The organism is Ruegeria sp. AA6 (assembly GCF_056542865.1).
The window spans coordinates 284,750-341,330 of sequence record NZ_JBQGAN010000001.1; the positions used below are offsets into that span (position 1 = coordinate 284,750).

Annotated in this window: 55 protein-coding genes (2 of these 55 cut by a window edge); 30 read left to right on the forward strand and 25 right to left on the reverse strand. The window is 56.4% G+C overall.

Features of this window, described 5'->3' with window-relative positions:
- The 6 genes from ACR0LN_RS01290 to ACR0LN_RS01315 all read right to left on the reverse strand — a co-directional run.
- Window positions 1–1,201: the beginning of a RecQ family ATP-dependent DNA helicase gene (locus ACR0LN_RS01290; RefSeq protein WP_480427191.1), read on the reverse strand. The gene continues 3,944 nt to the left of window position 1, outside the view; only the first 1,201 of its 5,145 coding nucleotides appear in the window; it begins with the start codon at window positions 1,199–1,201; its stop codon lies off the left edge, out of view.
- A gap of 549 nt (window positions 1,202–1,750) precedes the next feature.
- Window positions 1,751–2,392, reverse strand: coding sequence for a hypothetical protein (locus ACR0LN_RS01295; protein ID WP_480427192.1), 642 nt, complete (start codon window positions 2,390–2,392; stop codon window positions 1,751–1,753).
- An 11-nt stretch (window positions 2,393–2,403) separates the two neighbouring features.
- Complete coding sequence (locus tag ACR0LN_RS01300) at window positions 2,404–3,582, reverse strand: tyrosine-type recombinase/integrase (RefSeq protein WP_480427194.1); 1,179 nt, start codon at window positions 3,580–3,582, stop codon at window positions 2,404–2,406.
- 519 nt (window positions 3,583–4,101) lie between these two features.
- The gene (locus ACR0LN_RS01305; RefSeq protein WP_480427680.1) at window positions 4,102–4,989 is read right to left on the reverse strand and encodes an AIPR family protein; all 888 of its coding nucleotides are present in this window, start codon (window positions 4,987–4,989) and stop codon (window positions 4,102–4,104) included.
- A gap of 9 nt (window positions 4,990–4,998) precedes the next feature.
- Entirely contained in the window at window positions 4,999–5,778 is a 780-nt protein-coding gene (locus tag ACR0LN_RS01310; RefSeq protein WP_480427196.1) for a hypothetical protein, read from the reverse strand.
- 182 nt (window positions 5,779–5,960) lie between these two features.
- Window positions 5,961–6,116 (reverse strand): hypothetical protein, encoded by a 156-nt coding sequence (locus ACR0LN_RS01315; protein ID WP_480427199.1) that lies wholly within the window; start codon window positions 6,114–6,116, stop codon window positions 5,961–5,963.
- Between the two features lie 49 nt (window positions 6,117–6,165).
- Here ACR0LN_RS01315 and ACR0LN_RS01320 point away from each other — a divergent pair, with 49 nt between their 5' ends.
- The 5 genes from ACR0LN_RS01320 (at window position 6,166) to ACR0LN_RS01340 (ending at window position 12,273) form a co-directional block, all read left to right on the forward strand.
- Window positions 6,166–7,149, forward strand: coding sequence for a glycosyltransferase family 2 protein (locus tag ACR0LN_RS01320; RefSeq protein WP_480427201.1), 984 nt, complete (start codon window positions 6,166–6,168; stop codon window positions 7,147–7,149).
- A gap of 5 nt (window positions 7,150–7,154) precedes the next feature.
- Window positions 7,155–8,096 (forward strand): hypothetical protein, encoded by a 942-nt coding sequence (locus ACR0LN_RS01325; RefSeq protein ID WP_480427203.1) that lies wholly within the window; start codon window positions 7,155–7,157, stop codon window positions 8,094–8,096.
- Window positions 8,093–10,090: a tetratricopeptide repeat protein gene (locus ACR0LN_RS01330; protein ID WP_480427205.1), complete on the forward strand. Its 1,998-nt coding sequence runs from the start codon at window positions 8,093–8,095 to the stop codon at window positions 10,088–10,090. Before ACR0LN_RS01325 ends, ACR0LN_RS01330 begins: the two co-directional genes overlap by 4 nt.
- Window positions 10,091–10,259: 169 nt before the next feature.
- Window positions 10,260–11,258 carry a glycosyltransferase family 2 protein gene (locus ACR0LN_RS01335; protein ID WP_480427206.1) on the forward strand — a complete coding sequence of 333 codons (999 nt, stop codon included), beginning with the start codon at window positions 10,260–10,262 and terminating at the stop codon, window positions 11,256–11,258.
- Window positions 11,259–11,289: 31 nt separating this feature from the next.
- Window positions 11,290–12,273 carry a hypothetical protein gene (locus ACR0LN_RS01340; RefSeq protein WP_480427208.1) on the forward strand — a complete coding sequence of 328 codons (984 nt, stop codon included), beginning with the start codon at window positions 11,290–11,292 and terminating at the stop codon, window positions 12,271–12,273.
- A 3-nt stretch (window positions 12,274–12,276) separates the two neighbouring features.
- Here ACR0LN_RS01340 and ACR0LN_RS01345 read toward each other — a convergent pair whose 3' ends face one another.
- Window positions 12,277–12,582 (reverse strand): DUF6476 family protein, encoded by a 306-nt coding sequence (locus ACR0LN_RS01345; RefSeq protein WP_480427209.1) that lies wholly within the window; start codon window positions 12,580–12,582, stop codon window positions 12,277–12,279.
- On the opposite strand from ACR0LN_RS01345, the gene ACR0LN_RS01350 reads away from it, so the two are divergent.
- Window positions 12,581–13,615, forward strand: coding sequence for an RluA family pseudouridine synthase (locus ACR0LN_RS01350; protein ID WP_480427210.1), 1,035 nt, complete (start codon window positions 12,581–12,583; stop codon window positions 13,613–13,615). The genes ACR0LN_RS01345 and ACR0LN_RS01350 overlap by 2 nt on opposite strands.
- A 145-nt stretch (window positions 13,616–13,760) precedes the next feature.
- Window positions 13,761–14,657 carry an RNA polymerase sigma factor RpoH gene (gene rpoH / locus ACR0LN_RS01355; protein WP_480427211.1) on the forward strand — a complete coding sequence of 299 codons (897 nt, stop codon included), beginning with the start codon at window positions 13,761–13,763 and terminating at the stop codon, window positions 14,655–14,657.
- Between the two features lie 56 nt (window positions 14,658–14,713).
- Here rpoH and ACR0LN_RS01360 read toward each other — a convergent pair whose 3' ends face one another.
- Window positions 14,714–15,781 (reverse strand): fasciclin domain-containing protein, encoded by a 1,068-nt coding sequence (locus ACR0LN_RS01360; protein WP_480427212.1) that lies wholly within the window; start codon window positions 15,779–15,781, stop codon window positions 14,714–14,716.
- Between the two features lie 201 nt (window positions 15,782–15,982).
- The gene (locus ACR0LN_RS01365; RefSeq protein ID WP_480427215.1) at window positions 15,983–17,161 is read right to left on the reverse strand and encodes a dipeptidase; all 1,179 of its coding nucleotides are present in this window, start codon (window positions 17,159–17,161) and stop codon (window positions 15,983–15,985) included.
- Window positions 17,162–17,305: 144 nt separating this feature from the next.
- On the opposite strand from ACR0LN_RS01365, the gene ACR0LN_RS01370 reads away from it, so the two are divergent.
- From ACR0LN_RS01370 to ACR0LN_RS01380, 3 genes are read left to right on the forward strand one after another with little or no spacing between them, the layout of a single operon-like run.
- Complete coding sequence (locus ACR0LN_RS01370; protein ID WP_480427216.1) at window positions 17,306–18,280, forward strand: Gfo/Idh/MocA family protein; 975 nt, start codon at window positions 17,306–17,308, stop codon at window positions 18,278–18,280.
- Between the two features lie 58 nt (window positions 18,281–18,338).
- A complete protein-coding gene (locus tag ACR0LN_RS01375; protein WP_480427218.1) occupies window positions 18,339–18,608 on the forward strand; it encodes a DksA/TraR family C4-type zinc finger protein in 270 nt (89 codons plus the stop codon).
- Between the two features lie 15 nt (window positions 18,609–18,623).
- Window positions 18,624–19,499, forward strand: coding sequence for a DMT family transporter (locus tag ACR0LN_RS01380; RefSeq protein ID WP_480427219.1), 876 nt, complete (start codon window positions 18,624–18,626; stop codon window positions 19,497–19,499).
- Here ACR0LN_RS01380 and ACR0LN_RS01385 read toward each other — a convergent pair whose 3' ends face one another.
- From ACR0LN_RS01385 to ACR0LN_RS01395, 3 genes are all read right to left on the reverse strand, one after another.
- The gene (locus ACR0LN_RS01385) at window positions 19,500–21,320 is read right to left on the reverse strand and encodes a M3 family oligoendopeptidase (protein WP_480427220.1); all 1,821 of its coding nucleotides are present in this window, start codon (window positions 21,318–21,320) and stop codon (window positions 19,500–19,502) included.
- 82 nt (window positions 21,321–21,402) lie between these two features.
- Window positions 21,403–22,380, reverse strand: a complete 978-nt coding sequence (locus ACR0LN_RS01390) for an alpha/beta fold hydrolase (RefSeq protein WP_480427222.1) — start codon at window positions 22,378–22,380, stop codon at window positions 21,403–21,405.
- The gene (locus tag ACR0LN_RS01395) at window positions 22,380–22,670 is read right to left on the reverse strand and encodes an SCP2 sterol-binding domain-containing protein (protein ID WP_480427225.1); all 291 of its coding nucleotides are present in this window, start codon (window positions 22,668–22,670) and stop codon (window positions 22,380–22,382) included. The genes ACR0LN_RS01390 and ACR0LN_RS01395 overlap by 1 nt, the downstream gene beginning before the upstream one ends.
- 31 nt (window positions 22,671–22,701) lie before the next feature.
- Here ACR0LN_RS01395 and ACR0LN_RS01400 point away from each other — a divergent pair, with 31 nt between their 5' ends.
- The 6 genes from ACR0LN_RS01400 to ACR0LN_RS01425 all read left to right on the forward strand — a co-directional run bounded on the left by ACR0LN_RS01400 (window position 22,702) and on the right by ACR0LN_RS01425 (window position 28,593).
- Window positions 22,702–23,310, forward strand: coding sequence for a tetratricopeptide repeat protein (locus tag ACR0LN_RS01400; RefSeq protein WP_480427227.1), 609 nt, complete (start codon window positions 22,702–22,704; stop codon window positions 23,308–23,310).
- 22 nt (window positions 23,311–23,332) lie between these two features.
- Entirely contained in the window at window positions 23,333–26,140 is a 2,808-nt protein-coding gene (locus ACR0LN_RS01405) for a helicase-related protein (RefSeq protein ID WP_480427228.1), read from the forward strand.
- Between the two features lie 6 nt (window positions 26,141–26,146).
- Window positions 26,147–26,512, forward strand: a complete 366-nt coding sequence (locus tag ACR0LN_RS01410; protein ID WP_480427231.1) for an RNA-binding S4 domain-containing protein — start codon at window positions 26,147–26,149, stop codon at window positions 26,510–26,512.
- 66 nt (window positions 26,513–26,578) lie between these two features.
- On the forward strand, window positions 26,579–26,917 hold the full coding sequence (gene fdxA / locus ACR0LN_RS01415) for a ferredoxin FdxA (RefSeq protein WP_480427233.1): 339 nt from the start codon (window positions 26,579–26,581) through the stop codon (window positions 26,915–26,917).
- A 283-nt stretch (window positions 26,918–27,200) separates the two neighbouring features.
- A complete protein-coding gene (locus tag ACR0LN_RS01420; RefSeq protein WP_170381457.1) occupies window positions 27,201–27,710 on the forward strand; it encodes a CarD family transcriptional regulator in 510 nt (169 codons plus the stop codon).
- 112 nt (window positions 27,711–27,822) lie between these two features.
- A complete protein-coding gene (locus ACR0LN_RS01425; RefSeq protein ID WP_480427236.1) occupies window positions 27,823–28,593 on the forward strand; it encodes an ion channel in 771 nt (256 codons plus the stop codon).
- Here ACR0LN_RS01425 and cobS read toward each other — a convergent pair.
- Window positions 28,590–29,354 (reverse strand): adenosylcobinamide-GDP ribazoletransferase, encoded by a 765-nt coding sequence (gene cobS / locus ACR0LN_RS01430; protein ID WP_480427237.1) that lies wholly within the window; start codon window positions 29,352–29,354, stop codon window positions 28,590–28,592. The genes ACR0LN_RS01425 and cobS overlap by 4 nt on opposite strands.
- Window positions 29,355–29,433: 79 nt before the next feature.
- Between cobS and cobT the strand changes: the two genes are divergently transcribed.
- Complete coding sequence (gene cobT, locus ACR0LN_RS01435) at window positions 29,434–30,447, forward strand: nicotinate-nucleotide--dimethylbenzimidazole phosphoribosyltransferase (protein WP_480427239.1); 1,014 nt, start codon at window positions 29,434–29,436, stop codon at window positions 30,445–30,447.
- A gap of 26 nt (window positions 30,448–30,473) precedes the next feature.
- On the opposite strand, the gene ACR0LN_RS01440 is transcribed toward cobT, so the two are convergent.
- Window positions 30,474–32,354 (reverse strand): monovalent cation:proton antiporter-2 (CPA2) family protein, encoded by a 1,881-nt coding sequence (locus ACR0LN_RS01440; RefSeq protein WP_480427241.1) that lies wholly within the window; start codon window positions 32,352–32,354, stop codon window positions 30,474–30,476.
- 19 nt (window positions 32,355–32,373) lie between these two features.
- Window positions 32,374–32,829 (reverse strand): Lrp/AsnC family transcriptional regulator, encoded by a 456-nt coding sequence (locus tag ACR0LN_RS01445; protein ID WP_480427242.1) that lies wholly within the window; start codon window positions 32,827–32,829, stop codon window positions 32,374–32,376.
- A 145-nt stretch (window positions 32,830–32,974) separates the two neighbouring features.
- Here ACR0LN_RS01445 and hppD point away from each other — a divergent pair, with 145 nt between their 5' ends.
- Window positions 32,975–34,072: a 4-hydroxyphenylpyruvate dioxygenase gene (hppD, locus tag ACR0LN_RS01450; RefSeq protein ID WP_480427244.1), complete on the forward strand. Its 1,098-nt coding sequence runs from the start codon at window positions 32,975–32,977 to the stop codon at window positions 34,070–34,072.
- A 45-nt stretch (window positions 34,073–34,117) separates the two neighbouring features.
- Here the strand turns inward: hppD and ACR0LN_RS01455 are convergent, their stop codons facing one another.
- Entirely contained in the window at window positions 34,118–36,016 is a 1,899-nt protein-coding gene (locus ACR0LN_RS01455) for a hypothetical protein (protein ID WP_480427245.1), read from the reverse strand.
- Window positions 36,017–36,180: 164 nt separating this feature from the next.
- On the opposite strand from ACR0LN_RS01455, the gene ACR0LN_RS01460 reads away from it, so the two are divergent.
- On the forward strand, window positions 36,181–36,876 hold the full coding sequence (locus ACR0LN_RS01460) for an SIMPL domain-containing protein (protein WP_480427247.1): 696 nt from the start codon (window positions 36,181–36,183) through the stop codon (window positions 36,874–36,876).
- Here the strand turns inward: ACR0LN_RS01460 and ACR0LN_RS01465 are convergent.
- The 3 genes from ACR0LN_RS01465 to ACR0LN_RS01475 form a co-directional block, all read right to left on the reverse strand.
- Entirely contained in the window at window positions 36,832–37,590 is a 759-nt protein-coding gene (locus ACR0LN_RS01465) for a GNAT family N-acetyltransferase (RefSeq protein WP_480427249.1), read from the reverse strand. The genes ACR0LN_RS01460 and ACR0LN_RS01465 overlap by 45 nt on opposite strands.
- Before the next feature lie 3 nt (window positions 37,591–37,593).
- Window positions 37,594–38,886, reverse strand: coding sequence for an O-acetylhomoserine aminocarboxypropyltransferase/cysteine synthase family protein (locus ACR0LN_RS01470; protein ID WP_480427250.1), 1,293 nt, complete (start codon window positions 38,884–38,886; stop codon window positions 37,594–37,596).
- A 72-nt stretch (window positions 38,887–38,958) separates the two neighbouring features.
- Entirely contained in the window at window positions 38,959–39,954 is a 996-nt protein-coding gene (locus ACR0LN_RS01475; RefSeq protein WP_480427252.1) for a hypothetical protein, read from the reverse strand.
- Between the two features lie 317 nt (window positions 39,955–40,271).
- Between ACR0LN_RS01475 and ACR0LN_RS01480 the strand changes: the two genes are divergently transcribed.
- The gene (locus ACR0LN_RS01480; protein ID WP_480427255.1) at window positions 40,272–41,606 is read left to right on the forward strand and encodes an NAD(P)-dependent oxidoreductase; all 1,335 of its coding nucleotides are present in this window, start codon (window positions 40,272–40,274) and stop codon (window positions 41,604–41,606) included.
- 69 nt (window positions 41,607–41,675) lie between these two features.
- Window positions 41,676–42,980: an NAD-dependent dihydropyrimidine dehydrogenase subunit PreA gene (gene preA, locus ACR0LN_RS01485; RefSeq protein ID WP_480427256.1), complete on the forward strand. Its 1,305-nt coding sequence runs from the start codon at window positions 41,676–41,678 to the stop codon at window positions 42,978–42,980.
- Between the two features lie 47 nt (window positions 42,981–43,027).
- Here preA and ACR0LN_RS01490 read toward each other — a convergent pair whose 3' ends face one another.
- A complete protein-coding gene (locus tag ACR0LN_RS01490; protein ID WP_480427258.1) occupies window positions 43,028–43,636 on the reverse strand; it encodes a TetR family transcriptional regulator C-terminal domain-containing protein in 609 nt (202 codons plus the stop codon).
- A gap of 171 nt (window positions 43,637–43,807) precedes the next feature.
- Between ACR0LN_RS01490 and ACR0LN_RS01495 the strand changes: the two genes are divergently transcribed.
- From ACR0LN_RS01495 to ACR0LN_RS01535, 9 genes are all read left to right on the forward strand, one after another.
- Window positions 43,808–45,058: a Zn-dependent hydrolase gene (locus ACR0LN_RS01495; protein WP_480427260.1), complete on the forward strand. Its 1,251-nt coding sequence runs from the start codon at window positions 43,808–43,810 to the stop codon at window positions 45,056–45,058.
- Window positions 45,059–45,150: 92 nt separating this feature from the next.
- Entirely contained in the window at window positions 45,151–46,605 is a 1,455-nt protein-coding gene (gene hydA, locus ACR0LN_RS01500) for a dihydropyrimidinase (RefSeq protein ID WP_480427262.1), read from the forward strand.
- A gap of 55 nt (window positions 46,606–46,660) precedes the next feature.
- Window positions 46,661–47,455, forward strand: coding sequence for an ABC transporter ATP-binding protein (locus ACR0LN_RS01505; protein ID WP_480427264.1), 795 nt, complete (start codon window positions 46,661–46,663; stop codon window positions 47,453–47,455).
- Complete coding sequence (locus ACR0LN_RS01510) at window positions 47,448–48,380, forward strand: ABC transporter permease (RefSeq protein WP_480427681.1); 933 nt, start codon at window positions 47,448–47,450, stop codon at window positions 48,378–48,380. Before ACR0LN_RS01505 ends, ACR0LN_RS01510 begins: the two co-directional genes overlap by 8 nt.
- A complete protein-coding gene (locus ACR0LN_RS01515) occupies window positions 48,377–49,222 on the forward strand; it encodes an ABC transporter permease (protein ID WP_480427265.1) in 846 nt (281 codons plus the stop codon). The genes ACR0LN_RS01510 and ACR0LN_RS01515 overlap by 4 nt, the downstream gene beginning before the upstream one ends.
- 57 nt (window positions 49,223–49,279) lie before the next feature.
- On the forward strand, window positions 49,280–50,269 hold the full coding sequence (locus ACR0LN_RS01520; RefSeq protein ID WP_480427268.1) for an ABC transporter substrate-binding protein: 990 nt from the start codon (window positions 49,280–49,282) through the stop codon (window positions 50,267–50,269).
- A gap of 153 nt (window positions 50,270–50,422) precedes the next feature.
- Window positions 50,423–51,136, forward strand: a complete 714-nt coding sequence (locus ACR0LN_RS01525) for an ABC transporter permease (protein WP_480427269.1) — start codon at window positions 50,423–50,425, stop codon at window positions 51,134–51,136.
- Window positions 51,129–51,863: an ATP-binding cassette domain-containing protein gene (locus ACR0LN_RS01530; RefSeq protein ID WP_480427271.1), complete on the forward strand. Its 735-nt coding sequence runs from the start codon at window positions 51,129–51,131 to the stop codon at window positions 51,861–51,863. Before ACR0LN_RS01525 ends, ACR0LN_RS01530 begins: the two co-directional genes overlap by 8 nt.
- Window positions 51,864–51,882: 19 nt before the next feature.
- Window positions 51,883–52,698, forward strand: coding sequence for an ABC transporter substrate-binding protein (locus ACR0LN_RS01535; RefSeq protein ID WP_480427274.1), 816 nt, complete (start codon window positions 51,883–51,885; stop codon window positions 52,696–52,698).
- Between the two features lie 53 nt (window positions 52,699–52,751).
- Here ACR0LN_RS01535 and ACR0LN_RS01540 read toward each other — a convergent pair whose 3' ends face one another.
- The 5 genes from ACR0LN_RS01540 to fdh3B form a co-directional block, all read right to left on the reverse strand.
- Window positions 52,752–53,624 (reverse strand): substrate-binding domain-containing protein, encoded by an 873-nt coding sequence (locus ACR0LN_RS01540; RefSeq protein ID WP_480427277.1) that lies wholly within the window; start codon window positions 53,622–53,624, stop codon window positions 52,752–52,754.
- On the reverse strand, window positions 53,625–53,750 hold the full coding sequence (locus ACR0LN_RS01545; RefSeq protein ID WP_480427279.1) for a hypothetical protein: 126 nt from the start codon (window positions 53,748–53,750) through the stop codon (window positions 53,625–53,627).
- On the reverse strand, window positions 53,747–55,024 hold the full coding sequence (locus ACR0LN_RS01550; RefSeq protein ID WP_480427281.1) for a c-type cytochrome: 1,278 nt from the start codon (window positions 55,022–55,024) through the stop codon (window positions 53,747–53,749). Before ACR0LN_RS01550 ends, ACR0LN_RS01545 begins: the two co-directional genes overlap by 4 nt.
- On the reverse strand, window positions 55,025–56,233 hold the full coding sequence (locus ACR0LN_RS01555) for a formate dehydrogenase subunit gamma (protein ID WP_480427282.1): 1,209 nt from the start codon (window positions 56,231–56,233) through the stop codon (window positions 55,025–55,027).
- Between the two features lie 70 nt (window positions 56,234–56,303).
- Window positions 56,304–56,581, reverse strand: partial view of a formate dehydrogenase FDH3 subunit beta gene (gene fdh3B / locus ACR0LN_RS01560; RefSeq protein WP_039530246.1) — the 3' portion only. The gene runs 319 nt beyond the window's last position; the window shows 278 of its 597 coding nt (coding positions 320–597); the start codon falls outside the window, past its right edge; it ends in the stop codon at window positions 56,304–56,306.

The following is a 56,581-nucleotide window of genomic DNA, read 5'->3' on the forward strand; positions in this document are numbered from 1 at the left end:
CGGGTGAAATCAAAAGGATCGCAGCATCCCCAAGCCGCACCTTGTCGAGCGCATCCTGACGCTCGGGCAAGGACAACAACCCGTTAATCGTAACCGCCGAAGAAATTCCGGCCCTCACCAAGCCCTGAACTTGGTCCGCCATCAGCGCCACAAGCGGCGAAATAACGACGGTCAGGGCCCCGGTCTTGTCGAACCGAGACAACGCGGGGATCTGATAGCAGATTGATTTACCCGTGCCCGTCGGCAGGATGCCCAATAGGTTGTCTCCTTCCATGGCCGTCGCGACGATCTTTTCTTGAAGCGGGCGACCGTCATTGTCGGCTGGTTCCGGGCGGAAACCTGGAAAGCCGAACCAGCGTTCGAGAGCACGGGTGGGATTATTGTGCTCTGCGCAATAGGTACAGTGCGGATCACGACAATTCGTATCTCTCAGGTCTTTGACGAGCCGTGCTGCGTCACGGAATTGCGCTCGTACCCAAGGCGGCATAACAGAATCCCCACCAGCGACCGAAATCCAGGCGAGGGCATATGCCATAGGCCAACCGAGCCCAGTGTCCGAGAGCCGCTCGAGCAGAGCGTCCACTTGCTTGCCGCAGGCCACGTCTTTTAGCAGCGCCTGAATGGCCTCGTGCGCCTCCTCTTCCGTCGGGATGGACGCCCCGCGCACGTCGCTGAACAACCGATCAAATCCGACGCTACTGGGACCTCGGCAGCACAGCCAGTGATAGGCGATCACCGTTTCTGGCGACAACGTGTTCAGCGTTACGAAGGCTTCGATCTGGTTGCGAAGAACCTCGAATACAAGACGCGCGTCGAGCTCGGGATCGTTGACGTGACCACTTTGAAGCCGCCCATCGCGGTAGTGTTTGACCAAATAATGATAGGGATTGCGCGGGAACGCCAAGGGGTTGAGCCACAGCGTATCAATCGGTCCGTCCGCGAGCTTTGCGAAGCGCGGTGAGACCGCCAAGAGATGCGGCAGGTCGTGGCGCAGAATATTGTGCCCAATGACATGTGCGAAACCGGCGCAAAACAAGTCGAGCTTTTCAAGCGCGGTCTTCGGGTCACCTTTCCGATGAATAATCCCCACTCCATCGCCTTCCGGCACGGCTGCAAAGGCAAATAACTTGGCTTCCTTGGGATCGATCTCCAGATCAATCGACAGACAGCGCGACAGGATTTCGGATTGTTCCCGCGGCATTTGAATACTCTTAATTCCCGGCCTAATAGCCTCAGGCTTTTCAAGTGGCTGTTGTTTGCCACGGCCAAGGGCCTTCGATATGCCGCGGGAAATTAAGTTTTTCATATTCGCAAGTTAATATTTATTCCAAAGGAGCGGAAGCTTCGGCGGCCATTTGACAAAAAATGTTGTCCCGTTGCCATGCCAGGTTTGCGGGGCGCAGCTAATGTCTTTTTCTTCGGGTTTCAAAATCTTCCTATCCGGAACCAACAGCCAGTCGACAACATAATCGGCACCTTATTGCGAGACCTGAGCTGGCAGGATCCAAACAGGCCTGTTGATCAAAGTCTGCTTGTTCCCCAGCTCGTCGTTCCTTTGCGAAAGCAACGAACTTCCGGTGCCCGCCCTGAGCGACCGCGGCGCTCGTCATCTCATTCGTCTTTTGGGCTCGAAGCCGCCGTTCGTTGCATAGTGTAATCAGGTCCGGTTATGGGAGATGAATAGAACTTGATCGACTATTGCTATCAGAACTGTGGAATGAATAGCCCAGAACTTCCGTTGTGATATACCTCATTTTTGCAGGTACTTCTGCTTCCAATACTTGTAGCGATTCCTATTGGCGTCTTTGTCTCTTTCGGGGTCGCCGGTGCAAGCGCCTAGCCCTTGGTCGAGCGCAAGCCGAGCCGCTTCCGAGGTATTGAACCCTTCCGCTTCAACTTTCTGATGCATAAAGTCGATTAGTGCGTCTGTGTCGCGCCTTTTACTATTTTCACCTCCTGTTTTTCGGGACTTTTGCTGCCCTTTTTCTCTCCTGATGTCCGTCAAGAAGCGATAGCGCAACTCCTTCTCCTTGTGCATCCGGCCAAGCCTGATGCACATGTTTGTCAATCGGACAAAACTCTCATCCTCGGTATCGAAGCCCATACTTTTGGCCGAGGCCATCACCTCGGAGGCTAGCGCCATGATCCCACTGTTGAACGCGCTTTGTGTAAGTGAAGGGTGTTCATCTACACTCACTTTTTCCTCAACTTCACCGACAGGTTTAGAAGCCTCTTGAATAATGGATTTGAGGCTGACGGCCTTAAATTGTCGCGACAACTCTGTTGGGTCTGGTGCTGATCCGAAAGGGGGTATGCTGACAATAACCCTTGAACTTTCGGACATTTCGTCCTGAGCGATAATGACCCGCTCAACCCGGCTTTTTTTGTTCATTGCATCTCTCTTCATCGGACGACCAGATTCACAATGTCCGTATTCTCACCGATCACGTGTTGCGCCCAGCGCTCCATGAGAACACGGCGCTGTTCAAGGAAGTCTGTTCTCCGATAGGTGCGTTCTACTTTGCTACCAGTCTCGTGGGCTAGGGCCATTTCTGCGACCTCGCGCGGCGTATCGGTTGCCTCCGCGCACCATGTCCGGAAGCTGGATCGGAACCCGTGGGGACGTGCTTCCAACCCTTGACGTTCCATCAGGCGGGACATCGTAGCATCAGAAATGACGCCTTGGCGGACATTGGGAAAAAGGTAGCCGTCTTTTTCGAAAGCCGAGGCTTGTTCAATGATGCGCTGGGCTTCACTGGAAAGGGGCACATGAAATTCTTTTCCGGTCTTCATCTTGTCTGCTGGTATAACCCATGTTTCGCCGTGCAGTTCGTCCAGATGAATGAACCGAAGCGGCTTGGAGCGCACAGCAGTTAGGATTAGTAACCGAAATGCGAGATGTGTGACCGATCCATCCTCAAGGCTTTCATAGAATGCGGGTACGTCAATCCAAGGCATAGCAGGAATGTGCTTGCGTACCTGACGGGATTTTCCGAGCAGGGCTTTCGCCTTCATCGTGGCTTGCAGGTCAACATCTAGCCCCATCGCTGCCCCGTGCCGGAAAACGATGCCCAAACGGTCCATCGCCTTTTTCGCGGTCTCACCTTTGGAATGCCAGATAGGGGCGAGGGCGTTTTTTATGTCCTGTTGGTCAATCTCTTCAATCGGCACATTCCCGAGTTTGGGAAGGACATGCAGTTCCAGCGGCGAGAACCAACGCCCGGCCTTGCCGTCACCTTTTAGTTCGGCCTGACGAGCGGCGAATGCTTCTTTCGCCACCACGCTCAAAGTGTGATCGGCCTTGGCCGCTTCCCGACGTATCCGTTCGCGTTCTTTGATTGGGTCTTTTCCCTGACGGGCGACGGCTCTCCATTTTTCAGCCTCCTCGCGTGCTTCTTTCAGTGAGACGACGGACAAAGCCCCCAAGCCCATCTCTCTACGACGCCCGTGGACATGAACCCGAAGGAACCACTTGCCGCCATCGCCATCTTTTTTGTGCAACCAGAGGCCCCCGCCGTCCGAGTATTTGCCGGGTTGGGCATTCTTGACCTGCAATGATGATAGCTTGTTGAGTGCTGGCATCGGCCCACCCTTTGGTCCACCTTCTATTGTGAGACACAGTGAACCATCCTGAAACGAATGGAAACTACATTTTCATTTTTTGCAGTGGTTTAGTAGAATACTTGAGGCAACCTGAAACGGCCAGAAATATGCTTGTTCAAGTCTTCAATGCATCTCGACCGCACCAAATCATGTAAGTTATTGATTTTAAATAATAAAAACAGTTACTTGCAAAGTGACGTCTAAGAAAAATGACTGAAAATTCAACGATTTCATCGATCGTTACGCATAAATTACGCACAGTTTACGCATCGATTACGCACAACTTGAACAGTGCATTTTGCCTCTGTTGATTGCAAGCAGGCCGCCATTTGGTTCTTTGCTGAGACCAAATATCTATACAGAATTCGAACTAGAACCATAGGCCCTGAGCTGTCATTGCCGTCCGAACTAGTTGCTGCGGTCGCATTCGGCTTGTGACTGCACAAATCCGTCAAACCCATTTGTGCGTGTTTTTCTATTGGAGAAGGCGCGGTATCGCTATCCAACAGCTTTGGTAACCCGGTCTTTCGTTCTCGCGTCCTTAAAGAACCGGTTAGACGAGAAGCTCGCATCCTGTTTTTTTTCATGTTCATACAAGGACGAAACCAGCTCGATTGCCTCGTTCAACTTGTCGCTGGAAGTGTCGTAATCCCACAGGTCAATTCCATCACGACTACAAATCTGACGGATTGCAAATAGTGCGTGAAACGATCCGTCTATGATTGACATTTCCCCTGCAGCAAGCGGCAACTTCTCCCGGATTTTCTTGCGCACCTCTTTCTTTTTTTCGGCTAAAAGTTTCGCCAGTCTGAAAGATGTGAGTAGTTTGGGCGCGGTAAGGTCCTCAGCGAACACAGTGTCATAAAGATCGCCGAACACACGTCCACGGTCCTTTTTCGCGGTTTCAGGCAGACCTATACCGAGTGCTAGATACGCCTGCCCAGCCGTCAACGCGTCGACCCGCTTGGATGCTGATTTGTCAGCGTGCTGTCCAGCCTTGCGTTCGTAGTAGTAGTCAAGGTCCGCAAAAGCTTCTTCGAACTGCCTCTGTTGTCGATCATTTGAGCGCAGATCGCGAACGTTAATCGGTGTCTGGCTGTTTGTGGTTTCGGCGATAGACAGTTTCACGTCTTCCGACGAGGTTTCAATGATCCGGACAAGTAAGATGACATCCTCGACCTTACTCCTGTCCTCCTTTGCTGCCTCGAAAAGGCAGTTAGATGTTTGGCCACCGTTTACGATCTGAACATTTGTGAGTTTGATCTTTGGAGATCTACGGCTCGGTCCAATATCAACCTTATCGCAAGTCATGGTTATACCATTGTTTTGATACCAAAACATGTGGTTTTCTTCCGATAAAGCCGACTCAATTATTCGACGGTTAATTCGGTTGCGTCATTTCAGGTAGACACGAACATTCTGATCGAAGATGCCGGCTTCGACTTGATCGGGGTCATCCTCAGATTGGATCGCATCAACTATATCTAGAGCGGCAACAGAGCAAACTACACCTCGCAGGTTCTGATCCGTCCGGTCAAAGAAGTTGGTGTCAATTGCGGTAATCTCTCTAACTAATGACGGCGCTCTCTTTTCTAGAAAGAAATCGGACAGCGCATCCAAATCGTGCATTCTGAACTCTATGGCTTTGTACCTAGAGAACGCCGTCTGGACTCTCTTCATTTCCGTCTCAATCAGAGGTGCCGTGTTTCCTACAAAATGAACTGTAATTGATGCGTTTGCTTCATTCAGCACATCAAGCGCATCAGATATCTTAGCCTTCAAAAGATCATTGGTGCTTTCAAGTGCGTCAGTATCGTGCCCAGTAAGGTCGGTAACGAAGCTTATCAGCTTATCAATCTCTGAACTCGGGAAGTTATTTTTCGATTTTTCGAATTCCCGGACACATTTTGTCTGAAAAATATGGATATCATTCTTTGTGTCTCGATCGTCGATGTACAAAGCGTCGGCACCGCGGTCGTTGCCGCCGTCGGTTATTGCGTCTATTGCCTCGTCGAGATCAATTTCCATAATTTCCGAAACTGCTACGGCGGTCAGAGCCTTTGGTCTGTCTAGTTCATCATTTTCAGCAATTGTGGAAGCGATTTTGTGGTCTAGCGCATTCCAGTCAAACATATTTGCCAATGGCTTGTCCTCTTTCAATGCTGGTTTTGTCATGATGAAAGTTTTGGGAAGCAGTAGCCATATTCCACCAGTTTGCAAAGACTACTAGCTGCAATTTGCTGACGTTCGCGTTGCTCGGTGCTGCGAACGCAGAAAACGGTAGTGCAATGGCCTACTATTCCCTACTTTGTGGTTCAATATGTTCGCTATAAGTTCTAAGTTGAGCTACGCAAAAATTACGCAAAACCCAAATAAACATCTGAAAATAAACAAAAAAGATTCATCTCGACCGCGCCATTCTCAACCAGTAATTCAGGATTCTGACCGCGCTCGGGGCGATTTGCATCAGTTTGTGCCGGATCGTCGGTATCGCTATTTCCTGTCTCGCCCATGCCCGCCGGGTTGTGTATGACGAGAGACAACGCAAGTCGGGAAGTGTTTATGTCTCAGGCCATTACCGTATTCACCACGATGAAGAACGAAGGCCCTTATATGTTGGAGTGGGTCGCATTTCACAAGACACTTGGCGTCGATCACTTTGTAATTTTTACCAACGACTGTGACGATGGTACCGATGATATCGCCCGCAGATTGCAGGAGATGGGGCTAGTCACCCATGTCTCGAACGAGGTGAAAGAGGGCGGCAATCCGCAGCATCAGATGCTTCGCCGCGCGCGACGTCAGCCAAAGGTGAAAGAGGCTGACTGGCTGTTATGTCTGGACGTCGACGAATTCTGGAATATCCGCCATGGCGACAACAGTTTTGGCGCCCTGATCGACGAAGTTGAACGCCGGGCGGGGCAGCAAGTTGATGCCATTTCATTCGCTTGGAAGCTGTTTGGAAGCTCTGGAAACATCAGTTTCGAAGACAGGCCCGTGACCGAAGCTTTCGCGATGGGGGATCAGGAATTCCCGTATCATTCGGGCCGGGCTTACGGTTTGAAAACGCTATTTCGCAACAATGGCAAATTCACCCGCTTTGGCCCCCACCGTCCGAAGGGGATCGAAGAGGGCAAAGAAAGCGAGATTGCTTGGTCCGACGCTGGCGGTAAGTTGTTCCCGACGAAAAAAGTCGGCTGGCGCGCCTGGCGAGGGTTCGACCATTCCCTTGGACGTTTGCATCACTATTCGGTGCGGTCTCTGGATGGGTTTCTGATCAAGCGTGATCGGGGGCGGACCAATCATATCAAGGTAGATCAGGGGCAGTCTTATTGGCAGGATATGAACGCCAACAAAGAGACTGATCAATCGATTCAGCCGATTGCGCAGCGCGCGGCACCTTTGCTGGCAGAACTGAAGGCGGACAAAAAACTTGGTGACTTGCACGCGCAGGCTTGTGACTGGCACCGGGCCAAGATTGCCGAAATAAAGATGCGCCCGGATTGGGTGGATTTTCGGATGTGGCTGGCGGATAATCTCATCTGAGGAACATGGCAGACGACCTTTCGAAAGAGCAGCTGAAACCTGAACACCCCGACCGCAAGACGGGGTATGAGCGTATTCTGACGGATCCCGCTCCGCCTTGGTTTGTGGAACTTTATCCCGGCGGTGATGGTTCAGGTTTCCTGCAAAAGCTTGAACGGCATTCGGTTTTGTTCCACCAGCGCTCGGCGTCGCAACTGGTCGTGAGTTTCGACAACATTGCCAACGCCAATGATTTGTCTTTTGCGCGTGAGCCGTGGGGATGGAAATTTTTTCGGGACGAGGGTTGGTCTCATATGGGTGTCTTCGCACGGACCAAGGCATGGTACCGCGATCCCGAGATTATCTCGTATTTCCAGAACCGCGCTGCCGAAGGTTTTTTTGAGCAGTTCGATCTAGTTGTCTTTGCAGGCGCTTCGATGGGCGGATTTGGCGCGTTAACTTTTTCCGAATTGGTGCCCGGCGCGAATGTGATTGCCTTCAATCCACAAACTACGCTGGACGAACGCCTGGTGCCTTGGGAAAGCCGCTACCGTTTTGGTCGGGTGCAAGATTGGGATCTGCCGCTGAGTGACGCGGCGCAGACGGTGAAACAGGCGGGCAGAGCTTATGTCTTTTACGATCCGTTCTTTGACCTCGACCGTCGACAAGTGACGAGGCTTCAGGGCGAGAACGTGGTCTTGCTCAAGACATGGTTTTCGAACCACTTTGCGGCCCCGATGCTGCGCAAGTTGGATATTCTGAAACCAGTAATGCAAAAGGCCATGAACGGGTCACTTGAGAAAGATGAATTCTATAGCATGATGCGCGCCCGTCGCCGTCTTCCAATGATCATGCGCGCGATTGAGGCGCAGGCAGAGGAGCGCCACCCCCAATTGGTGCAGCAAGCCCGCCGACGGTTCCGGGTGCTGCGCCGTGCGGCGCTGGCTGAGACCAAGGGGGCGTCATGACGTCAGCAAAAGGGGTGTTCATCGGCCAGCGCAAGGACCGAATGGGCGCGCGCTTGTTGATGATGCTGACCTGCATCCGACTGGCTGAAGATTATGGCACAACCTACAAGGTGAACTGGTTCCCGCAGGGGGCGGATGCTCCGGAATTGGACAATCCGCAGGAGTTGTTTGCGCAAGACTGGATGGACGCGCATTTCCTAAGCGGCCAAGAATTTGATGAGCTCAACAAAAACGCACTGCCGATCTGGTCTTTTCAGCGCGACCAGACGCCGGATCGCCTGCTTACGCACCTTGAGGCGGGGCGCTCGGTTCTGGTTGAAGAAGGGTTCGAAGTTCTGGCTTTTCCCTGGGAAGATATCGAGAAGATCGGGCCAAGATACAGGGAGTTCATTCACCAAATCGGGTTCACGCAAGAAATCCGAATCGTCATGGATCAAGCAGATGCCAAGCTTTCCGGGCAAGGAGTGTCGGCCTACCACATTCGGCGCGGCGACATTTTGAACGGGTTGCCATGGAAGCATACGACCTGGCCCGCCAAGATAGAACCCGAAGAATTGTACGAAGCGCATCTTGAGAAATCCGCGGGGAAAACGGCGATTATGTTTTCCGATCAGCCAGAACTGATCGCCCGTTTCCAAAAAAAATATCCACAACTGTTACAGATGTCGGACATTGCGGATGTGTCCGGCATGGCAAGGGCGAAGCGCGACTTTCTCGAGCTTTACGCAATGTCACGGGCCGATCAGGTGATAGCGCCAGTCATCTCGGCGTTTTCTATGGCGGCCGCGCGTATTTCAGGCGAGGAACGCCTATTGTTTCGGTATGTGCTTAGCGATGAAGAACGTACCAATGCAAACGAGCTTACGATTACAAGGCTAAAAAAAGGACCAAACGAGTTTCTAAGCGTGTCCGAAGCGGCGCATATCTATTCCAAAGTGCTGTTTCAGATGTACGCATGGAACGCTGACGACCGGGCGCAAGAAGCTTGCGATCTCGGCGCTCAGTTGTTGGATGCCGGGGCTAACAATGCGTTTTTGCCGCGCCTTCAGGCATTGAACCTTTTTTATCTGGGTCATTGGAAAGAAGCCCTGGAACTGACTGAGGGCGCTCTGAAAGATCCCAATGTCTGGCCAGAAGATTATGCCGCGCTGTGTGCATTGAAGAGCGCGATATTCGGTCAATCCAATAAACGTTGGCGGGCGGCTCAGGCGTTTTCTCAGGCGATTTGGGCGAAACCCCTCAGGCCCGATGTTGTCGTTTTGTGTTCACGGACCTTGTATCGTGACCAGCTATCTTTGCGTTTGCTTCCACCGACGGACTGGGCGCTTCAGAAGGCTATTCGTCGCCCTTGGTACAGTTTCAATTCTTACATCGCCCAGAGACGTGTGGTGACGCGCATACCGTGTAATTTCGATATGCTATTGTTGGATTGGTGGGATTTGTCGCTTGATCAAAAAGCGCGTCGTCTTACTGGAAATACCCAACGTTTAGAGATGTTGGTTTGGGGATTGGACAGGCAAACCAATATCAATGCCGAAGACCCAAGTGTCGTAGGGTTTTCTGCACTGCTTCGGATGCATATGGGGCAGATTTCGCGGTCAAAAGCTATCGACTCTACCCGGTATGTGCTCCGGCAAAGTCCGGATAATCCGCTTTACCATAAAAGATTGGCCGAACTGTACGAGGTGGAGGGGGAGACCGCCCGCGCGCGCCTAACTATGGCCGATGCTCTTGCTTGTGATCCTGATAACCCATTTCTGGTTTTCGCAATGGGTCGTTTTCTCGAGCGCATAGGGGCCGTTGAGCAAGGTGAAAACCAAATCCTACGCGCAGCTGAGCTGGATGATACGACCGTTTCGATCCAGGGGCTTGCCGGGCAGATTTACCTGAGACGTGGACAGAAGGAGAATGCGCGAAACAAGCTGTCAAAGGCCCATGAACTTTACCCGACCTACAAGCGGTTTAAAAACCAATTAAAGCGTGCAGAACGGTGAAATCAAATCTTTGTTGCAAGCATTAGTCCAGTATTCATAGTGGGTTCGGAGCCGAGAAAAGAAAAAGTTTCGACTGGTTTTGGGCTTGGTTGTACGAACCTGTGCATTTAGGTTGCGTCGGTAAGTTCAAGGCGACTTTTGCGCCATAAGAGTTAAGAGGCAGTAGGCTATGGCTGAGCAGGATGCGCGTTTTATCAGCGTGACGCCTATGAAGAACGAAGGCCCTTTTGTTCTTGAGTGGGTTGCCCATAACCGCGCGATTGGCGTGGATCAGATGGTTGTTTTTACCAATGACTGTACGGACGGGACCCATGAGCTGCTGCAGAGACTTGATGCCAGGGGTGTTCTGACCCACGTCGACAATAATTCGCGTCAGCAATCCAGTCCGCAAAAGCGGGCTTACAAAAAGTTCCTGAAAATGGAAATCGCACGCCCGGAGGACTGGGTCATTGTGATAGATGCCGACGAACACATTAACATCAAGACAGGTGACAATACTCTGCGCGCGCTGACTGATGCGATTCCAGATGCCAGGACGATCTCTATGACATGGCGCCTTTTCGGAAATGCAGGTGTTATCCGGTATGAAGATCGGTTTTTGTCTGATCAGTTTCGCATGGCTGCGCGCGAGCAAACACGTCGCCCACCGCAGGCGTGGGGGTTCAAGACAATGTTTCAGCGCGGGCTATGGGATAGATTAGGTGTCCACAGGCCTCATCGTGCGACTGTTGAAACCATGGAAGATTGCCATTGGTACAACGGATCAGGGCAATTAATGCCTGAGCGGTACTTCACCAAAAGCTGGCGATCAGCGCAGGATTCAGTTGGGTATGATCTGGTGCAGGTCAATCACTATGCCCTGAAATCCTGCGAAAGCTATCTGGTCAAAAAAATGCGTGGGCGGGCACACCATTTGGGTGAAAGCCTTGGCATGGAATACTGGAACATGATGAACCAAAACGCTGAGGAAGATCGCTCGATCGACGTCGTTCTCGACCGCAAGCGCGAGTACTACTACGAAATGTTGTCAGACACGGAAACCGCACGATTGCACCATATGACCTGTGATCTGCACCGGCAAAAGATTGCCGAATTACGTGAACAGCCTGAAATGCAGGAACTCATGCAACAGATGACAGCGGAATTTGCGGCAAGCCATTCAGCATGAGCGTGATGAATTCTGAATTGGGGGGCATCTGATGCTTTGGCTGCATATGGGTATGCCCAAGACCGGCACCACCGCTCTGCAGGGTTATGTGCGTCAGAACAAGGCTCCGCTGGCAGATGTCGGATTACATTATATGGAGGCCGGCCGCCGTCGGCTGGAAGGCAGCGGACGGCCCGCGATCAGTCACAACATCATCGCCTTTTACATGAACCAGAGTGACGGCCCGATGGACCCGTTCCGCGTGTTGATGGCCGAAGAATATGAGGCGCACCGGGAACAGACCTGTCTGGTGTCCTCTGAAATGTTCTATTCATGCGATCTGAAGAAGCTGGCGCAAGTTTTTGCAGAGATCCGTTCGCGCGAGCTAAAAATCACTTTCTATTGCCGCAGGTATTCGGATTTTTTCGAGGCTGACTACAAGCAGCGGGCCAAGAATGGGCGACTGGGTGTCGGTGCTTCGGAGTATGTCGGCGACAGGCTGGCGAAGATCAAGGCCAACCCTGCGATGCTGTCTTATGCGGCCAAATTGGACCAAATCCGGCAAGCCTTTCCCGGAGTGACAGTCATGCCGCTGCTCTATGACCGGTCGCAAATGGTGGAAGGGCATGTTGTTGATGATTTTATGTCGCGCATTGGTGTGCCGCTGCCTGAAGGCGGTGTGGTCGACCGGCCTTCGAACCCATCGCAATCGCGCGCTGCCAGCGAAGCCTTTGGCATCGTTTCGCGTGCAATGGGGCGCAAGGAAAGCAGGCGGCTGCGTCGGCGTGTTGTCGATCACCCGGTGATGGTAAGGAAATACGATGTTCTGGAACCAGATGAACGTGAATGGCTGGATAACTACATTGCCAAGGAGGATATTGCTTTTCAAAAGGAATTCTTCCCCGACCGTCCCCAGCTGTTCCATCCGGTTGAGTTGAGCGAAAACGATCAGAAGTTCCGACGAGACGCGTCCGAGGAATATGACTCCTTGCGCCAAGCTTCGGAAATCGTGTTTCGCATGGCATTGGAAAGCTAGGCGTCAGGGCTCGACGTTGATTTCCTGACGCTGGCGGCCCGTTGTCTTGTCGAAGATCAGAATGCGGTTGTCATCCGTCACGACCGCATACCAATTGCTGCCGATGGTCACGGCCTGCGCTTTCGCACCGTCGGGCAGTTCGATCTGATCGGGCAGGGTGGGGGTTCTGTCTGATAGGCGGATGACAATCAGTGCGAATGTCACTAGAACCCCGCCAATCATCACCGCGGTCAGCAGCATGACCATTCTGCGCAGCAGGCGAAGCTGCGGCGTTTCCTGCGGTTCTTGGGGTTCGGAAGGGACAGTCATGGGCACCCGCCAGATTGAATTTCAGATCGCGGCCGATCCGCCGCAACGCCTTGATAAGGCGCTTTCGCGGGATGTGCCAGCCGAGGAGAGCCTGTCGCGCACGCGGCTGTCCAAGCTGATCGAGGAAGGTGCCGTTATAGTCAATGGAGCTGAGATGCGCGACCCAAAAGCCAAAGTGGCCGAGGGCGCATCCGTGGCGATTACCGTAGCCGAGGCAGAAGACAGCCATATCGGCCCCGAGGACATCCCACTGGAGGTGGTCTTTGAGGATGCCGATCTGATCGTCATCAACAAGCCCGCGGGTATGGTTGTGCATCCCGCGCCGGGATCGCCGAACGGGACGCTGGTCAATGCGCTGCTGCATCACTGCGGAGACGACTTGTCTGGGGTGGGGGGGGTGAAGCGCCCTGGAATCGTGCACCGCATTGATAAGGAAACCAGCGGTCTGTTGGTTGTTGCCAAATCGGATGCGGCGCATCACGGGCTGGCGGCTCAGTTCGAGGCGCATACTGTCGAGCGGTATTACCGCGCGATTTGTTACGGCGTGCCAGATGCGAATGATCCCCGTTTGCGAGGGGTGAAAGGCGTGAGTTTTGAGCCCGGCAATATCATGCGCCTGACAACGCAACTTGCACGGCACAAAACCGATCGGCAGCGACAGGCGGTTCTGTTCCATGGCGGACGCCATGCAGTGACGCGGGCGCGCGTGGTCGAGACCTTTGGCGCTCCGGCAGGGTTGGCGTTAGTCGAATGTTGGCTGGAAACCGGTCGTACACACCAGATACGCGTTCACATGGCACATGCCGGGCACGGTTTAGTGGGTGATCCGGTATACGGAGGGAAGCGCAAGCTGGCTGCCAAGGCGTTCAGCGCGGCAACCGCCGAAGCCGTACGTGCTTTTCCGCGGCAGGCGCTTCACGCCGCTGTTTTGGGGTTTGAACACCCGGTGACGGGCGAAAACCTGCGGTTTGAGGCCGATTTACCGCAAGACATGGAAAATCTGATTGAACAGTTGCGCGCGCCGCTGACATAATACGCAAAGTTACGTGAATAACATTTTCTTAGGTTTCCTTTATCTGTCGTTAATTCCAAACTGTTAACGGTACCTCTTGAACGGATTGGGAAGGCATCCCATATCCATGTTAACGAATTAAACATTTGTCGGAGGGACATGAATCATGGCAAATTACGCAAATCTCCCCGCGCCGACGCCGGAAGGCGGACTGAACCGCTATATGCAGGAAATCCGCAAGTTTCCGCTGCTGGAACCGGAAGAAGAATACATGCTCGCCAAGCGTTGGGTGGAAGAGCAAGACACTGAAGCGGCTCATAAAATGGTTACCTCGCACCTGCGGTTGGCGGCCAAGATCGCCATGGGCTACCGTGGCTATGGATTGCCGCAGGCCGAGGTGATTTCCGAGGCCAATGTGGGCCTGATGCAGGCGGTCAAACGGTTTGACCCTGAAAAGGGTTTCCGTCTGGCGACCTATGCGATGTGGTGGATCCGCGCTTCGATCCAGGAATACATCCTGCGGTCATGGTCTTTAGTGAAACTGGGCACGACTTCGGCGCAGAAAAAGCTGTTTTTCAACCTGCGCAAGGCCAAGGCCCGCATCGGTGCATTGGAAGAGGGCGACTTGCGTCCCGAGAACGTCGCGCAGATCGCCAATGACCTGGGCGTGACCGAGGAAGAAGTCATTAGCATGAACCGCCGTATGTCCGGTGGCGATGCCTCGCTGAACGCGACCGTTGGGTCCGAAGGCGAAGGCACCATGCAATGGCAGGACTGGCTTGAGGATGAAGACGCTGATCAGGCGGGTGATTACGAAGCCCGCGACGAGTTGGACGCCCGGCGCGAACTTCTGGCGGCTGCTTTGGACGTCCTGAATGATCGGGAAAAGGACATCCTGACCCAGCGCCGCCTTATGGATCAGCCTGTTACGCTGGAAGAGTTGAGCACGCAGTACAATGTCAGCCGCGAGCGTATTCGCCAGATCGAGGTGCGTGCGTTCGAAAAACTGCAGAAGAAAATGCGCGAGCTGGCGCGTGAAAAAGGCATGTTGGCCGCTAGCTGAGGCCATTGAAAAACGCGAAGCAACCCGCCAGTGTTGGCGGGTTGATTTTGACTTAGTCAGAAAACAAAGTCGTCCTCTGAAAGCTGCCATGGGCGCACACCCAGCAGGATTATTGTATCGCCATCGTCCAGTTCGACTTTGGACCGCCAGAACCCGCCGGAGATATCGTCCTTGATGTCTTCGAAATCATCGATGCCGTCATATTCGGAAAGGGCGATCTTGTCTTTTCCAATCCGGAAATCTAGGACGAGGTCATCTCCATCACCCTTTTCAAAGACGAAGGTGTCAGTTCCCCAACCGCCCTTCAGCAGGTCGTGACCGGCTCCGCCGTCAATAATATCTGCGCCTCCGCCGCCAAATATGCGGTCGTTGCCTTCGTCTCCGCGAACGGTGTCGTGACCCCAGCTGCCGAAAATCACATCATTGCCTTCGCCACCGAGAACAACATCGTTGCCGGAACCGGCTCCGATCACATCGTGCCCTTTGCCACCGTCAACAAAATCGTTGCCACGACCGGTAAAGAAGCGTTCGTTTGAATCGTCACCGATGATGAAGTCCGTATTCTTCTGGCCAAGAATGCCAGATACCGATACCGGAAGTAGAACGCCATCCAGAACATGAATAATCCCGTTGGAAGCATCAACGTCAAACCCCACCAGACCGGGGTCTGGAATGTTGGGATCGGCATCTTCCAGACTTGGTGGATCGCTCAGAAGGTCAAGTTTCACCGAAGAACCCAGAAGGGTCTCGATTTCGGCGGCGTCACCTAAGCCTACCACTGCGTCTTTCGTGAATTCACCACTAACCACATGGTATTTCAGGATATTGCTCAAAAGCGGGATCGGGTCACCACCGCCCAAAAGAGTCAGCGCTTTAAGGATGTGGTTGAGCGCACCGGCTTCGTCAGAGCCTTCAAAACCCAGTGCACCCGCCAAGTTCACGAAAGCCGAGTCTTTGGGGGCGAAAACAGTAAGTTCTGCTTCCGGATTGTCCAAAACTCCTGAGAGCCCAGCGGCAATGACCGCTTCGCGCAAGATGTCGAAATCCTCACCGTTCATGTCAAACGTGCCCGGAGCACCACTCCTGTCAATAACGGTACCGGTAATCGTCAGTAAATCTGGCATAAGTCTAAATCTCCCACCCAGGTTGACGCCTTGGAAGTGGTAACTGCTGTCTCGGCAGCTTCCCGTTCGGCGTTAAAATTCATACGGGGAGGAAATGAAAACGGATCACGGAAATTGAATTCCTTGGTGCGAAAGCGGCGCGCTGGATTTTGGCGTTTGCGAAAGAAACATTCTAAAACAACGGGGTATGCTTCTTTTTCACTAGTTCAATCGTTGCTGAAAAACCCGAACCATGTTCTCGCCCATGACTTTACGTATCTGCTTTTCCTTCAATCCTTGATCCAGCAAGGCGGATGTCAACGCGGCTAACTCTGACGTGTCAAACGCGGTTTCGACCGAGCCGTCATAGTCTGATCCCAACGAGACGTGATCCTCACCCACGGTCTCAACAGCTGCCTTGATCATCTTGGCGATCCCTGCGGGGGATATGTCCCCGCAAGTTACATCAGCCCAATAACCCATGCCGATTACACCGCCCGTCGCTGCTATGGCTTGCATCAAATCATCCGGGTAATTGCGTTTCACCGGGCAGAATCCGTGTAGTCCGCTATGGCTGACGATAAGGGGTACATCGGTCATCTCGATGACTTCCCAGGCAACTTGCGGGCTGGAATGCGCCAGATCGATAACGACCGGTCGCTGGCTCAGTTCTGTTACAACCTGATGGCCGAAGTCAGACAACCCATTGCCGTCGAACCCATGCAAAGAGCCACCCAGTTTATTGTCGAAAAAGTGGTGCAGTCCAAAGACGCGGTGCCCAGCATTGAACAAAGTGTCCAGATTGCTCAGATCACCTTCCAGAGCGTGCGCACCCTCGATACCAAGGATGCCGCCGACCACAGGCAGACCCGCTGCGCGTGCGGCAAGAACGGCGTCCAAATCGGCGCGGGACTTGACGACCTTTAGGCGACCATCCGAAGCGGCCTCGAAGTGATGCAACTTTTCAGCCTGGTAAACGGCACGTTCCTTCAAGCTGTCCCACGTACGCAGTGGCCACAGTTGTCCGATCGCCAAAAGGGTAATGTTGTCAAAGGCCTCAGCCGAGTTCGCCTCATAGTTCTGCCCAGCCGGGGATTTGGTGACTGCGGTAAATACCTGTAGGGCCACATTGCCTTCGATCAGGCGCGGGATATCGACCTGACCGCGTGTGCCGCGCTCCGTCAGGTCGCGGCTCCAGAGCAAGGGATCCGCGTGCAGGTCACCCACGATTAGGGTTTCGTGGAGAGCGGCCGCGTCGTCCGTGACTTCGTACGGATCGTGATCAATCACGCTGTTGCGCCCCGCCTCGATATAGGGCGGTAAAAATCCGAAAAACACAACCGCGCCTGAGACGAGTACGAAAAGAGTGAGCCCTCCGACCCATTTTAGAAATCTGCGCATCCCCATTCCCCCTTAGTTGATGGCTGCAGATTACTGGGGCACCCTACATAGAAAAGACTGACTTAACGTCGTTTGCTTGTTAGAAATGCGGCGTTAGCGATAACAGCTGGATTCGTCGCGGTTTCGAAAATGTCGGAGAGGAATATGCACAAACCCGTACAATGGGGCGTTCTGGGCGCTGCCAAGTTCGCACGTCAACATATGGCACCTGCAATTCACGCCGCCAACGGTGCGCAACTTGCCGGACTGGCGACCTCAAGTGCGGCCAAAGCTGAACCGTTTCAGGCCTTTTGTCATGATCTTACAGTCTATGACAGCTATGAGGCGATGCTGGCAGACCCCCAGATCGAAGCCGTCTACATCCCGTTGCCCAACCATTTGCATGTGGAGTGGAGCCTCAAGGCGCTGGAGGCTGGAAAACACGTGCTGTGCGAAAAACCGATGGCGATGACAGCGTCTGAATTTGAATCTCTTATTCGGAAACGCGATGAGACCGGGTTGCTGGCGGCAGAGGCGTATATGATCGTCCATCATCCGCAGTGGCAATTGGTACGAAAGCTGATTGCGGATGGGGCCATTGGCAAACTGGTGCATGTGACCGGCGCCTTCAGCTTTGACAATCGTGCCGATACCGAGAACATCCGTAACCGGGCAGAAACAGGAGGCGGAGGGCTGCGGGACATCGGCGTTTACGTTATCGGCGGTGCGCGCTTTGCGACAGGGCAAGAGCCGGTTGAGGTGCAATCTACAATCCGATGGGAAGACGGAATCGACACTTTCACAGAAATTCGCGCGCAATTCCCGGACTTTACTTATTCAAGCTATGTCTCAATTCGCATGCACCCGCATCAGGAGATGGTCTTCCACGGCGAGGGCGGTGTGATCCGCCTGACCGCACCGTTCAACGCGCGGGTCTTTGGCGAGGCACGGGTGGAACTGCACCAGCCAGGCTTGGCGGTGCAGGTCACACGGTTCCCGAGCGACGACCACTACAAGCTTCAGGTCGAGGCATTTTGTCGTTCGGTGCGCGAAGGGGCGGAGTATCCATGCCCGCTGGAGTTCTCGCGTGGAACGCAACAGATGATCGACCGGGTTCTGGAAGGGGCCGTATCCCTTTGACTTGCCACGCCTGGCGCGCCTCGGCTAATCTGGCGGGCACCTGATCAGGAGGGAAGTCATGGCAGGCGGCTGGGCGCGCGATGGTGCGGTGAGTGAACAGATCGAAGCGTCCATTTCGGACGAACTCGCCCGGATGCAGGCGCAAAAACGTCCCGTCGGCGAAAGCCTGACCCATTGCGCCGAATGCGAAGAGCCGATCCCGGAAAAACGGCGGTTGGCTTTGCCGGGTGTCAAACTGTGTCTTGATTGCCAGCAGGATCGCGACGGCGCCTTCAAAGCGCGCTCAGGGATCAACAGGCGCGGTTCCAAAGACAGCCAACTGAAATAAGCGAGGTTCTGAGGGATGCCCAGGGCCAAACTGCTGCAAAACGGTCTGGTTCTTGGGTTTCTAGCAGCATTCCTTTGGGGTACGCACAGCGTCATCGTGCGTTATCTCACCAGTGATCTGGGTGGGTTGCAGATCGCTGTGACGCGCCTGTTTATCGCGGCTCTAGCCATCTATTGCATGTTGCGGGTAATGCGGGTGTCCGTGTCGATCCGACTGAGCGATTGGAACTTTCGACTGGCCGTTTTGTCCACTGTGGTCAACTACATCCTGTTCCATATCGGGCTGGAACACACTGGCGCGGCGAATGCGATGGTGCTGGAAAACACTGCGCCGTTCTTTGTTCTGGTGTTCTTGTACTTCTTCGCTGACACGCCAGTGACACGCACCGACGTTCTGGCAACGGGTTTGGCAATTCTGGGCGTATTCCTAACCGTTTACAGGGACTTTCAGGGGGGCGGAGAGCCTCTGTACGGCGATCTTCTGGAAATTGGAGCGGGCCTCAGCTGGGCCGTGTTTCTGATTTCCAGCAGCCGAGCAATGCGCAGCTCGGAAACAACCGGGGAACGGCTGAATTTCCTGTTCGGCATTTTCATGTGCTCGGGCGTGCTGTTGCTGCCGCTGGCCGCTTTTTCGCTAGATGTGCCAACAGCCAACGATGTCGTGTTTCTGATCTTGCTGGGCGTGCTGCCGACCGCGCTGGCCTATTACTTGTGGTACGAGGCTGCCGCTCGGGTCTCGACGTTGACGGCGACCTTGATGTTTGCCGCTTCAGTTGTGTTCACCTTCATCAACTCGGCGCTGTTTCTGGGGGCCGCAATCACGCCGATTGCGGCCCTTGGTGCTGTGCTGATCGTGGCAGCCGTGTTTCTGACGACCAAAAGTCTGAAGTGATCAGTCTTCCATCGCTTCGAGTTCGTCGATGAAGCCCGAGATCATCGAAAGGCCCTTGTCCCAGAACTTGGGATCACTGGCGTCCAGCCCGAACGGGGCCAGCAGCTCTTTGTGGTGCTTGGACCCACCGGCGCGCAGCATTTCGAAATACTTGTCCTCGAATCCGTCCGCGCCACTTTCATAGACCGAGTAAAGTGCATTCACCAAACCGTCGCCAAATGCATAGGCGTAGACGTAGAAGGGCGAGTGGACGAAGTGTGGAATGTAGGCCCAGAATGTCTCGTACCCCTCCATGAATTCGAATGCCGGGCCAAGGCTTTCGGCCTGAACGCTCATCCACAGGGCGTTGATGTCGTCCGGTGTTAGCTCGCCTTCGCGCCGCGCGGCGTGCTGTTTGCATTCGAAGTCGTAGAAAGCGATCTGGCGAACGACCGTGTTGATCATGTCCTCCACCTTGCCCGCCAGCAGCACCTTGCGCTGTTCCGGGTTTTCGGCCTGATCCAGCATCTTGCGGAAGGTCAGCATCTCGCCAAACACCGATGCGGTTTCGGCGAGCGTCAGCGGGGTCGAGGAAAGCATTTCGCCCTGATCAGCGGCCAGCACCTGATGAACCCCATGTCCCAGCTCATGCGCCAGGGTCATCACATCACGCGGTTTACCCAGGTAGTTGAGCATCACGTAAGGATGCACATCGGTCACGGTCGGATGCGCAAACGCGCCCGGAGCCTTGCCCGGTTTCACCGCCGCGTCGATCCAACCCTTCGAGAAGAAGGGCGAAGCGATTTCGCCCATGCGCGGATCAAAGGCATTATAGGCGTCCATCACGGTCTTTTCGGCCTCATCCCAGCCAACGACGCGGGTGTCTTCCATCGGCAGCGGCGCGTTGCGGTCCCAGACTTGCATCACGTCCAGACCCAGCCATTTGCGTTTCAGTTCATAGTAGCGGTGGCTGAGTTTGGGGTAGGCGGCAACGACCGCTTCACGCAGGGCTTCGACCACTTCGGGTTCCACGTCGTTGGACAGGTGGCGACCGGTCTGAGCGGTCGGCATGTTGCGCCAACGGTCGATGATTTCCTTTTCCTTGGCCTGTGTGTTGTGAACGCGGGCGAAAGTCTTGATGTTATCCTGAAACACGCTTGCCAATTCACGAGAGGCTGCTTCGCGTTTGCTACGGTCCTGTTCCGTCAGCAGGTTCAGGGTGCCTTCGATGTTCAGCTCTTCGCCATTGACCGTGAAGGTCAGCCCGGCGATGGTTTCGTCGAACAGACGCTCCCATGCGTCGCCAACCACGCCCAAGTCGTGCAGGAATTTCTCAAGCTCATCAGACAGTTGGTACGATTTCATCGCCCGGATGCGACGAAAAACCGGCTCGTATCGTGCCAGATCGGCGTTGGCATCGAAATGCGCTTTCAGCGCGTCATCGTCGATGCGGTTGATTTCGAGCGTAAAGAACACCAGCGGAGTGGTAAAGACGGTGATCTTTTCCTGCATGTCCGACAGGAATTTGGCGCGCTCGGCGTCGGTGGTCAGTTGATAATAGCGTAAACCGGCGAAAGACATGATCCGACCGGCAATCGAGTTGATCTTTTCGTTGCGCTGCACGCAGGTCAGCAGACCCTCGGCATCCAGATCTGCCAGTTTGCCTTCGTAGTCGGCGGCAAATGCGGCGCATTCGCCCTCAAGCCATTCCAAATCCCGGTCCAATTCCGGCGCGTCCTCCGAGCTGTAAAGATCGGTTAGATCCCATTCCGGCAGGTTGCCAAGATCACCGGTGCCTCCGGCTGCGTTTGCGTCTCGGACGGGAAAGGGAAGGTCGCGCATGGATCACCTCGGAATATCTGCTTTCGCAAACATCTAGGCTCGGGCGGCCGGGATCACAAGCCGCCTTTGCATGAGGGTTTCTTTAGCTTGAAAGTGCCGCCGCAGAAGATGCGCCCGATTTGGCGGTCAGAAAATGTGCCGCCAGTTGGTCGAAGACCGGGCCGCGCACATCTGGTGCTTCCATCAGCACTTCATGCTCGCCATCCGGGATCTCGACCAGAGTACCGCCGGGCCAGTTTGCCATTCGCGTACGGATGGCTTTGCGGTCCACGATTTGTTCGTGGCTGCCCAGAAAGGTCAGGGCTGGGGTCGCAGGGGCGGTTTGTTCCATTAGCCAAGCACATTCGTCCAGTGCCTCGCGCAGCCAAATCGTAGAGGGCGCACCAAGCGCCAGTTCCGGGTGAGCCTCCAGCTGATCTTTCATCATCTGGTACATCGCCGGGTCTCGCGTCAGCATGTTGCCGTCAAAAGGCTGCGAGGCGACATAGCTTTCCAGCGATGTGGTCGGCGGAATTTTCTCTCCCAGCCCCACGCGCGGCGCCCAATAGGCGGTCAGTCGGCTGAGCGGCTTCATCAACGGCGTGAAGAAGATGCCCCACATAGGGCCGGAAAAGGCACAGGCCGCAAAGCAGTCGCGTTCCAGAACCGCGCGCAGGCCGATGGCCCCGCCCATAGAGTGCCCGATCACGAACCACGGCTTGGGCAAGTTCAGTTCTGCGGCAAGCGCCAGCGTGGCATCCACATCCTGTTGATAGTCGGAGAATTGATCGACATGTCCGACGCGAGGGTCGTCCAGCAGACGATCGGCCAGACCCTGACCGCGCCAGTCGACGGCTAGAAATGCAAAACCTCGGCCAACAAATTCATCCGCCGCGTTGCCATATTTTTCGATGTATTCCGTTCGGCCGGGAAACATCATCACCGTGCCGTTTGTCTCTTTTTCGGGGCGCCAGTGACCCACGCGAATTCGGGTGTTATCCGCAGTTGTCAACCAATGGGCCGCACCACCGGCAGGTCCGCCGGCCACGTCTTCAAAAAAGGGGGCCGGCGACAACTCCATCAGGCCAGTACCGAGGCGAGTTTCATGGCAATACCCATGTCGCCATCCACGCTCAGCTTGCCGGACATGAACGCTCCAGTAGGGTTCAGGTCGCCGCTGAGAATCTGTTCAAACGTGTCGGCATCCGCGCTCAGGGTCACGTCAGCCTCTTCGTCGCTGACGCGTGCGCCGTCCGCATCCAGAATGATCGCGCCCAGATCGGCGATGTCAAACTTGGCCGAAGCGTCGAACGCGCCGCCGGACAGTTTTTCGTTCAGCGCCGCCGCGGCTTTTTCCAGAATGTCGCTCATGGTGTTCCTCATAATTGTTTGTGCGCCGTGAATGGACATCCCCGGTCGCAACGCTACACTGAACATTGTTATGGGCATTGCAAACATCAATCTCAAACCTACCGTCGCGGCACTTTTTGTCACGGTCATGTTTTCCACCAGTGCGCTGGCGCAGCAGGCGGACCTGCGGGACGAGGCCGCGCTGTTGCAGCAACTGGTGCAATCCACACCTGAACAAGCCGTTGGCATTGATCGGCAGCTAAAGGCGCTGTGGTCCCAGTCGGGGTCTGCCTCAGCTGATCTGCTACTTGAACGCGGGCGCGAGGCGCTGGACGACGGGGATACGATGGCCGCGATTGAACATCTCACGGCGCTAACGGACCACGCACCTGGGTTTGCCGAGGGCTGGCATGTGCGGGCATCGGCGTTTTTCGGCATGGATCGCTTTGGCATGGCTGCCGCCGATCTGGAGCATGCGCTGACCCTGAACCCAAACCACTACGAGGCCATCTTTGGTCTGGGACTGATTTTTGAGATCATTGAACAGCCGGACAAAGCGCTTGAGGCATATGAACGCGCGCTGGCTATACATCCCCACCACGAAGAAGTAACCAATGCGGTGAATCGACTGAAGCCTCAGGTCGAGGGCTCGGCCCTCTGAAGAACCGGGGCAGGGGGCAAAGGTGAGCGGGTCATCCCGAATCGTGGCTGTTCTCGGCCCGACCAACACAGGAAAAACGCATTACGCGATCGAGCGGATGCTGGGGTATCGGACCGGCGTGATCGGCCTGCCGCTGCGCCTGCTGGCGCGTGAGGTTTATGACAAGATCGTCGCCATTCGCGGCCCGTCCGTCGTGGCACTGGTCACGGGCGAGGAACGGATCGTTCCGCCGCGTACGCAGTATTGGGTTTGCACGGTTGAGGCGATGCCAGAAGGCATGGGCGCCGATTTCGTAGCCATCGACGAAATCCAGCTTTGCGCAGACCCCGAACGAGGGCACGTTTTCACAGACCGTCTGCTGCGGGCGCGCGGCACCAACGAGACGCTATTCCTTGGCGCCGACACGATGCGCGGACCCATCGCGGCTCTGGTGCCCGAAGCGCAGTTTGCCCGGCGCGAACGCATGTCCCAACTGGTGTATGCGGGGTCCAAGAAGATCAGCCGCATGCCCGCTCGCAGCGCAATCGTTGGGTTCTCTGTCGATAGCGTCTATGCCATCGCCGAACTGTTGCGCCGTCAAAAGGGCGGGGCGGCTGTGGTCATGGGCGCGCTTAGCCCACGCACCCGCAACGCTCAGGTCGAACTGTATCAGAATGGCGAGGTGGACTATCTCGTCGCCACCGACGCCATCGGGATGGGCCTGAATTTGGATGTGAACCACGTGGCGTTCTCGTCCCTCAGCAAATTTGACGGCCGCCGAATGCGCCCGCTTGCGCCCAACGAGTTGGCTCAAATCGCTGGACGGGCGGGGCGCGGCATGTCTGACGGCACCTTTGGCGTGACCGGAGAGGCCCCGCCACTGGATGAAGGTGTGGCACAGGCGATCATGGATAGCCGCTTTTCGCCGATGAAAAAGCTGAACTGGCGGAACGCCGCTTTGCGGTTCGGTTCGGTCGAGGCGCTGATCGACTCGCTTGAGGTCAGCCCGAACGACGAACATCTGATTAAAGCACGGCCTGCTGACGATCTGAACGTGCTGAAGTCGCTGTCGCAAGTGACCGAGGTTGCGGCCCGCGCCAGTGACCCGCAATCCATCCGTTTGCTGTGGGATGTGTGCCGAATTCCCGATTTTCGTGGCATCAGCCACGCCGAGCACGCAAGCCTGCTCGAAGCGATCTACGGCCACTTGCATGAACGCGGCTTGATCCCAGATGACTTCATGGCGCGGCAAATCCGCCGGATTGACAGAACAGACGGGGATATTGATGCGCTGTCCAAAAGGTTGGCATATATTCGCACCTGGACATATGTTGCGCAGCGAAATGGCTGGGTGCGCGACGAATCACATTGGCGTGACGAAACGCGCACTGTAGAAGACAGGCTGTCGGACGCATTACATGACCGACTGACCAAAAGATTTGTGGACCGGCGCACATCTGTGTTGCTGCGCCGGCTCAAGCAGAAGGAGGCCCTTTTGGCCGAAGTAAATGACAAGGGTGAAGTGACCGTCGAAGGCGAATTCGTCGGTCGTCTTGAAGGGTTCCGGTTCAGCCCGGACAAAAGCGCGCAAGGAACCGAGGCGAAAGCTTTGAAATCGGCGTCCCTGCAAGCCCTCGCGCCGCAATTCCATCTGCGCGCAGACCGCTTCTACAATGCACCCGATACCGAGATTGATTTCACCGATCAGGGTGGCCTGATGTGGGGCGAATATGCCGTCGGCAAACTTGTTGCCGGGGCAGAGCCTCTCAAGCCGATGGTCGAGGTTTTTGTGGACGAGGCCGCAGGGCCGGATGTCGAGCAGAAAGTGCAGCGTCGCCTGCAGCATTTCATCGACCGCAAGGTAGCCGCGCTATTCGAGCCGCTGCTGAACCTGTCGCGCGATGAAGAATTGTCCGGTCTCGCCAAGGGCTTTGCCTTCCGCATGGTCGAATCGCTGGGCGTTCTGCCCCGCGCGGGCGTTGCGCAAGAGGTTAAGGATCTGGATCAGGATGCCCGCGGCGCGCTGCGTAAACATGGCATTCGCTTTGGTCAGTTCACTATCTTTATGCCGCTGTTGCTGAAACCCGCCCCGACGCGCCTGCGTCTGGTTCTGTGGGCTTTGGCGAATGGGCTGCAGGAATTCCCCGAAGCGCCGCCTCCGGGTCTGGTCACCGTGCCCGTCGCCAAGGATGCGCCGGAAGGCTACGACACAATGTGCGGTTACCGCGATGCGGGCGACCGCTCGATCCGAATCGACATGCTGGAGCGTCTGGCTGACATGCTGCGCGCCGAAGACAGCCGGGGCGGGTTTGAAGCCAAGCCCGACATGCTCTCGATCACAGGTATGACGCTGGAACAGTTCGCTGACCTGATGCAGGGACTGGGCTACAAGGCCGAGCGCGGTGAGCGTGAAAAGGTCAAGTCGGCGCCGGTCGAGGCACCTGCCGCTGATGCGGCTGATCAACCTGCCGCCGAAGAAACCCCGGCCCCCGAAGCGGCAACCGAAGAGGTCGCCGCACCCGCCGAGGCGTCAGCCGAGGCTACCGAAAGCACCGAGGCAGCAGCCGAGGCTCCGGCGGCGGCAGAACCCGAGGTTGAGGTTTTCTACACCTTCACATGGGGGCGCCAGCGCCAACAGAACCGTGGTCCGCGTCGCGACCAGCGGCAAGGGCAGGGCAAGGGCAAGCCGCGTGGCAAACCCCAGGACGGTCGCGGCAAGCCACAGGGCAAGAAGGGCGGCAAACCGCAAGGGGCCAAGACCTTCTCGTCCCGTCCGCCCAAGAAAGAAAAGGCGATCGACCCCGATAACCCGTTCGCAGCAGCGCTGATGGGTTTGAAGGACGGTAACTAAACGCCGATGGCTGACGCCAAGCTGCGGATCGACAAATGGCTGTGGCAGGCGCGGTTCTTCAAGACCCGCAGCCTGGCCGCCAAGCAGGTCAGCGGCGGCCACGTGCGACTGAATGGAAACCGGGTGCTGAAACCGGCGCAGGCCGTGGCACCCGGAGATGTCCTGACCTTCCCGCAAGGGCGAATTGTGCGGGTTGTGCGGGTGGAAAATCTTGGCGAGCGCCGTGGTCCCGCGCCTGAGGCGCAGACGTTGTACTTCGATATGACGGAAAATAAGGAAGCGCCTCCTAAAAACCCCGGTTTCGAGGGAAAAGGTCGTCCGACTAAGAAAGATCGACGCGCGCTTGATCTTTCTCGCACCTCTAAGGGCTGATCCGCCCTTGAAGACGGTATAATACTGGATTAGCTACACGCCCAAACCGTATATGGGATTCCGACTATGACCTATGTTGTCACCGAAAACTGCATTGGCTGCAAATACACCGACTGCGTCGAAGTATGCCCGGTGGACTGCTTTTACGAAGGTGAGAACACGCTGGTCATTCACCCCGATGAATGCATCGACTGCGGCGTGTGCGAACCTGAATGTCCCGCCGACGCTATCCGCCCCGACACTGAGCCGGGAATGGAGCCATGGGTCGAGTTCAACCGGAAGTATTCGGAACAGTGGCCTGTCATCGTGACCAAGAAAGACCCGCTGCCAGAAGCCGAGGAACGCGACGGTGAAGAGGGCAAGATGGAGAAGTATTTCTCCGAAGCCCCCGGTGAAGGTGGCTAAGCGATTCGCTCACTGAACTTAACGGTTTAGGTGTAGAAACAGGTTACAGTGCTTTGAAAAACATAAGGTTTCACGGCTGATGGTGGGCGTGACCTTTCAGGCGTCGTAAATTTGTGATATAATACTAAGCTGAATGATGAATGAGATGGGGATGTGCTCCGTAAGTATGTTTGCTTTGGAGTTCTAAATTTTTGACAGATCAACCGCCTGACGGGGCCGATCATGGCTCCGGCATCGGTTTTTTGTGGTCCATGTCTCGCTCTGTAACCAAGGATGAACCTGTATGTCTAAGTCGAAAAAGCTTGAGTTCCGCCCGAATGACTATGTTGTTTACCCTGCGCATGGCGTGGGTCAGATCATCTCGATCGAAGAGCAGGAAGTCGCGGGATATTCGCTCGAGCTGTTCGTCATCTCCTTTGAAAAAGACAAGATGACCCTGCGGGTGCCGACCAACAAAGTCACCGAATCCGGTCTGCGGTCACTCAGCTCACCCGACGTCATCAGTCAGGCGATGAAAACACTGAAAGGCAAAGCCAAGGTCAAACGCGCTATGTGGTCTCGCCGGGCGCAGGAATACGAGCAAAAGATCAACTCAGGCGATCTGATCTCGATCGCCGAAGTGGTCCGCGACCTGCACCGCACTGATGATCAGCGCGAGCAGAGCTATTCTGAGCGTCAGTTGTACGAAGCCGCCCTAGAGCGTTTGACCCGCGAGGTTGCTGCTGTGTCCGGCGCTGGTGAGGTTTCGGCTGCCAAGCAGGTAGATGAAGTTCTGACCTCGCGCGCAGCCTGATCACTGTCAATCGTATGATTGGGGCCGCTCCTAAAAGGGGCGGCCTTTTTCGTGTCTGCCCTTGGTGAAATCCGTATTTGCCGCTAATTTTCCAACAGCTAGAGGCGGATACATGGTCAAAGTAAAGCAAACCGTCAAGTTTCTGTACGTCGCGCATGACCCGATTTCGGTCTGGTTCCGCTATTGCCTGATCCTGTTTGATGCGGCGTCCATCATATTTTTTGTGGCGACTGCGAACGTGCCGCATGGTCCTGGGATCACCATCGCAAGCCTGTGCGTCGGGTTTGTGATCCTTCTGGATTTTCTGGCGCGGCTTTGGATTGCGAAAGACCGTTGGAAGCTACTCCGTAAAATCTACACGATGGCCGACATCGTCGTAATCGCTTCCTTGCTTCTTGAACCGTTTTTACCCGGAAACTTGGCCTTTGTGCGTATTCTGCGGGCTTTGCGACTGATCCACTCGTATCACCTGTTGCGGGATTTGCGGCGTGACAGTCAGTTCTTTCGAACCCACGAGGACGCAGTGATTGCGGCTATTAACCTGCTTGTATTCGTCTTCGCGACCTCGACCGCGGTACTTGTATTTTTCATTCCAGACGACAGCCCGCACGCGTATATCGACGCGCTGTATTTCACGATGGCGACGCTGACCACGACCGGTTTTGGAGACATCACGTTGGCGACTCCCGGAGGAAAGCTTTTCTCGGTTTTCATCATGGTCGTCGGTGTGGCTTTGTTTGTGCGACTGGCGCAGGCGATCTTCATGCCACAGAAAGTACGGCACAAGTGCCCAAACTGCGGCCTGTACCGCCATGATCCTGACGCTGTGCATTGCAAGCATTGTGGCGAAACCTTGCGGATCGAAACGGGTGGCACAGCCTAAAGCGCGGCAACTGCCGACAAGAGGACCGTGAGTTCCGCCAATTGCTGCGTTGCGCCCAGTACGTCTCCGGTCTGTCCGCCAATCTTCGCCCGTGCGACGCCGGCCAATGCGGCTACAACTATGGCTGCAATTATTAAGGGAAAAAGACCTGCGAATCCGATCAAGAGCACATTGCCCAGCACAGCAAGCAAAAAACCTGCGATGACCGTGCGGGCGCTTGGTCCGCCAACCGAGTGACTCAGCCCGCTTTTTCGGGCGTTGGGCAGCGCATTCATCAAAACTGGCATAAAGGCACGCGACAGTACGCAGGCAACCAGAATCGCCGCGTAATCACCGGTCGCCAAAAGTGCTGCAACTAAAGTGACGCGCAACAGCTGAGACAGGATCAACGCCAGAACGCCGTAGGTCCCGATGTGGCTGTCCTTCATGATTTCCAACCGGCGTTCCCGCGTGAACCCGCCCCAGAAACCGTCGACCGTGTCGGCCAAGCCATCCTCGTGGATGGCGCCTGTCGTCACGATGAGAACAGAAAGCAACAGGACTGCGCCAGCCGGTGCAGGTAAGCCAAGGCTCATCGCGACCCATCCGATTGCGCATGCCAGAAAGCCCACGACAAGCCCAACTATGGGAAAAGCCCAAGCGGCGGCGGCCTGTCGTGCAAAGACCTTTTCGGGCAGGCGCGGCACCGGCAGGCGGGTCAATAGAACCAGCGCCAGCGGGATATCCCACGCGGAAAACAGTTTGGTGTCGTTTTTGTGCACTTCCGCGCCTTTCCGGGTCTTGTTGGATTGGACGCTTCGGTTAAACACACAGGACCACTCTGATGCAACGAGGCTTTGGATGCTGCCTGAACTTATTGATCTAAAAACCTTCCGCGATGCCCTGAGCCAAGCTCCGGCCCCGGACGACGCCGCGCTGCAAGGAGCGGCTGACCGCAATGGACAGTTGACCAAACCCCCGGGTGCGCTGGGAAGACTTGAGGATTTGGCGATCTGGTATGCTGGCTGGCGTGGGGATGCGCGCCCGCAGATTACCGCGCCGCAGGTCATCGTGTTTGCCGGAAACCACGGCGTTACCGCGCAAGGGGTTTCGGCCTTTCCGCCCGAAGTGACCGTGCAGATGGTGATGAATTTCGAACATGGGGGCGCTGCGATCAATCAGCTTGCCAAAGCTGCAGGCGCTACGATGGATGTGCATGCTTTGGAACTGGATCGCCCAACTGCCGATTTTACGGCTGGCCCGGCAATGACCGAGGACGAATTGCTGCAGGCTTTGCGCACGGGTTGGAATGCCGTCGACGCAAAGGCAGACCTTCTTGTGGTCGGAGAAATGGGTATCGGCAATACCACCCCGGCCGCTGCGATTGCCTGCGCGTTGTTCGGCGGAGAAGCAGCGGATTGGACCGGCCGTGGCACCGGAGTGGATGACGCCGGTTTGGTCAACAAAACCCGCGTGGTCGCCGAAGGCGTGGCACTTCATGCCGACGCAGGTGACGGGCTGGACATTTTGCGCTGTCTGGGAGGGCGTGAGATCGCGGCCATGGCCGGCGCCATTGCAGCCGCGCGCGTTCTTCGAATTCCGGTCATTCTGGATGGCTTCATTTGCTCGGCAGCGGCCGCCTGTCTGGCAAATATCTCTGCCGAGGCACTGGATCATGCCGTGGCGGGGCACCAAAGCGCCGAAGGCGCCCATGGTGCGGTGTTGGAAAAACTGGGCAAACAGCCCTTGCTGAACCTTGGCCTGCGACTGGGTGAGGGCTCGGGCGGGGCATTGGCTATCAATATTCTGAAAAGCGCGGTTGCGTGCCATTCTGGCATGGCAACCTTTGCCGAGGCCGGAGTTGCGGACGGGTAAAAAATCAGCCTGATCCGTATCCGGGGTCAGGCTGATTTCTGCGCGTGCTTTTCGGCCAGTTCCAGCAGTTCGGTTTCGAGTTGCTTCTCGAATTGCTGGGCGCGTTCGATGTATTTTTTGTTCTCTGCCGTAGGCATGCCGGGTATCCACAACTCGGCCAGATCTCGGATCGACGCTCGGTCATGGTGATAGAAAGTTTGCTCGGCTTGCGCGGCTTCGTATTCACTAAGGCCAATGTTTTCGAGAACATAGCGACCAGCCCGCAGTGAGCTGTCGAACATTTCACGCACGATGTCGTTGGCGCCTGCCTGATACAGCTCATACACGTGTGTTCGGTCATGGGCGCGGGCGATGATGTGCAGATCCGGGCGCTGGCGCCGGGCAAAGCTGACCAGACGTGTCACGGTCTTTGGATCATCCATCGCAGCAACCAGAACCGAGGCTTTTTCCAGCCCCGCAGCGCGCAGCAATTCTGGCCGGGTGGGATCGCCCAGAAACCCTTTGACCCCAAAGCGACGCATCAACTGGATGGTTTCAATGTCGTGGTCTAGAACCACGGTTTTGAATCCGCTGGCGCGAACCAGTCGGTTTACAATCTGCCCAAAGCGCCCGATGCCCGCGATGATTACCGGGCCTTTTTCGTCAATCTCATCTGGTTCGTGTTGCGGCGCGCCTTCACTGATCCGCCGGGACAGGAGGTCGTAGATGATGAACAAAAGCGGAGTGATGAGCATTGTCAGGGCAATGATCATCAGCAACTTTTGCGACAAGTCAGGCGGGATGACGTTCTGTTGTGTAGAAAAGGCCAGGAGGACAAAGCCAAACTCACCCGCCTGAGCAAGACCCAGGGTAAACAACCAGTGATCCCGGCCGCGAAGCTTAAACGCCCGCCCGACCAAAAACAGGATGATCCCTTTTGTCAGGATCACGAGAAGCGCCAAACCAACCAGCTCTAGCGGGTCATTGAAGAAATAACCGACGTCAATTCCTGCGCCGACCGTGATGAAGAACAGGCCAAGGAATAGCCCTTTAAACGGCTCAAGGTCGCTTTCCATCTCGTGCCGGAATTCCGAGCTTGCCAGCACAACGCCTGCAAGAAATGCGCCCAATGCGGGGGACAGTCCCACAAGGGTCATCAGGAAGGAAATACCGACCACGATCATCAGCGCCAGCGCGGTATACATTTCGCGCAGGCGTGTGGCGTGGATAAAGCGAAACAGGGGACGTGTCAGATAAACACCTGCCAGGATGACAAAGGCGATCGCACCGATCGTAACAAGGGTGACGGCCCAGCCGGGCAGCCCATCGACCAAAGACAGGCTGTGATGCGCCGTGTCCTGCAGATCTTTTACGCCTCGGTCAATCGAACCGTCGGCTTCCAAATGCGGCATCGCTGGTAGGGCCAGAAGTGGCAGCAGCGCCAGAATGGGAATCACCGCAATATCCTGCGTCAACAGCACCGAGAATGTGGCGCGGCCTCCGTTTGTCTGCATCAAACCCTTTTCTGAAAGGGTTTGCAGCACGATTGCCGTTGACGACAGGGACAAGGTCAATCCAACGGCCAGCGCCACGGACCAAGGATGGTTCGCGTACATGGCGACACAGGCGATAGCTGCGGTCGATAGCCCGACCTGTAAGCCCCCAAGACCGAGCAACCTGTCACGCATGTCCCACAGGGCGCGTGGCTCCAGCTCTAACCCAATCAGGAATAGCATCATGACAACGCCAAACTCGGCCACATGCTGCAGGCTTTCCGTCTCTGCTCCGACCAAACCGAACACAGGGCCGATGATGATGCCAGCGGCAAGATAGCCCAGCACTGATCCCAACCCCAGACGGGCCGATAACGGCACGGCGATCACGGCAGCAGCCAGATAGATCGAAGCCTGGTAGAGGAAATCGTCCATGTCGGTCCTTTCGGTCAGGTCAGGTGGGCAAAGGGGCGTCGCGTTTCAGTTGGTCCATCACGATCTGGCTTTGAACCCGTGCCACCGCAGGATGCGGCAGTATCACCTGATGAAGCAAGCGATTGAGCGCGGCTAGATCGTCGCAATAGACATGCAGCAGATAGTCTGCCTCTCCGGTCATCGTCCAGGCGCTTGTGATCTCGGGACGCGTGTCTACCATCCGGGCAAAACTTTCGGATTGCTCGGGGCCATGTGTGCCCAGATGCACCTGAACGAATCCCTGAACATGTAGCCCAAGTTTCAGCGGGTCCAAACGCGCGGCATAGCCGGTGATGTAACCCTCGGCCTCAAGCCGTTGCCGCCGCCGACCGGCCTGGCTGGGCGACAGATTCAACATCTCGCCCAGCTGATGCGCCGTCAGATGAGCGTCCACCTGCAAGGCAGACAGTAGGCGCATGTCGGTGGAATCCAGCATGTGCGGAGTTTCTCCAGGATTTGTCGAAACGATGCGGGGTTTGCGCGTTTAATGACAGTTTACAGCAAAACTATGCGCAGAAACAGCGCTGGATAAGGAGTATTTTTGAATCAGCAAAGAAATTCCTGTTTTTAGGAGACGCGCCATGGGCCCATTCCCTCATAACGCCCCGAAATCTGTCATCAGCAAGGAAAACCCCGTCGGCACGGACGGCTTTGAGTTTGTGGAGTTTGCCCACCCTGAACCGCAGGAACTGCGTGATCTGTTTGCGAAGATGGGATTCGAAAAGGTTGCACACCACAAGGACAAGCCAGCCATCGAGTTGTGGCAGCAAGGCGATGTGACATACATCCTCAACTCCGACCCTGACAGCTTTGCTGCGCGTTTTGTGGATGAGCACGGCCCATGTGCCTCGGCCATGGGTTGGCGTGTGGTTGATGCGCAAAAGGCGTATGAGCATGCGGTCGCCAAAGGCGCAGAACCCTATGACACAACAGACAAGACAATGGATGTCCCGGCGATCAAGGGAATAGGTGGCTCGCTGATCTATTTCATCGACCAATATCATGACACCTCGCCCTATAATCACGAGTTCACCTGGACCACAAAATCCAAGCCGCGCGGAGACGGGTTCTACTACCTCGATCACCTGACGCATAACGTCTATCGCGGGAATATGGACAAGTGGTTCAAGTTCTACGAACGACTGTTCAACTTCCGCGAAATTCGGTTTTTTGACATTCAGGGCAAATACACCGGCCTTTATAGCCGCGCCCTGACATCGCCCTGCGGCCGTATCCGTATTCCAATCAACGAAGATCGGGGAGAGACCGGGCAGATCGTATCATACCTCAACAAGTACAAGGGTGAGGGGATTCAGCATATCGCTGTGGGCAGCGAGGACATCTATGCTTCGACCGACGCGATTGCCAAAAAAGGGCTGAAATTCATGCCCGGTCCGAACCAGACCTATTACGATATGTCCAAGGATCGTGTTGCAGATCACGAAGAGCCGCTGGACCGTATGATGAAACACGGCATCCTGATTGATGGCGAAGGCGTTCTGGACGGCGGTGAGACCAGAATTCTGCTGCAAATCTTCTCGAAAACAGTGATTGGTCCGATCTTTTTCGAGTTCATTCAGCGCAAAGGCGACGATGGGTTCGGCGAGGGAAACTTTCAGGCTCTGTTCGAATCCATCGAGCGTGAGCAGATTGAAAGTGGTGAGATTTCAGCGGCTTGATCGTGTAACTTGAAGTGGTTTGGGCGTAGGTGCTCGCCCGAACCTTCAACTGCGTGGCATTTTCAGCGTCACGTTCCTGCCTTTCTTCTGATAGCGAAGCTCGGTATCGCCAATGGCAATAACCTTGCCGCCATCCAGACGGTCCCCGACCTTCAGCTTTTTGTATCGACCGCTGGGCAACCGTACCAAGGCCCGGCGATTGGCGGGCGTGCCATAGACCCCGATCAGATTCAGTTTGCGCAGGTTAAGGGCATTGTCGATCGTGGCCTGCCGCGCGACAGAAGCAGATGACGGGATTTTGGGCGCGACAGCCCTGGGCTGGAACGATCCGGCCTCGTCCTGTGCAATGGCCGCCGTGGAACCGAGGTTGGTGGTTTGGGTGCCCGGGGATGGAGCCAGCCCTGCAGGGCGCGGCTTAGGGCGTGGGACGCGAACTACAGCCAGAGCAGTCGGAGTGTAGTCTATTTCTTCTTGCTGCAAGGATGCGGGACGCAGCTTGGGGCGTCGACCCGCAAGTTCCTCACGCGTTCGACCGCCCAGTTGTTGCCGCTCGAACCGTTCCGTCAGGTCTTTGGGCCGTAGTTTGGGGCGCAACTCGGCCAGCCTGTCCAAAGCGTCCTCAGGCGTAGGTTCCTGTTCGAAACGCACAGGCGGTTCTGGCGGCACTTTTACCGGTCGCCCGAGGTAGACCGTAACCCCAGCAGGGTTCAGAGTGCCCTTGACACTGGGCGTAACCAATCCGCGCTCATCCAGTTCGAACCGGGTGCCGGCGGTGCCGGGTAACGCGACCTGCTCAAATGGGGCGTCGGTGGCGAAACTCTCGCTCGGGGGGAGCGCAATTGCGTCATTTGACAGGTCAGAATTGTCAACCGATGCCAGATATGGCTCGTCATCGGGGGCAGGGGCTGGGGCCACCAATGGGTCGGGTACCGAAACGACAACGCCAGGTTGCGATGATGTCGCTTCTGTTTCCGGATCGCGGGGAACCTCGTCAACGACCGATGGCGCGATGTTCAATGCTTCGAGAATCGCGGCATCCGTAGGCGACAGATCAGGTTGGGCCAAATCGGATTCGTCCGGCTGCGAAGATGCGATTTCTGCTGCCTCTTCAGGCGCTTCAAGAAGGGGAGTTTCTATTTCTGAGGACTGCTGCGCTACGGTGTCGGGTTCAACTTCCGGTTCAAATGGGTCGTCTTCCGTTTGGGCCACCTGCGGGGCGGTTTGCTCGGTGCTGTCAGAACCGGTCAGCGTCCAGACACCGAGTACGGCCACAAGGACCAAAATAGCTGCTGCCGGAACCACGTATCGTTTGGCAGACGCATCCTTGGCCGTTTCGGCACGGGCGCCTGCGTCCGGTGCCGATCCGAAAACTTCCGAAGGCGTCATATCGGCAATGGGGTGGGCCTCCGGGGCAGTATCGACGGCTTCTGCCGTTGTCGTTTCCGCGATGACCGCCGCCGCAGAAACCGCGGTGTCAGACGTGATAAACTGAGGTTCGTTTGGGAAAACGTCAGGATCAGACTGAGCGGTGATCTGGACGGGAATAAACCCGTGCTCGGATGCGAACTCGCGGGCTTCGTGCAATGTCTGCTGTGTGATGGCGGCCACGTAAGTGGTGGTGCCGACGGTGGCGGAATCAAAGACCAACTCGTCGATCGAATACGGTGTGGCCTTGGCCAGTTCCGCCTGCAACAGTCTTGCGCTTTCCTCGGGCGGTTGTCCGTCCGTTTCCGAAGACAAGAAGCGGACCTGATCGTCTGGAATAACAAGCTTGCAGTTCAGGTTGTTTTCCAACGCAAAGGCCTGGTCCCGCAATGCGTGCAATTGTTCATTCAGGTCAGGCGCGTCCAGAGCAACCTCACCAATGCAAAACCAATCGTCGTCCGATTGGTGGTGCACAGATATTCCGGTTGCAGAAAAAGACAGCGCAAAGGCGGGTTTCATATTCCCGAGGAACCATAATTGTCAGCATCAATGCAAACGGGTTTCCGTCCGCAGGCCGACATTAAAGCAGGAACCCGCCGAGGGAAAGAAAAAGCCGGATATTCCCCTTGTTTGATGAACTTCGGCGTCACCATGTTTAAATGAGAGAAATGGGAGGGAAGACCTTGAAGAAAATTGCTTTTTTGGCCGCCATGATGGCCGTGACCGCTGCGGGGATAGCCCATGCGGAAGAACGTCGCATCACCGTGGATGCGGTCGGCACCGTTGAGGCCATGCCGGACATGGCAACCATCACATTGGGTGTGACTAACGAAGACCCGCAGGCGTCAAATGCAATGCAGGCGACATCCGATGCCGTTGCTCAGATTCTGAAGCGGCTGGAGGACATGGGGGTCGAAGCGCGAGACGTTCAAACCCGCGATCTTTCGTTGTCTCCGGTCTGGTCGGGACACAACAATTCAAATGGGGAACGGCCTGAGATTTCCGGCTTTGTCGCATCTAACAATGTTCAGGTTCGGGTTCGTGATCTGGCACAATTGGGCACAATCATGGATGCGGTCATTCAGGACGGGGCGAACAATTTTGGTGGTCTAAACTTTGGTGTGCAGGACCCCAAGCCGCTGCAGGTGCAGGCTCGTGCCAAGGCCGTGGCCGATGCGACTGCAAAGGCCGAGCAACTGGCGCAGGCGGCCAATGTGACTTTGGGTGAGGTTCAGCAGATTAGTGAGCAGTCCGGCGGGGTTCGCCCAGCACCGCAGATGCGCGCCATGGCTATGGCTGAAGGCGGTGGCGTTCCTGTGGCAGGGGGCGAGGTTTCAGTCTCGACCCACGTGTCGATGGAATTCGGGATTGCTGACTGATCCCTTGCTTTGATCGCGGGCCATCAGCGGTTCCCGTTGCTGGCCCGTCTGGTCGAAATTGTCCGGCGAAAGCCAGGCTTCGAACGCGGCTTTAATGCGCGGCCATTCAGCGTCGAGGATCGAATACCAAGCCGTATCCCGGTTGCGACCCTTGTAGTGGGTGGCCTGTCGAAAGATGCCTTCGAAGGTAAAGCCCAGCCTTTCCGCCGCACGGCACGATGCGGCGTTCAGCGCGTCGCATTTCCATTCATACCGACGATATCCCAGCTCGTCGAAGACGCGGCGCATCATCAGGAACATGGTCTCGGTCGATTGCGGGCTGCGCTGCAATAGGGGTGAAAAGTGGATATGGCCCACCTCGATCACACCTGCCGCTGGTTCGATTCGCAGGAACGAAGCCATTCCGACCGGTGTTTCATTGCTGTCCAGAACCGTGTGGAACATCGGGTCTGCGTCCATACAGGTTGCGCGTGTCCAATCCTCGAACTCTTGCTCAGAACTGAATGGCCCATACGGCAGATAGGTCCAGTTGCGACCGCCTGTATCGTTGGCAAACGCCCGGTACAGACCGGGTGCGTGCCTGTTAACGTCTAGCGGCACTACGGAACAATAATGGCCCTCCATCGGCGTATAAGGCGGGGTCGGGCGAGGGAAGTGGCCCGAGACCGGCAAGCCAATGGGTTGACCCAGATCGTTGGTGTCGTGCTCGCTCATGACTCAGGCCGTGGCTTTGGCCAGCGCCTGATCCAGATCGGCGATCAGGTCATCAGCATCTTCAATCCCGATGGACACACGAACGACGCCGGGACCAGCACCTGCGGCCTCTTGCTGTTCTGGGGTCAACTGACGGTGCGTGGTCGAGGCTGAGTGGATGATCAGCGACCGGGCATCGCCCAGATTGGCGACGTGGCTGAAGATCTCAAGCGCGTTGACCAGCTTGATGCAGGCGTCATAGCCACCTTTGACGGCAAAGGTGAACAGCGCACCGGCACCCTTCTTGTATTGCGCCTTAACCCGTTCGTGATACGGAGACGAGGGCAATCCGGCGTAGGTGACGTATTCGATGCGGTCATCCGCCTCGAGCCAGGCGGCGATTTTCTGTGCGTTTTCTACGTGACGCTCCATCCGCAAGGAAAGGGTCTCGATCCCTAGCAAAGTGTAGTGCGCAGCCTGTGGGTTCATTGTCATGCCAAGGTCCCGCAGACCAATGGCAATACCGTGGAAGGTGAAGGCCAACGGCCCAAAGGTTTCATGGAATTTCAGCCCATGATAAGCTTGTTCCGGTTCGCTGAGCGATGGGAATTTTCCATTCGCCGACCAGTCGAACTTGCCCGAATCCACAATGCAGCCGCCGGTAACGGTGCCGTTGCCGGTCAGGTACTTGGTCGTCGAGTGCACGACCAGCGTCGCGCCATGTTCGATCGGGCGGCACAGGTACGGTGTGGCCGAGGTGTTGTCGACGATCAGCGGAATGCCCGCCGCGTCTGCAACGTCCGCCAAAGCGCGAATATCGGTGACGTAGCCGCCAGGGTTGGCGATGGATTCACAGAACACCGCGCGGGTGTTTTCGTCGATGGCGTCTTTCACAGCATCCAGATCGTCGGTGTCCACGAACTTGGCCGACCAACCGAACCGTTTGATGGTCTGGCTGAACTGCGTGACTGTACCGCCATACAGACGGGTCGAGGCAACCACGTTGCAGCCCGGACCCATTAGCGGGAACAGCGCCATGATCTGCGCCGCGTGGCCTGAAGAACAGCACACCGCACCTACGCCACCCTCAAGCGTGGCAATGCGTTCCTGCAGAACGGCCACCGTTGGGTTGGTCAGGCGGGAATAGATGAAGCCGACCTCTTGCAGGTTGAACAAGGCGGCTGCGTGATCAGCATCACGGAATACGTAAGCCGTTGTTTGATAGATCGGAGTCTGACGCGCGCCTGTTGCGGGATCAGGCCGTGCGCCCGCGTGAATTTGCAGCGTATCAAAACCGTAAGTGGGGCCGTCAGACATCGTCAAAATCTCCTGTTGGAATGTATGTTGCAGAATCTCTAGGCGATTGAGGGCCTTCGCACAACAATCCTGTCAGCGCATCCACAGGCCGTTGTTGCGGATCGTGTTTCGAATGGCCTGCTCGCGCTGTGGCAGGTTATTGCGGTCGAACAGATCACGGATCTTGTGGCCCTTGCGTTGCAGAACCAGCTTTTTGATCGGGTCATACCCTTTAAGCACCTTCTTGATACGGTTGGGTGCCACGACGGTTTCCAACACCTCGACCACATGGTCGCTTTCGCGGGCGTAAAGCAGCGGAAAGAGGCGGTAGTGACAGCTGACCAAACCATCGAGCATGCCGGGAGGAATGGCATCGCGCCCCCCGCCGAAGGAATGAATGACCAGCGGCAACGTTGCCTGATCCAGCCAGGGATCAAGGTTCTGTCCTGCCAGCTCCGGGATTTCTTCATCTCGGATTGTGCGGGCAAAATTCAAGAACCGCTCTGCGAACTGGTGCGGGCAGGAATAGAAGAAATAGCCCGCGTTGAAGTATAAGTACCGCCGCCAATAATCGACCGGCTGGCTGGTATCCAGGGAACTTTCGAAATCCAGCCCAAACCGGTGGTACAGCGCGCGCCAGATGCCATCGAAACCTGGGCCATAGAGCGTGGGTTTCGGCCAAGTGCCCTCGACCTTTTGCGAGGCGCCGGGGCGGTCGAAATCGAAGGGGACCGATGCCAAGTCCCCAGTGATCAGCGTATCGCTGTCAAAAAAGACAAAGGGTTCGCCTTCGGGCAGGGCTGTCAATGCTTCGATCTTATTTCCATACGGATAGCCCTGACCAAACACATGATTTTCAAAGGGCAGGATTTCCGCGTCCAACTGTTTCAGAGCTTTCAGTACGTCCTCATTCTGGATGCTGGGGTCTTGCTCCCATTGTGGGCCGGGTTGCGGCACGGCCACGAACAAGCGGCCTGAGAAATGCGGAGAGCTGTGGCGCAGGGATGCAGCAAACAGAAGTGCTTCGTATTGCAGGCGGTTGTTTTGCCCGATGATGACGATGTTGAACTTCAAAGGGCTGGCCTGCATCGGTTGACTTTCGGGTATTGGCCGCTGACCGGCGCTGCTCGGGGTATCTTGGACCTACAGCACTCGGATTGGCCCGTCAAAACCAGATGGAGAACTTTGCAAAATGGTGAAACTTTGGTCGATCAAGGCGCGTACATGTATGCCTACGGTGGTTTGTGTTCGTCCGTTGCCAGAAAAACGGGCGTTTTTAGCCGATTAACGACCGAAAAGGTCAGGGAATTTGAGTTTTTGGTGATTTTCTAAATTTTACCAATTGATAAAAAATCAGATTGTGGCAAGCTGAGGCCATAACAAACATATCTACAGGGAGTAGAGCGATGGCACAGGGCCAGATGGCCCCCGGCATTGTCTCCGGGCGGCTTTCCAGCGATGAGCTGACCTCGAATTTCACGGATCTGCATCCGCCACTGGCCGCACATGAGGCCGCCGTGGCAGCGGATCGGTGTTATTTCTGCTATGACGCGCCGTGTGTAACGGCCTGTCCGACGGATATCGATATTCCGCTGTTCATGCGTCAGATTCAGGCCGGACAACCCGAAGCTGCGGGCGAGACCATTTTGGCGCAGAACATTCTGGGCGGCATGTGCGCCCGCGTTTGCCCGACCGAAACTTTGTGCGAAGAGGCCTGCGTGCGCGAAGCTGCCGAGGGTGCTCCGGTCGAGATTGGCCGCCTGCAACGTTATGCGACCGACAGCGTGATGGTCGCAGAAGATCACCCGTTTGAGCGCGCCGCACCGACAGGCAGGACAATCGCCGTGATCGGGGCAGGACCAGCGGGGCTGGCCTGTGCGCACCGTTTGGCGATGTTCGGACATGACGTGGTGATCCACGAAAGCAAGCCCAAGCCCGGCGGTTTGAACGAATATGGCATCGCCGCCTATAAATCGACCAACGACTTTGCCCAAGCCGAAGTGGATTGGCTTTTGAAAATCGGCGGCATCACCATTGAGACCGGTTCGGCACTGGGCGAGGGTATCTCGCTGGACGGTTTGGTTGAGAACTACGATGCCGTCTTCCTGTCCATTGGCTTGGCCGGGGTAAACGCATTGCGGACGGATGGGGTCGAGAAGGACGGAGTGCGGTTTGCCGTCGATTTCATCTCGGACGTGCGTCAGGCTTCTGATTTGGCGAACCTGCCAGTGGGGCGCAACGTGGTCGTCATCGGCGGTGGTATGACCGCCGTGGACGCAGCGGTGAAGTCCAAGCTGCTGGGGGCAGAGCACGTGACCATCGCCTATCGCCGTGATCGCGATGCGATGGGAGCCAGCCGCTATGAGCAGGATTTGGCGGCTTCGCATGGCGTCAAGATCATGACCAATGTGCAACCCGTCGCTGTGCATGGAAACGGAGCAGCGGTCGAGATCGAATTGGAGTATACTACCAGCCGTAACGGTCAGTTGACCGGAACCGGTGAGACGATCCGTTTGGCTGCAGATCAGGTGCTCAAGGCGATCGGTCAAAAACTTGAGGGCGCGCCGGAGGGTCTGGAACTGGATGGCAACAAGATCGCTGTGACCGGGGATGGACGCACTTCGATGGCCGGTGTTTGGGCCGGGGGCGACTGTGCTGCGGGCGGAGAAGACTTGACCGTGACCGCCGTGGCCGAGGGCCGTGATGCCGCGATGGATATTCACTCGAGCCTGAGCGCATAGCCGCCTGGTTGCGCTGTGAGTATTTGTGAAAAGATGAAGATGCTGATCTGCATCAGGGAGGCCGGATAAATGGCTGATTTGAAGACAAACTTTCTGGGTATCGAAAGCCCGAACCCGTACTGGCTGGCCTCGGCGCCGCCAACCGACAAGGAGTATAACGTCCGTCGCGCATTCGAGGCCGGATGGGGCGGTGTTGTGTGGAAAACGCTGGGGTCCGAAGGTCCTCCGGTCGTGAATGTAAATGGGCCACGCTATGGTGCGATCTATGGTGCGGATCGGCGGTTGTTGGGTTTGAACAACATCGAACTGATTACCGACCGCCCGCTTGAGGTGAATCTTGAAGAAATGGCGCGGGTCAAGTCCGACTACCCGGACCGTGCGCTGATCGCCTCGATCATGGTTCCATGTGAGGAGGAGGCATGGAAAGCCATCCTACCACGTGTGGCCGAGACCGGCGCGGATGGGATTGAGCTGAACTTTGGCTGCCCGCACGGGATGAGTGAGCGCGGCATGGGGTCGGCCGTGGGGCAGGTGCCGGAATATATCGAGATGGTGACCCGCTGGTGTAAGCAATACTATGATCGCCCGGTCATCGTGAAGCTGACACCGAACATTACCGATATCCGCAAGCCCGCCGAAGCCGCGAAAAACGGTGGTGCGGATGCAGTGTCGCTGATCAACACGATCAATTCGATTACCAGTGTCAACCTGGACACGTTCAGCCCCGAGCCGTCGATCGACGGCAAGGGCAGCCATGGTGGCTATTGCGGCCCGGCGGTGAAGCCGATCGCTCTGTCGATGGTGTCCGAGATTTCGCGGGCTCAGGCGACGCATGGTCTACCGATCTCGGGCATCGGCGGCGTAACCACTTGGCGTGACGCGGCAGAGTTCATGGCGTTGGGTTGCGGCACTGTGCAGGTCTGTACCGCTGCAATGACCTATGGGTTCAAGATCATCGACGAGCTGACCGCCGGTCTGTCCAAGTGGATGGATGACAAGGGCTTCAAAGATGTGTCGGAGATCGTCGGGCTTGCGGTGCCGAACGTGACGGACTGGCAGTATCTGAACTTGAACTACGTGGCCAAGGCCAAGATTGATCAGGACCAGTGCATCAAGTGTGGCCGCTGCTATGCCGCGTGTGAGGACACCAGTCATCAGGCAATCTCAATGTCGGAAGATCGCGTGTTCGAGGTCATGGATGACGAATGCGTCGCCTGCAATCTATGCGTCGATGTCTGCCCGGTCGAAGGATGTATCACTATGGAGCCAATGGCGGCTGGAGAGGTCGATCCGCGCACCGGATTAGAGGTGCAGCCAGACTATGCGAACTGGACGACGCACCCGAACAATCCAATGGCGAAGGCTGCCGAATAAAGTGATCAGGGAAAACAAGAAGGGGCCAAAATGAGGCCCCTTTTTTCTTATGGTGTCAGCAGTTTGCGGTAGAGCGTATCAATAAACGGCTCGGCACCTTCGAAAGGGTCTTCTTCACCCAAGATCGCACGTACCTGTACATCGAAATCGGCATAGTGCTGCGTCAGTGCCCAGATCGAGAAAATCAGGTGATGGGGGTGCAGTTGCGTGATTTTGCCCTGGTCCATCCAACCGGTCAGAATCGCGGTTTTTTCGTCAACCAATAACTTCAGGTCGCTAGATAAGGAATCGTGAATTCGGGGTGCCCCCTGCACCAACTCATTTGCAAAAAGGCGGCTTTCGCGTGGCAATTCGCGGCTCATCTGCAGTTTGCGGCGAATGTAGGACAGGATTTCCTCCATCGGGTCGCCGTTGGCATCCAGATCGTGCAAGGGGGCCAACCATGTTTCCAGCAGGCCGGACAAAAGCGCGGTGTGGATCGCCTCTTTGGATGGAAAGTAATACAGAAGGTTCGGCTTGCTCAGCCCGGCTTCGGTGGCGATTTGGTCAACGGTTGCACCGCGGAACCCGTGCGCGGAAAACACGTTCAGGGCAGCCTCGAGAATCGCGGCGCGGTTCTTTTTCTGAATTCTGGTTGGGGCGCGGTCTTTGGGCATGTTTTCAGGCTGTCTCTTTTTCCGGCAAGCAGTCGCTGAATAGGCCAAAATTTTGGACTGCGCTCTGCAATTTCTTGACTGGTGACGAACCCGTGATAGCGTGAGTTTGACCAGTTGGTCAAATCAAGGCACCAAAAGCGAGCTAAATCGCAAGCAACAGGGAAGAATAAGATGGCGGCTCCGGCGCAGAACATCAGGATCAATGGCGACAGGTTGTGGGATAGCCTGATGGAGATGGCCAAGATAGGTCCCGGTGTTGCGGGCGGAAATAATCGCCAGACCCTGACAGATGAAGATGCTGAAGGTCGCGCGCTGTTCCAGAAATGGTGCGAGGAAGCAGGATGCGTCATGGGGTTGGACCAGATGGGGAATATGTTTGCCCGTCGGGAAGGCACAGACCCCGACGCGCTGCCGGTTTATGTGGGCTCGCATCTGGATACCCAGCCAACCGGTGGTAAATATGACGGTGTTCTGGGCGTGCTAGGTGGATTGGAGATCATCCGAACTCTGAACGATTTAGGCATCAAGACCAAACATCCGATCGTGGCAACCAACTGGACCAATGAAGAGGGGACGCGTTATGCGCCTGCGATGTTGTCCTCGGGTGTGTTTGCGGGAATGCACACGCAGGACTGGGCCTATGACCGTGAGGATGCCGAGGGCAAGAAGTTCGGCGATGAATTACAACGCATTGGTTGGCGCGGGGACGAAGAGGTTGGTGCCCGCAAGATGCACGCTTTCTTTGAGCTGCATATCGAACAGGGGCCAATCCTTGAAGCGGAAGGCAAGGATATCGGCGTTGTAACTCATGGTCAGGGTTTGAGTTGGACCCAGATCACCGTGACCGGCAAGGATGCCCATACCGGCTCGACACCGATGCCGATGCGCAAGAATGCTGGGCTGGCAATGGCGCGGATTCTTGAGAAAGTAGATGAGATCGCCTGGTCGCACGCGCCGCATGCTGTAGGTGCGGCGGGGCATATTGAGGTGTTTCCGAACTCACGCAACGTGATACCGGGCAAGGCTGTGTTTACTGTCGATTTCCGCTCACCCGAACTGGACGTGATCACGGATATGGAGAGCCGGTTGCGCGTAGCTGCGCAGGACATCGTCAATGAAATGGATTTGCATATCGCGTTTGAGAAAGTTGGCGGGTTTGATCCGGTAAAATTCGATGAAGGCTGCGTTGCGGCTGTTCGCGATGCGGCAGAGAGGTTGGGATATTCCCATCGAAACATCATTTCGGGCGCGGGGCATGATGCGTGCTGGATCAACCGCGTGGCGCCGACCGCAATGGTGATGTGCCCTTGTGTCGATGGGCTGAGCCACAATGAGGCGGAAGAGATCAGCAAGGATTGGGCTGCCGCCGGGGCGGATGTTCTGTTTCACGCAGTCGTCGAGACGGCTGAGATCGTGGAATAGGGGGCTCTGCCCCCGTCGCCCGCTGGGCGACTCCCCCGAGGTATTTTTAGCCAGATGAAGCAAGCGGCGCAGACCGCGTCAGGGAGACTAAAATGAGCACTGTTATCAAGAACGGAACCGTCGTGACCGCCGATCTTTCTTATAAGGCGGATGTGTTGGTCGAAGGTGGTGTGATCACCGAAATCGGGATGGACCTGAAAGGTGACAAAGAGCTGGACGCAACTGGGTGTTATGTCATGCCGGGCGGGATTGATCCGCATACGCATCTGGAAATGCCGTTTATGGGAACGTACTCCAGCGATGATTTCGAAAGTGGGACACGGGCGGCCTTGGCGGGCGGTACCACCATGGTGGTGGATTTTGCGCTGCCAAATCCCGGCGAGGGTTTGCTGGACGCTTTGAAACGCTGGGATAACAAGTCGACCCGCGCGAATTGCGATTATTCGTTCCACATGGCCGTGACCTGGTGGGGAGAGCAGGTGTTCGATGACATCAAGACGGTGATCGAGACACGAGGCATCAATACCTTTAAGCACTTCATGGCCTACAAAGGTGCGTTGATGGTGAATGATGATGAGTTATTTGCCTCTTTTAAGCGCTTGGCTGAGCTGGGCGGTATAGCCATGGTTCATGCCGAAAACGGTGACGTGGTGGCCGAGTTGAGCGCCAAGTTACTGGCTGAGGGCAATACTGGTCCCGAGGCGCATGCCTATTCCCGTCCGCCGCAAGTGGAGGGCGAGGCGACCAACCGTGCCATCATGATTGCGGATATGGCCGGTGTTCCTCTGTACGTCGTGCATACTTCTTGCGAAGAAGCGCATGAGGCCATCCGGCGGGCCAAGATGAACGGCAAGCGTGTTTGGGGCGAACCTCTGATCCAGCACCTGACGCTGGATGAGAGTGAGTATTTCCATCAGGATTGGGATCATGCCGCACGGCGGGTTATGAGCCCGCCGTTCCGAAACAAGCAACATCAGGACAGCTTGTGGAACGGGTTGCATTCCGGCACGCTGAGTGTTGTGGCGACCGATCACTGCGCCTTCACGACCGAGCAGAAACGGTACGGAGTTGGGGATTTCACCAAGATTCCGAACGGGACAGGAGGGCTGGAAGACCGGATGCCGATGCTATGGACGCACGGCGTGAACACGGGGCGGTTGACTATGAACGAATTTGTCGCGGTCACTTCGACGAACATCGCCAAGATATTGAATTGCTATCCGAAAAAAGGCGCAATTCTAGTTGGCGCGGATGCGGACATCGTTGTCTGGGATCCCGAAAAGACCAAGACGATCAGCGCCGATACACAGCAATCTGCGATCGACTATAACGTGTTTGAAGGCAAAGAGGTCAAGGGTTTGCCGCGGTTTACTCTGACCCGGGGACAGGTGGCGGTGCATGACGGTGAAATCCGCACTCAGGAAGGACATGGTGAGTTCGTGGCGCGTGAGCCGAATGGGCATGTAAACAAGGCGCTGAGTACGTGGAAGGAACTAACTGCGCCACGACCAGTGGAACGGACAGGCATCCCCGCGACGGGCGTCTGAAGCGCGCGGGCTGCCGCGAAGGCGGCCCAAAGCCAAACCTTTTCAAGGCAATGGAATGAATACTGAAAGCACGACCCAGCCCGTTATCGAGGCAAGGCAACTCGACCTAACTTTCCAAACCAATGACGGGCCGGTCCATGCGCTCAAGGATGTGAACCTGACCATCGACAAGGGTGATTTTGTCAGCTTCATTGGCCCCTCGGGCTGCGGTAAAACCACCTTTTTGCGCTGTATCGCGGCGCTGGAAACACCGACCGGGGGGACGCTGACCGTCAACGGCATGACCCCTGATGAGGCGCGGCGCAACCGGGCCTATGGGTATGTGTTTCAGGCGGCGGGGCTGTATCCATGGCGGACCATATCAAAGAATATCAAGCTGCCGCTTGAGATCATGGGATTTTCGGCCTCGGAACAGGACGAGCGGGTGAGAAAGGTTCTGGAACTTGTTGATCTTGAAGGGTTTGGAGGCAAGTTTCCGTGGCAGCTTTCTGGCGGAATGCAGCAACGGGCCAGCATTGCACGGGCGTTGGCGTTTGATGCTGATATCCTGCTGATGGACGAACCATTTGGTGCTTTGGATGAGATAGTGCGTGATCACCTGAATGAGCAGCTATTGGCCCTTTGGGCGCGGACCAAAAAGACCATCGGCTTCGTCACGCACTCGATTCCCGAAGCGGTGTATCTCAGTACCAAGATCGTGGTGATGAGCCCGCGACCGGGGCGGATTACGGATGTGATCGACAGCCCTCTGCCAAAGGAGCGGCCGTTGGATATTCGCGATACGCCGGAGTTTATTGAAGTCGCCCATCGCGTGCGTGAAGGTCTGCGGGCGGGGCATGCGGATGACTAGCGCGGGGATCAGAGCTGTCTGGGCCGTCCTGACCGTTGTGGGTATTATTATCCTTTTTTGGTATGCCGCCAGCGTGCCGATGAACATCAAGGGTGTTCTGACCGAATTCGAACGGGCTGGAGAGGAGGTCGATCCGCCCAAGGCCGTTGATCGGCGCGACATGAGCGAGTTTGAGCTGGTCATCGACAACCCATACGCCATTGATGAAACCTGGGATCAGGACAGACCCCGTTTGCCCGCCCCGCATCAGGTGGCAGAGGAGTTGTGGGAAACCACCGTTGAGAAAAAGATCACGTCGAAAAGGTCCCTGATCTATCATTCCTGGGTGACACTCAGCGCCACGATGCTGGGCTTTGCGATTGGTACAGGGCTGGGCATCCTGCTGGCCGTTGGAATTGTGCATAGCCGCGTAATGGATCTGTCGGTCATGCCATGGGCCATCGTCAGCCAGACCATTCCGATTATCGCGTTGGCACCGATGATCATCGTGGTTCTGTATTCGGTGGGCATTCAGGGGATCATTCCCAAGGCGATCATCTCTGCCTATCTAAGCTTTTTCCCGGTTGTGGTCGGCATGGTGAAAGGCTTGCGCAGCCCGGACGCGATGCAATTGGACCTGCTGCGCACCTACAACGCGAGCCGGTCGCAGGGGTTCTGGAAGCTGCGCCTTCCAGCGTCCATGCCGTATCTTTTCACCTCGCTGAAAATCGGGATTGCCGCTTCGTTGGTTGGGGCTATCGTCGGCGAGCTACCTACAGGGGCAGTCGCCGGGCTGGGCGCGCGGTTGCTGGCGGGCAGCTACTATGGTCAGACAGTGCAAATCTGGTCCGCCCTGTTTGCCGCGGCCATTCTGGCGGCCTGTCTGGTTGGGCTGCTGGGCCTGATCGAACGGACGGTGCTCAAGCGGATGGGGATGGCGCAATGATGGCTGTTCTTGGAGCAATCGGTGTCTGGCTGTTGGGTTGGTGGTTGAATGCGCGCTTAGCAAGCGGTCCATACGCCGACACGCGAACGGTGCGTTTTCTGGCGCCGTTGATTTTTGGCCTAACCGTCATCGCGATTTGGGAACTGTTGGTGCGCGGCCTTGAAGTGCCTCTGGTAATCCTACCTGCGCCGTCAGTGATCGCGGTGCGATTTGCCGACAGCCTGCCAACCCTGTGGGCGGATTTTGTGCAAACCATCATCAAAGGCGCGCTGAGTGGCTATATCATCGGCTGCGGGTCGGCGTTCCTGATGGCGATTGCAGTAGACCGGTGGGATTTTCTGCGCCTCGGGCTGCTGCCAGTTGGAAACTTCGTGGCGGCGCTGCCGATTGTGGGTACGGCCCCCATTCTGGTGATGTGGTTCGGCTTTGATTGGCATTCCAAGGCGGCGGTTGTGGTGGTCATGGTGTTCTTCCCCATGCTGGTGAATACAGTGGCAGGGCTGCGAGAAGCCACGGCCATGCAGCGCGACCTGATGGAGACCTACGCGGCAACCTATTGGCAGAGCTTCCTGAAACTGCGCCTGCCAGCCGCGATGCCGTTTATTTTCAATGGCCTAAAGATTTCTACCACCCTGGCGCTGATCGGCGCTATCGTGGCCGAGTTCTTTGGTTCACCAACCCTGGGGATGGGTTTCCGGATCTCAACCAGTGTCGGACAGCTTTCGCTGGATATGGTCTGGGCCGAGATCGTCGTGGCCGCTTTGGCCGGAACGGCGTTCTATGGGGTGGTTGCCATGATCGAAAAGGCGGTGACCTTCTGGCACCCGTCGCAACGCGGATAACAGGACTTCAACAGACCCCGAAAACGGGGCGACAACAAGCAACTAGGAGATATGAAGATGAATAAGCTACTCAGCGGGGCGATTGCCGCCTTTAGCATGGCAGCCAGCGCGGCGCTTGCGGCGGATGAGGTGACATTGCAACTGAAATGGGTCACGCAGGCGCAGTTCGCGGGCTATTACGTGGCCAAGGACAAAGGGTTCTATGAGGAAGAGGGGCTGGACGTCACTATTCTGCCCGGTGGCCCGGATATCGCGCCGACGCAGGTGATTGCTGGCGGTGGCGCGGATGTGACCGTCGAATGGATGCCTGCTGCATTGGCCGCGCGCGAAAAGGGTCTGCCGCTGGTGAACATTGCGCAGCCGTTCAAAAGCTCTGGCATGATGCTGACGTGTTGGAAGGATGCCGGAATCTCCTCGCCCGAGGATTTGAAGAACCGCACGCTGGGTGTTTGGTTTTTTGGGAACGAATTCCCGTTCATGAGCTGGATGAGCCAGTTGGGTATCGACACCAGTGGCAAAAGCGAAAGCGGTGTCGAGGTTCTGAAGCAAGGCTTTAACGTTGACCCGCTGCTGCAGCGTCAGGCCGATTGCATCAGCACCATGACCTACAACGAATACTGGCAGGTGATTGACGCGGGCGTCAGCCCGGATGAACTGGTGACTTTTAAGTACGAAGATCAGGGCGTCGCAACGCTTGAGGATGGTCTGTACGTTCTGGAAGAAAACCTCAGCGATGCGGCCTTCGCCGACAAGATGGAACGCTTCGTGCGTGCCTCGATGAAAGGCTGGAAATACGCTGAGGAGAACCCGGACGAGGCCGCCGAGATCGTGTTGGAAAACGATGAGACTGGTGCCCAAACCGAAGAGCATCAGAAGCGCATGATGGGCGAGATCGCCAAGCTGACTGCTGGCTCAAACGGCGCACTGGACCCGGCAGACTTTGAGCGCACGGTGGGTACACTTTTGGCTGGCGGTTCTGATCCCGTGATCACCAAGCAACCTGACGGTGCCTGGACTCATCAGATCACGGATGCGGCGCTGAACTGATCCCATCTCCATTGAGAAAAGAACGCGGTCCCGATCGGGGCCGCGTTTCGTTTTTGAGGTGTCGGAAACGTGTCTGTACTTGGCCTGCAGATGTACTAGTATTATTGTGAAATTAGCGGCATTTCATACGAATAGCCGAAATGACGGAAGAAAATGCAGGGATTTGCATCAGAATTCAGCTCAGCAATCTCTCTGATCCTGAACGGGGATTCAGAGTTGTGGGCGATTGTGCTGCTGTCTTTGAAAGTGTCGGTATTTGCTGTGCTGATTTCGGCGTTGATTGGCATGCCTGTCGGGGCGGCTTTGGCGGTTGCTCGGTTTCCGGGACGGCGGATACTGATCGTTCTTATGAATGCTCTGATGGGGTTCCCTCCGGTTGTGGTCGGCCTGTTGGTTTACCTGATGTTGTCGCGGTCGGGGCCTTTGGGCGTGCTGGAATTGCTTTATACACCGACCGCTATGATCATCGCTCAAGTTGTGCTGGTCACACCGATTGTTGCCGCCTTAACCCGGCAAGTGGTTGAGATGCTGGCTGAGGAGTACTCGGAACAACTTCGCTCGTTGGGTGTTTCGCGGCTGGCGTCGGTGCCTGTTTTGTTGTGGGACGCGCGGCTGGCACTCGTAACGGCCTTGCTGGCTGGATTTGGACGAGCCATTGCTGAGGTTGGCGCGGTCATCATAGTGGGCGGTAATATCAATCACGTCACGCGGGTGATGACAACGACCATTGCTCTGGAGACCTCAAAGGGAAATCTGGCGCTTGCTTTGGCACTGGGGGCGATTCTGATTGGAATCGCGGTGGCGGTGAATGCAATGGTCAGCACGCTCAGCCTGCGGGCCGAGCGGGAGGGTCTACGCCATGCGTGATCTGGTCTCGGAAATGGCGAGTTGTTTGTCTGTGGATGGGGTGCGAATTTCCCGCAAGGGCAAAGTGCTTCTGGATGTGTCGCGCCTGTTGCTGGACGGGCCGGGGCCGACGTTGATCCTTGGACCGAACGGGTCCGGCAAAAGCTTGTTGTTGCGCTGCCTGCACGGTCTGATTGTGCCTGATCGTGGGCATGTGCAGCAGGATGGCGTGGTCCTGAATGCTGAACATAAGGCGCGTCAGGGAATGGTGTTCCAGCAGCCCGTACTGCTACGCCGGTCGGTCGCGGCCAACTTGGATTTTGTGCTGAAACGGCAGGGTCTGCCTCGAGGAGCGCGAAAGGCTCGTATCGAGGAGTTGCTGGCCGAGGGTGGTCTGGAAGGCAAGGCCCGGCAATCCGCCCGGTCTTTGTCCGGCGGAGAGGCACAACGGCTGGCCATCCTTCGAGCCCTCGCGCTGGATCCCGAGACCTTGTTTCTGGACGAACCCACCAGTGCGCTGGACCCGAGCGCGACGCAGATGATCGAACGGATGATCCTGCGTGCGTCATCCCGAGGCGTGCGCATAGTCATGGTGACGCACGACATCGGGCAGGCTCGGCGGTTGGCCGCCGATATCGTGATGATGCAGGGCGGTCATGTGGTTGAACACGGGGCGGCGAAACAGGTACTGGATGCCCCCGCAAGCGACGCCGCGCGTCGGTATCTGGCGGGCGGGCTGGTCACTTAATCAAAAAACGGAGATCTAAATGATCCGGAATATCGTTCGAGCAGCTTTGATCGCTGTTGGCCTGTCGGCGGCAGTAGCCAACGCAGAAGAGCCATTCATCGTAGTGCAGTCCACGACGTCGACCCAGAACTCGGGCCTGTTGGACTACATCCTGCCGGGGTTTGAGGCTGAAACAGGTATCGACGTGCGTGTGGTCGCCGTTGGTACCGGTCAGGCGATCCGGAACGCTATCAATGGCGATGGTGACGTTTTGCTGGTGCACTCCAAACCGGCCGAAGAGCAATTCGTAAGCGATGGTTGGGGTGTCGAGCGGTTTGACGTTATGTACAACGACTTTGTCCTCGTTGGCCCCAAGTCTGATCCGGCCAAGGTGAAGGGAGGCATGGACATCGTGGCCGCCCTGCAAGCAGTGGCCGAGGCCGAGGCGCCATTTGCGTCGCGCGGGGATGACAGCGGCACCCATAAGGCCGAGATGCGCCTTTGGGTTGCGACGGACGCCGACCCCGTTGCAGCTTCGGGGACATGGTACCGGGAGACCGGATCAGGCATGGGTGCGACCTTGAATGTTGCAAATGGGATGGGGGCCTATGTGCTTACGGATCGCGCTACGTGGCAGTCCTTTGGCAACAAGGGAAACCAAGAGGTCTTGGTCGAAGGCGATCCGCGGCTGTTCAACCAGTACGGCATAATCCTGGTGAACCCTGAAAAGCATCCGCGTGTGCGGGCGGCCGCGGGGCAGAGGTTCATCGACTGGCTCACTGGTCCAGACGGGCAGGCCGCCATCGCGTCTTACAAATTAGACGGCCAGCAGTTGTTCTTTCCCAACGCGCAGTGATTTGGCCTGCGGCCAAGCCTTTGGCGAGAGTATTTGTGCGCAGATGAAGTGAGCTAGCCGCTTGCGCCGTTGTGGTGAATTGTTCCCAAACCGGACAAGTTATAGCCACCGAACTCAGCGGCGCGCGTACTGAAACGGTCAGATTGCAAAAATCTAAGCAGTTTCAGCATCGGTTCATCGAAATAGGCACGGCGCCAGATGGCCAGATCCAGACGCTCGGAATGGGTTGGCGTAAATCCCAGATTGTAAAGCCCCGCCAGCGCGCCCAGCCCAAACCCTGCTTCGGCCTTGCTGTCGTGCAGCGCTATGGCCAGTTCTTCTTCGGTACGGGCACAGGTTGGCAAAGTGTCCAGATCGTCGCGTGACAAACCATGGGCTTCAAGCTGTGTATCGAACAGGCGCTGACTGGCGGCGCTGTCTTGGCGCAGAACGACCTTCCGGCCTTTCAGATCTGCAAATCCGGTGATGTCTTTTGTTGCGGGAGCCAGTAGCAAACCGCGTTGTCGTCTAGCGATTTCGTACAGAACCACCGGGGCCTCGCCCAACTGGTCACGTAAGGCGCGCGTGTTGAAACCGTCGTCTTCGTGAATATGCAAGGCAGCAGCTTGTGCGCTGCGGTCGGTCAGGCGGGTTAGGCCGTCGAATGAACCATCGTAGTAGGTCGCCAGTCCCGATCCACTTTCGCGCAGCGCCCAATCCAGCAATGGGTCGTGGCTACCGGCAACGATGGGGGGCAGGGGTGGTTCGGCCACCTGCGGTCCCGAGCGTGAAGCATTGAGCCAGGCTATAACTTCGACCCTTGGAAACAGCAGCTTGCCCATGGCGCGCACACAGGGAACCTCGCCCGATGAGGCAAGATCATAAGCTTTCCGCTCGCCAATGCGCAGCAGGTCGGCCAATTCTTTTGTGGTCAGGTATTCAGGCATTCAGTCGAGACGCACAGCCGAACCAGAGCCTGCATCGGCGGCGCTGAACCCGATTTGTTGCAACGCAAAGGGGGCTGCGACGGTAATCACGACCATTGTGGCCGCAGCGGCGAGAAAGGCTTTCATTGGTCTCCTCCGGTTGCGTTCCCAGGTGCTGTTGCGCGGCGCAAAAAGGCGATCAGATCGTCACGGTCTTGCGCTTGTGTGATCCGCTGCATCGGCATCTTTGATCCCGGAATGTAGTGGTCTGGCCCCTCGTCGAAAAGGGCATTTATTGTTTCATCATTCCAAATGATATCAGAGTCTTGCAGCGTGTCCGAGTAGAAATATCCCGGCAGCGTACCAGCCTTGCGGCCAAAGACCCCGTGCAAGGTCGGCCCGGCACGTCGCTGCCCGTCAGGCGTCAGGCTGTGACAGATCGAGCATTTGCGGGCGAATTGCCGTTCTCCGTTGCTCATCTCCTCTGGGTTTTTGAGAAAGCTGGGTTCTGTTGCAGCCATCTGCTCTTGATCGCCAAGGGCCGAGACGGGCCAGCTATACATCGCTTCGTCAATGCCACCCGCGTAAATGTTCCGACCGTCCGCAGAAAATGCAAGCGCCCAGACCGGCCCGCGTAAAGTGGCGCGAAAGTCTTGTGATATCTGCCAGTCCTGCGTGTCGATGATCATGATGTAGCCCTCACCATCACCCACTGCCAGTAAGCTGCGGTCGGGGCTGAGGGCCAGTGCCAGAATGGGGCGGCGGTCGAGGGTGAAATCTCGTTCTTCTCCGGTTGTCAGGTCAAAGATGCGTGTCACACCGTCAACGGCACCATATGCGATCCAGTTATCCGCAGCATTCAGGACCAGCTCATTGATGCCAAACCCATGTTCGACAAGGCGCAGGGTCTCTTGCCCGCTTTCTACGTCCCAAACACGCAGGGTGCCGTCCATGCCTGCCGAATAGAGCTTTGCGCCATCCGGCGAAAAAGTCACCGCATTCACACCACTGCCGACCATTAGCATTTTCGAGGGCGAGCCATCCTCGGGCCATAGCCCTATGGTACCGTCCCAACTTGCCGTGGCCACATGAGTTTTTGAGGCGGCCAGTCCAACGATCTTACCCTTGTGCTGGCCGAAAATCTCTCCACCGGGCCAGCGGCGCAGGGTGAAGTCGTCTCCGGCGGAATAAATCGCCCGACCATTGAAGGCCACCGAATTAACGGCGGCCTCGTGCCCTTCGAACCATTCCGGCGTTCGGCCCGACCAAAGGCCAACCGAATTGTCGAAACTGGCCGTAGCGATCCGCCCATCCGGCGCAGCGGCGATCCCCATGATCGGCCCGCCATGACCTTTGAGTGTGAAGAACTCGGCCAAGGCAGGTAGGGGGATCAAAGCCAGTGTCAGAACCAGCCCCCGCATCTATTCCGCAGGGGAGGCCGCAGCCTTACCTGCCTCTTTTCCCTTCACTTCTTCCAGCCAAAGCGAGTGATGCTCGCGCGCCCATTGCTCTTCGACTTCACCGGTGCCCATGGCATCGAACGCGCCTTCCATGCCGACTGAGCCAAGATAGATATGCGCGATGATAATGGCGATGAAGACATATGCCACCATCACGTGCCAGACCTGCGCGTATTGCATCTCTTCTTGCGGAGACATCTGTGTTGGCAGGTTCAAACCCAGCAACTGCGGAAGGCCGGTGGCATTGGCAATCGAAAAGGTCTTGGCAAACATCGGCAGCTCAAACGGGAACAAAAGCGACAGCCCCGACAGGCTGATCGATACACCCAGCAGGATACAGGCCCAGAAGATAACCTTTTGTCCTGCGTTGAATTTCTTGGCCGGCGGATGGCTACCTTTTGTAAAGAGGCCCCCTCCGGCGGCCAACCATTTTAGGTCAACCCGGTTGGGGATGTTGTGGGCGATCCAATTCACGGTGACGATGACCAGCCCCAACATAAAGGCCCAGGCGAGGTTGTTGTGCAGCCATTTGCAACCCTGTGCGATGGTGGCGAAACCCTCTTTCCCGAAAACCGGGATCAGGAAATCGCGGCCATAAAGGGTAAGCAAGCCCGTTACCCCGAGGATTAGAAAAGACCCAGCAAACAGCCAGTGGCCGAAGCGTTCAAAGCCGTTAAACCGGGTCACGGTTCGACCGGTTTTCTCTCCGTCGATGCGGATTTTTCCACGGATCAGAAAGAACAGAACGATGATGGCGATCATCCCGCCCAGGATATATGTCCCATATTCACGCAGCGGCCCGGTGCGGAAGTTCAGCCACCACATGCCGCCGTCTTGTATCAGAACCCCCGCCGCAGGCCCCTTGGACGAAACGGTCGTGTTCGCCGAGCCGTATCTTATGGCGCGGTAAACATCGCTGTCCGATGCAACGCCGCGTGTCCCCAGTTGCCCCAACAGGCCCTCGGCATTGCCCTGTCCGGTGTTTTCCGATCGAAAGCTGTTGTCCACTTTCTCTCCGCGCTGACGGGCGAGAATGTCCTCAAGTGTTGTTGCTCCACCGGTCTGAGCGCGTTCATCGGTCGTAGGGGCCGGTTCGGCGTCGTTTGATTGCGCGACAACGGCGTTTGCCAATCCTAGGGCGAACAGGAATGCAATGAGTAAGCGGAACATCTGAACCTCGGTCAAAATTCCAAATCAGGCGACCCGCGCGGGCGGGTCACCTGCTTTTCAAACAGACGGATCAGCCGTCTTTCTGGTCGTAGGCGGTGCCCCAACCCCACGCGCCCGAGCCGAACCCGCGCGCGACGACACGCTCGCGGTAGATGGCCGAGACCACGTCGCCGTCGCCGGCCAGCAGGGCCTTGGTGGAACACATCTCGGCGCAGATGGGCAGTTTGCCCTCGGCGATCCGGTTGCGACCATATTTGGCGAACTCTGCGGTCGAGTGCGTTTCTTCGGGACCGCCTGCGCAGAAGGTACACTTGTCCATCTTGCCGCGCGATCCGAAGTTGCCCGCCT

Bases quoted from the DNA above. Each gene is read 5' to 3' on its own strand.
- ACR0LN_RS01295 (WP_480427192.1), bottom strand. From the start codon at position 2,392: ATGAACAAAAAAAGCCGGGTTGAGCGGGTCATTATCGCTCAGGACGAA.
- ACR0LN_RS01300 (WP_480427194.1), bottom strand. From the start codon at position 3,582: ATGCCAGCACTCAACAAGCTATCATCATTGCAGGTCAAGAATGCCCAA.
- ACR0LN_RS01310 (WP_480427196.1), bottom strand. From the start codon at position 5,778: ATGACAAAACCAGCATTGAAAGAGGACAAGCCATTGGCAAATATGTTT.
- ACR0LN_RS01315 (WP_480427199.1), bottom strand. From the start codon at position 6,116: ATGGGCGAGACAGGAAATAGCGATACCGACGATCCGGCACAAACTGAT.
- ACR0LN_RS01320 (WP_480427201.1), top strand. From the start codon at position 6,166: ATGTCTCAGGCCATTACCGTATTCACCACGATGAAGAACGAAGGCCCT.
- ACR0LN_RS01325 (WP_480427203.1), top strand. From the start codon at position 7,155: ATGGCAGACGACCTTTCGAAAGAGCAGCTGAAACCTGAACACCCCGAC.
- ACR0LN_RS01330 (WP_480427205.1), top strand. From the start codon at position 8,093: ATGACGTCAGCAAAAGGGGTGTTCATCGGCCAGCGCAAGGACCGAATG.
- ACR0LN_RS01335 (WP_480427206.1), top strand. From the start codon at position 10,260: ATGGCTGAGCAGGATGCGCGTTTTATCAGCGTGACGCCTATGAAGAAC.
- ACR0LN_RS01340 (WP_480427208.1), top strand. From the start codon at position 11,290: ATGCTTTGGCTGCATATGGGTATGCCCAAGACCGGCACCACCGCTCTG.
- ACR0LN_RS01350 (WP_480427210.1), top strand. From the start codon at position 12,581: ATGGGCACCCGCCAGATTGAATTTCAGATCGCGGCCGATCCGCCGCAA.
- ACR0LN_RS01345 (WP_480427209.1), bottom strand. From the start codon at position 12,582: ATGACTGTCCCTTCCGAACCCCAAGAACCGCAGGAAACGCCGCAGCTT.
- rpoH (WP_480427211.1), top strand. From the start codon at position 13,761: ATGGCAAATTACGCAAATCTCCCCGCGCCGACGCCGGAAGGCGGACTG.
- ACR0LN_RS01360 (WP_480427212.1), bottom strand. From the start codon at position 15,781: ATGCCAGATTTACTGACGATTACCGGTACCGTTATTGACAGGAGTGGT.
- ACR0LN_RS01365 (WP_480427215.1), bottom strand. From the start codon at position 17,161: ATGCGCAGATTTCTAAAATGGGTCGGAGGGCTCACTCTTTTCGTACTC.
- ACR0LN_RS01370 (WP_480427216.1), top strand. From the start codon at position 17,306: ATGCACAAACCCGTACAATGGGGCGTTCTGGGCGCTGCCAAGTTCGCA.
- ACR0LN_RS01375 (WP_480427218.1), top strand. From the start codon at position 18,339: ATGGCAGGCGGCTGGGCGCGCGATGGTGCGGTGAGTGAACAGATCGAA.
- ACR0LN_RS01380 (WP_480427219.1), top strand. From the start codon at position 18,624: ATGCCCAGGGCCAAACTGCTGCAAAACGGTCTGGTTCTTGGGTTTCTA.
- ACR0LN_RS01385 (WP_480427220.1), bottom strand. From the start codon at position 21,320: ATGCGCGACCTTCCCTTTCCCGTCCGAGACGCAAACGCAGCCGGAGGC.
- ACR0LN_RS01390 (WP_480427222.1), bottom strand. From the start codon at position 22,380: ATGGAGTTGTCGCCGGCCCCCTTTTTTGAAGACGTGGCCGGCGGACCT.
- ACR0LN_RS01395 (WP_480427225.1), bottom strand. From the start codon at position 22,670: ATGAGCGACATTCTGGAAAAAGCCGCGGCGGCGCTGAACGAAAAACTG.
- ACR0LN_RS01400 (WP_480427227.1), top strand. From the start codon at position 22,702: ATGGACATCCCCGGTCGCAACGCTACACTGAACATTGTTATGGGCATT.
- ACR0LN_RS01410 (WP_480427231.1), top strand. From the start codon at position 26,147: ATGGCTGACGCCAAGCTGCGGATCGACAAATGGCTGTGGCAGGCGCGG.
- fdxA (WP_480427233.1), top strand. From the start codon at position 26,579: ATGACCTATGTTGTCACCGAAAACTGCATTGGCTGCAAATACACCGAC.
- ACR0LN_RS01420 (WP_170381457.1), top strand. From the start codon at position 27,201: ATGTCTAAGTCGAAAAAGCTTGAGTTCCGCCCGAATGACTATGTTGTT.
- ACR0LN_RS01425 (WP_480427236.1), top strand. From the start codon at position 27,823: ATGGTCAAAGTAAAGCAAACCGTCAAGTTTCTGTACGTCGCGCATGAC.
- cobT (WP_480427239.1), top strand. From the start codon at position 29,434: ATGCTGCCTGAACTTATTGATCTAAAAACCTTCCGCGATGCCCTGAGC.
- ACR0LN_RS01440 (WP_480427241.1), bottom strand. From the start codon at position 32,354: ATGGACGATTTCCTCTACCAGGCTTCGATCTATCTGGCTGCTGCCGTG.
- ACR0LN_RS01445 (WP_480427242.1), bottom strand. From the start codon at position 32,829: ATGCTGGATTCCACCGACATGCGCCTACTGTCTGCCTTGCAGGTGGAC.
- hppD (WP_480427244.1), top strand. From the start codon at position 32,975: ATGGGCCCATTCCCTCATAACGCCCCGAAATCTGTCATCAGCAAGGAA.
- ACR0LN_RS01455 (WP_480427245.1), bottom strand. From the start codon at position 36,016: ATGAAACCCGCCTTTGCGCTGTCTTTTTCTGCAACCGGAATATCTGTG.
- ACR0LN_RS01465 (WP_480427249.1), bottom strand. From the start codon at position 37,590: ATGAGCGAGCACGACACCAACGATCTGGGTCAACCCATTGGCTTGCCG.
- ACR0LN_RS01470 (WP_480427250.1), bottom strand. From the start codon at position 38,886: ATGTCTGACGGCCCCACTTACGGTTTTGATACGCTGCAAATTCACGCG.
- ACR0LN_RS01475 (WP_480427252.1), bottom strand. From the start codon at position 39,954: ATGCAGGCCAGCCCTTTGAAGTTCAACATCGTCATCATCGGGCAAAAC.
- ACR0LN_RS01480 (WP_480427255.1), top strand. From the start codon at position 40,272: ATGGCACAGGGCCAGATGGCCCCCGGCATTGTCTCCGGGCGGCTTTCC.
- preA (WP_480427256.1), top strand. From the start codon at position 41,676: ATGGCTGATTTGAAGACAAACTTTCTGGGTATCGAAAGCCCGAACCCG.
- ACR0LN_RS01490 (WP_480427258.1), bottom strand. From the start codon at position 43,636: ATGCCCAAAGACCGCGCCCCAACCAGAATTCAGAAAAAGAACCGCGCC.
- ACR0LN_RS01495 (WP_480427260.1), top strand. From the start codon at position 43,808: ATGGCGGCTCCGGCGCAGAACATCAGGATCAATGGCGACAGGTTGTGG.
- hydA (WP_480427262.1), top strand. From the start codon at position 45,151: ATGAGCACTGTTATCAAGAACGGAACCGTCGTGACCGCCGATCTTTCT.
- ACR0LN_RS01505 (WP_480427264.1), top strand. From the start codon at position 46,661: ATGAATACTGAAAGCACGACCCAGCCCGTTATCGAGGCAAGGCAACTC.
- ACR0LN_RS01510 (WP_480427681.1), top strand. From the start codon at position 47,448: ATGACTAGCGCGGGGATCAGAGCTGTCTGGGCCGTCCTGACCGTTGTG.
- ACR0LN_RS01515 (WP_480427265.1), top strand. From the start codon at position 48,377: ATGATGGCTGTTCTTGGAGCAATCGGTGTCTGGCTGTTGGGTTGGTGG.
- ACR0LN_RS01520 (WP_480427268.1), top strand. From the start codon at position 49,280: ATGAATAAGCTACTCAGCGGGGCGATTGCCGCCTTTAGCATGGCAGCC.
- ACR0LN_RS01525 (WP_480427269.1), top strand. From the start codon at position 50,423: ATGCAGGGATTTGCATCAGAATTCAGCTCAGCAATCTCTCTGATCCTG.
- ACR0LN_RS01530 (WP_480427271.1), top strand. From the start codon at position 51,129: ATGCGTGATCTGGTCTCGGAAATGGCGAGTTGTTTGTCTGTGGATGGG.
- ACR0LN_RS01535 (WP_480427274.1), top strand. From the start codon at position 51,883: ATGATCCGGAATATCGTTCGAGCAGCTTTGATCGCTGTTGGCCTGTCG.
- ACR0LN_RS01540 (WP_480427277.1), bottom strand. From the start codon at position 53,624: ATGCCTGAATACCTGACCACAAAAGAATTGGCCGACCTGCTGCGCATT.
- ACR0LN_RS01545 (WP_480427279.1), bottom strand. From the start codon at position 53,750: ATGAAAGCCTTTCTCGCCGCTGCGGCCACAATGGTCGTGATTACCGTC.
- ACR0LN_RS01550 (WP_480427281.1), bottom strand. From the start codon at position 55,024: ATGCGGGGGCTGGTTCTGACACTGGCTTTGATCCCCCTACCTGCCTTG.
- ACR0LN_RS01555 (WP_480427282.1), bottom strand. From the start codon at position 56,233: ATGTTCCGCTTACTCATTGCATTCCTGTTCGCCCTAGGATTGGCAAAC.